Here is a 55,626-nt window from a genome sequence, read left to right on the forward strand (position 1 = left end):
CGACATCTCGAAGCGTGGAGGACGGCCGCGTCACGCATGCCCGGAAACGGGAGGCTTCAGCAGGTCGGATGACGTGCGAGGTTAAACATCAAGCTTAGAAGGAGAACTGTTCCATGGCCAAGGAACTCAAGGACATCGCGTACGGCGAAGGTCTCGACGGCCGGCTGATCGACGTGTACCTCCCGGACGGTGAGGGGCCCTGGCCGCTGGTGATCTGGAGCCGCGGCTCGGGCTGGCTGGCCGACACCGGGCGGGACGACGCCGACGTGGTCGCCCGGCAGCTGAACCCGCGCGGCTTCGCGGTCGCCGGCCTTGCCATCCGCTCCAGTGCGCAGACCCGTTTCCCCGGACAGCTGCGGGACATCGAGGAGGCGATCCGCCACCTGAGGACGAACGCCCCGTCGTACGGCCTCGACCCCGACCGCATCGGAGCACTCGGCGAGTCCTCGGGCGGCTGGGCAGCGGCCATGGCCGCGCTCACCGTCGACGGCATCCGCGCCGCCGTGGCCGTCTACCCGCCGACCGACCTGCTGAGCATGGACGAGCAGATGCTCCCCGGCACACTCCAGGAGTTCACCCTCCCCCAGTCTCAACTTCGTTCGACCGGGGGGACCCCCACCCCCGGCAGCCCGTACGGCCATGACGACCCCGAGTCCGCGGAGTCCCGCCTCCTCGGCGGCCCCCTCCAGGAGCGGCCCGAACTCGCCCGCCGGGCAAGCCCGTTGACGTACGCCGACCAAGACGCCCCGCCCTTCCTGATCCTGCACGGAAAAGGCGACCGGATCGTCCCGTACCGCCAGGGTGAACTCTTCTACCAGGCGCTCGCGAAGGCGGGCGCGGACGTCGAGCTGATCACCCTGCCGCATGCCGACCACGGCCCGTGGAACGACTTCCTGACCGACCCGCGCGTGAAGCGGGAGGCACTCACGGTCTCCTCGCGCGAGGGCGAGCGGACCGGGGCGCGGCCGTGCGACCCGAGCTGGGACACCGTGGTCGACTTCTTCCACCGGCACCTGTAGGCGCTCACCCGGCGGTCGCGAGGAACTGCGTGGCGGCCAGTTCGGCGTAGAGCGGGTCCGCGGCCACCAGTTCGCGGTGGGTGCCCACGGCGCGGACGCGGCCCGCGTCCATGACGACGATGCGGTCCGCCATCGTGACGGTGGACAGCCGGTGCGCGACGACCAGGACCGTGGTCGTCCGGGAGACATCGGCGACGGTGTCGCGCAGCGCGGCTTCGTTGACGGCGTCGAGCTGCGAGGTGGCCTCGTCGAGGAGCAGCAGCCGGGGGCGGCGCAGCAGGGCGCGGGCGATGGCCACGCGCTGGCGCTCGCCGCCGGACAGCTTGGTGCCGCGATGGCCGACCAGCGTGTCCAGGCCGCGCGGCAGCCGGGCGACGAGGCCGTCGAGACGGGTCGTCTTCAGCACGCGCGCGAGGTCGGTGTCGTCGGCCTCCGGATTGCCGAGCAGCAGATTGTCGCGCAGGGAGCCCGACAGCACGGGGGCGTCCTGCTCCACATAGCCGATGGCGGAACGGAGTTGCGGCAGATCCCAGTACTCCAGCTCACGGCCGTCGAGTGTGATGACGCCCGCCTCGGGGTCGTAGAACCGCTCGATGAGCGAGAAGACGGTGGTCTTGCCCGCGCCGGAAGGACCGACGAAAGCCGTCATGCCGCGGGCCGGGACGGCGAAGGTCACACCGTGGTGGACGTACGGCAGATCGTCGGCGTACCGGAAGCGCACGTCGTCGAAGGCGAGCGCGGCGGGCTCGGCGCCCGGGGTCGGCAACGGCGCGGGCAGGGCGGCCGGTTCGGCGGGCAGTCGCAGCGCCTCCTGGATCCGGGCGAGCGCGGCGGCACCGGTCTGGTACTGCGTGATCGCGCCGACCACCTGCTGGATCGGCGACATCAGATAGAACACGTAGAGGAGGAAGGCGACCAGCGTGCCCACGTCGATCGCGCCGGTCGCGACCCGGGCGCCGCCCACCGCGAGCACCGTGATGAAGGCGATCTGCATCGCCAGACCGGCCGTATTGCCCGCGGCCGCCGACCACTTGGCAGCCCGTACGCTCTGCCGCCACGACTCCTCCGCCGCCGCATGGATGGTCTGCTCCTCGCGGTGCTCGGCGCCGGACGCCTTGACCGTGCGCAGCGCGCCGAGGATCCGCTCCAGCGAGGCGCCCATCACACCGACGGCGTCCTGTGCCTGCTTGCTCGCCCGGTTGATGCGCGGCACGATCACCCCGAGCACCGTTCCCGCGCACAGGATTACCCCCAGGGTGACGCCGAGCAGCACCACATCGACCAGGCCCATCATCACCACCGTCGCGACGAGGGTGAGGCCGCCGGTGCCGAGGCCGACGAGGGAGTCGGTCGTGACCTCGCGCAGCAGCGTCGTGTCGGAGGTGATCCGGGCCATCAGGTCGCCCGGCTCGCTGCGGTCCACGGCCGGTATGCGCAGCCGCAGCAGATACGACGACAGGGCGCGCCGCGCCCCGAGCACCACCGACTCGGCGGTGCGCCGCAGTACGTACGAACCCAGCGCCCCCACCGCCGCGTTGGTGACCACCAGCGCCGCCATGCCGAGCAACGCCCGCCCGATGGGCCGGTCGTGCGACAGGTCGTCGATGAGACCCCGCGCCACCAGCGGCAGCACCAGACCGGTGGCCCCCGTCGCGAGCGCCAGCAGCGCGCCCGCCAACAGCGCCCATCGATGCGGTCGTACGTACCCGAGCAGCAGGCGCCACGCGGGCACGTCGGTCTCGGCGTCGGTGATGCTCACGGCGCTCCTTGCGGGAGTCGGTGCGGAGCACTCAGGCTACGTCGACGGGGGCGCGGACCGAGAAGGGGGCAACGTCCGCGCACGGTCGGTCAGTCGAGGGCGCCGTCGGGCGGACGAGCGGGCGTGCACCTGTGCCCCCGCAGACCTTCACGAACCGTGCGGTCGTGAGCGCTCTGAGGCGGATCGGAGGGCGCTTCGGACGCGACCGAGGAAGGGTCGAGTACGCCGGCGTCCCGGTCCGGTCCCAGAAGGGCCCTGGGACCGGACCGGAACAGTGCCTGGTGGCTAACGGCCCCGGCGGCCGACTCCGACGGGGACGGCCAGGAGGACCAGGCCCAGACCGAGGACGGCCAGCCCGCACCAGGAGGCGGCCGGAAGGCGCTCATCGAGGACCGTGACACCCAGGACCGCCGCGACGGCGGGCTCGGCGAGGGTCAGCGACGTGGCCACCGATGCGGGGGTGCGGCGCAGTCCGTGCCCGAAGAGCCGGTAGGCGAGGTAGACGGTGAACAGGGCGAGGTACACGGCCACCGCCGCGCCGCGGGCGGTGGCGAGCCAGTGCATGTCGACGCACAGCACGAGCGGCAGGACGAGCAGCCCGGCCGCCCCGAACAGCACGCCCATCACCGCATCGGAAGGGTGTCCGCGTGTGATGAGCCTCCCGGCGATCAGCGAGTAGGCGGCGTACGACAGCCCGGCGCACGCGGCGAGCACGACGCCCGTCAGGTCCATCGGCGTGGCCTGTCCGGTGAGCCCGGGGCCCAGCACCAGAAGGGTGCAGCCCAGCACGGCGGCCGCGGTGGCGCCCATCCAGCGTGCGGTCGGCCGGGCCCGTCCGGTGATCCAGGACAGCAGTCCGGCGAAGACCGGCGCGCTGCCCAACGCGATCACGGTGGCCACCGCCACGCCGGTCCGGGCCACTGCCGGGTAGAAGCTGACCGGATACCCGGCCACCGCCAGGGCTCCGAGGACGAGCAGCCACCGCTCGGGGCGCGTGCAGGCGCCGGGCAACGAGCGGGCGCCGCGGGAGGTGAGGAACAGCAGGATGCCGCCGAGGGTGAGACCGGCGCAGCCGACGGCCGCCGCCGGCGCACCGGCCGGGGCCAGGGAACTGGCGGTCCCGGTCGTACCCCACAGCACGGCCGAGGTGAGGATGGGCGCGGGACCGCGGAGGAAACCGGTACGGGAGGGGCGCGGGCCGGCGGCGGCCGGGCGCGCGGGAGCCAAGGGGGAAGTGCGGTTCGGCACAGTCGTGATCTTCCGTCGTCGAATGCGTCTGGGACTCGATCCGAAACGGGCGCACGACATAACCCTCTGACCGCCCAGCGGGGCGGCCGGGGCCGGGGATCAAACCGTCAGTGTCCGCGCCCGGTCAGGCGCAGAGCGGCGGCAGAACGACGTGCCAGTAGGTATTCACCCCGCGACCATACCTGGCCGGAACGCGACCGCGGGCGCCGGGCCGGGACGATCACCTGGCACTGCGGCGATCAGCAACGATGAGCCGGTTCCCCGCACCGCTCAGACCGGCAGGGAGGCGAGCCATTCGGTCAGATGCCGGTTGACCTCCTCGGGGCGCTCCTGCTGAGCCCAGTGGCCGCAGCCGTCGAGAAGGTGCAGGGAGCGCAGGCCGGGCAGGGTGGTGGGGTAGGCGTCGATCGCGTCGGCCAGCCAGGTGGTGGAGGCGTCCAGGGCACCGCCGAGGAACAGCGACGGTTGGGTGATCGGGGCACCGTCGAAGTCGGCGAGGTCCTCCCAGTCCCGGTCCATGCTGCGGTAGCGGCTCAGCGCACCGCTCAGACCGGTTCGCTCGAACTCCCCGGCGTAGACGTCGAGGTCGTACTCGCTGAGCCAGGCGGGCAGCCGGCCTGCGGGGAACCGGTCACGCAGCATGCCGCCGCGGCTCACGAAGTGCGGGTCGGGGGCGCCGGGTGCGGGCATGGTGTCGGCGGAGAGTGCGGCGTAGAAACCGGCGAGCCAGCCGCGTACGTCCGGCTCGATCTCGGCCTCGGCCCGGCCCGGCTCCTGGAAGTAGGAGACGTAGAACTCCTCCTCCCCGCCCATCCGCGCGAAGACCTCGCTGGGCCGCGGCCCGCCGCGCGGGGAGTAGGGAACGCTCAGCATCCCGACCGCGCGGAAGACATCGGGCCTGACCAGTGCGGAGTTCGCGGCGATGGTCGAGCCCCAGTCGTGCCCGACGATCACTGCGGTTCGCTCGCCGAGCGCATGCACCACGGCGGCGTTGTCCTCGACCAAGTCGAGCATCCGGTACGCGGCCGCACCGCTGGGCTTCGAGGAACGCCCGTAGCCGCGAACGTCGATGGCGGCGGCACGGTATCCGGCCGCTGCCAGCACCGGCAGTTGATGACGCCACGAGTACCAGGACTCCGGGAAGCCGTGCACCAGCAGGACCAGCGGCCCGGCACCCTGCTCCACCAGGTGGATCCTGCCGCTGGGAGTGGGGACCAGGCGATGGGCGACGTCCGTGACGTGGGCGGGCTGCGACATGAATCCTCCGAGGCTGCCGATCTGCCGATCTGCCGTGCGTCGAGCGCACCAGCGCCGCGAGTGCGGCGGTTTCTACGGTGATCCTGCGACTGCCACCTGACCCCCGCGAATCTTGTTGCCGGTTCGGCAAGGCGGTTCGGGGAGGTCGCGCCTCGCCGATGCGACTACCGCGCTCGCCGGGAGGCGCGGGCCGCCGAACTCGGCGTCGAGCCGGTCGCCCTCGGTGCCGTGCCGGAGGAGGAGCTGCCGCCCCTCGTCGCCGCGCGCACCGGGGCGAGGCGCCGAGCGTCACCTGGTCTTCTACCGGTCGGTCACACCGTAGGGTCGGTTGACGGAACGTCGATCTATGGAAGGGCTTACTGACATGGCGCAGGAAGTACGGGGTGTGATCGCACCGGGCAAGAACGAGCCGGTGCGCGTCGAGACCATCGTCGTGCCGGATCCGGGGCCGGGCGAGGCCGTGGTGAAGATCCAGGCGTGCGGGGTCTGCCACACCGACCTGCACTACAAGCAGGGCGGCATCAACGACGACTTCCCGTTCCTGCTCGGCCACGAGGCGGCCGGGATCGTGGAGTCGGTCGGCGACGGTGTCACGGACGTCGCACCCGGCGACTTCGTCATCCTCAACTGGCGTGCGGTGTGCGGACAGTGCCGGGCGTGTCTGCGCGGGCGTCCCTGGTACTGCTTCAACACGCACAACGCGCGGCAGAAGATGACCCTCACGGATGGCACGGAGCTGTCCCCGGCCCTCGGCATCGGTGCCTTCGCCGAGAAGACGCTGGTCGCCGCCGGGCAGTGCACCAAGGTCGACCCCGCTGTGTCTCCTGCCGTGGCCGGGCTGCTCGGCTGCGGAGTGATGGCCGGGATCGGCGCCGCCATCAACACCGGCAACGTCGGCCGGGGTGACACGGTCGCCGTCATCGGCTGCGGTGGCGTCGGCGACGCGGCGATCGCCGGGTCCCGGCTCGCGGGCGCGGCGAAGATCATCGCCGTGGACATCGACGACCGCAAGCTCACCACCGCCGAGAAGATCGGCGCGACGCACACTGTCAACTCCCGTGAGACCGACCCCGTCGAGGCCATCCGCGAACTGACCGGCGGCTTCGGCGCGGACGTCGTCATCGAGGCGGTGGGCCGCCCGGAGACGTATCAGCAGGCCTTCTACGCCCGTGACTTGGCGGGCACGGTCGTGCTCGTCGGCGTCCCCACCCCGGACATGAAGCTCGAACTGCCGCTGATCGACGTCTTCGGACGCGGCGGCGCCCTCAAGTCGTCCTGGTACGGCGACTGCCTGCCCTCCCGCGACTTCCCGATGCTGATCGACCTGCATCTCCAGGGACGCCTCGATCTGGGCGCGTTCGTGAGCGAGACGATCGCCCTGGACGAGGTGGAGCCGGCCTTCGAGCGGATGCACCACGGCGATGTGCTGCGCTCGGTGGTGGTGCTGTGATGACCGCGCGCATCGAACACCTCGTCACCTCGGGCACGTTCTCGCTCGACGGCGGCACCTGGGAGGTCGAGAACAACGTCTGGATCGTCGGCGACGACCACGAGGCCGTCGTGATCGACGCCGCCCACGACGCCGACGCGATCGCCGAGGCGGTGGGGGACCGGCGGCTCCTGGCGATCGTGTGCACACACGCTCACAACGATCACATCGACGCCGCTCCCGCCCTCGCCGAGCGCACCGGCGCCAGGATCTGGCTGCACCCCGACGACCTGCCGCTGTGGAAGCTGACCCACCCCGACCGCCTCCCCGACTCCTGGCTGCAGGACGGCCAGGTGATCGAGGCGGCCGGAGCCGACCTGACGGTCATGCACACGCCGGGGCACGCACCGGGCGCGGTCTGCCTGTACGACCCCGGTCTCGGCACCGTCTTCACCGGGGACACGCTCTTCCACGGCGGCCCGGGAGCCACCGGCCGTTCCTACTCGCACTTCCCGACGATCATCGAGTCGATTCGCGACCGGCTACTGCGCCTGCCGGCCGACACGGTCGTGCGTACGGGGCACGGCGAGACGACCACGATCGGGGCCGAGGCGCCGCACCTGGAGGAATGGATCGCGCGCGGCCGCTGACGCCGAAGCGCGAGGGCACTGACGCCGAAGCGCTCGGGCGCTGACGCTTACGCGTGCGGGCGCTGACGCTCACGCACACCGGGACACGACGGATCGCCTCGGAGAAACCTGACAGAAGATGTCCGGCTTCCGGGAGACGCTCGGAGCAACACCGACGGGAAGGCACCGTCGGTTCCACGAGCACGGAGGTCGGACATGTCAGGGCCGCTGGAAGGCAAGGTCGCACTGGTCGCCGGAGCGACCCGGGGAGCGGGCCGCGGGATCGCCGTGGAGCTCGGCGCGGCCGGCGCCACCGTCTACGTGACCGGGCGCAGCACCCGCGAGCGGCGTTCGGAGTACGACCGCCCGGAAACCGTCGAGGACACCGCGGACCTGGTCACGGAGGCGGGTGGCCGGGGCATCGCGGTCCCCACCGACCACCTCGTCCCGTCGGAGGTCGAGGCCCTGGTCGCACGCGTCGCGGACGAACAGGGCCGCCTCGACGTCCTGGTCAACGACATCTGGGGCGGCGAAAGACTCTTCGAGTGGGACACCCCGGTCTGGGAGCACGACCTCGACAACGGCCTCAGGCTGCTGCGCCTCGCCGTCGAGACGCACGCGATCACCAACCACCACGCGCTTCCCCTGTTGCTGCGCCATCCCGGCGGCCTGGTCGTCGAGATGACCGACGGTACCGCCGACTACAACCGGAACACCTACCGCGTCTCGTTCTTCTACGACCTCGCCAAGTCGTCCGTCCTGCGGATGGCGTTCGCCCTCGGACAGGAACTCGGCCCACACGGAGCCACCGCCGTGGCCCTCACACCCGGATGGCTGCGCTCCGAGATGATGCTCGACAACTACGGCGTCACCGAGGAGAACTGGCGCGACGCACTGGAGCGCTCCCCGCACTTCGGCATCTCCGAGACGCCGTACTACGTGGGCCGTGCCGTCGCCGCCCTGGCCGGCGACCCGGACGTCGCACGCTGGAACGGGGAGTCGCTCTCCAGCGGGCAACTAGCCCAGGTGTACGGCTTCACCGACCGCGACGGCAGCCGACCGGACGCCTGGCGCTACCTCGTCGAGGTCCAGGACGCGGGCAAGCCGGCGGACACGACGGGGTATCGCTGAGCGGACGGGCCCGATCACGTGTGCAGGTGAGGCAACGGCAGCGGCCATCGCGCGGAATGCCCGGGCGGGAGGGCCAGGTCCTCCCGGACCGCCCTGTAATACCCCTCACGCCCGGCGCGTTGCCGTTCGAGCAGGGCCTGCCACGCCTCCGGATCGTGCGTTCGCTCTCTCAGGAACTGTTCCATCTCCATGACCAGGACGACCCATGCGCGGGCCTTCTCCACCACCTGCGGGCTGCCCAGGAGCACCAGCGCCTCGCCGGAAGGATCCCTGGCGAAGGTGGCCTCGGCGAGGAGGGGGGCCGCGTCCTCGGGCGACAACGGGTGCGGGTGAGGGTCGTTGCCGAGGTGGGACGCGACCCGGTAGGTCAGCGTGACGGACTTCTTCAGGGCCCGTGCGTAGTCGGCGTACACCGCCAGTCGCCGCTCCTCCCAACGGGCCACCTGCTCCCGGCGGAACCGGGCCTGATCGCCCCGCACGATCGCCAGATACGAGCCGAGGGCGCCGATGACCACGCCGATCAGCGCCGGGAGTTGTTGTATGAACGCGGACATGGGCGCACGGTATCTGTCGCGGCGACGATCTTGGCAGTACCTTCCCTGCCATGACTGCGATGAGGCGCTTCGAGGGATACGGGGTTCTGATCACGGGCGCGGCCCGCGGCATCGGCGCGGCGACCGCCCGACGGCTGGCCGAGGAAGGCGCCCATGTGCTCGTCACCGACGTGGACGTGGCCGAGGCGGAGAAGACCGCCGCTTCGCTGCGGGAACTCGGCGGGCGGGCCGAGGCGTTCGGGTGCGACGTGGGGGAGCGGGCGCAGGTCGAGGCGGCGGTCGCGTACGCCGTGGACGCCTTCGGCTCGCTCGACGTCCTGGTCAACAACGCGTGTTGGTGCACCCCCGACGAGCCGCTCTTCGAGGACGAGCCGGACGAGGTGTGGGCCCGCGACCTCGACATCACGTTGACTGGCGCGTACCGCTGCGCCCGCGCGGCACTCCCGCACCTCGTGGCCTCCGGCCGTGGCGCCATCGTGAGCATCGGCTCCGTCAACGGCATCCAGGACTTCGGCAACCACGCCTACAGCGCGGCCAAGGCGGGTCTCATGTCGCTGACCCGCACCCTGGCCGGGCACGCCGCCGCGCGGGGCGTGCGCGTCAACATGGTGGCACCGGGCACGGTCCGCACCGCGGCGTGGGAAGGCCGCGAGGACGACCTCGCCCTGGCCTCGGAGGTCTATCCGCTCGGGCGGGTCGGCGAACCGGAGGACATCGCGGCCGCCGTCGCCTTCCTCGCCTCCCGGGACGCGGCCTGGATCACCGGGACGACCCTGTGCGTGGACGGGGGACTGCTGGCGGTCAACACCGGTTTCCAGCAGGCGGTCAAGCGCCACAGTGGCGCCTGAGGGCGTCGCACACGCGGTCCGTGTCCGCCTCCGACGTACGCCAGTTGCTGAACGCCGCCCGCAGCGCGTGCGTCCCGGCGTAGAACGTCGGCGTCAAGAAGGCCTCCCCCGAGGCGGCGACCGCCTGGGCCAGCGCGTGGACGCGCTCCTCGCTGGGCTCGTCGGCGAGGGTGAAGCAGACGACGTTGAGCCGGACGGGCGCCAGGAGCCGCAGCTGAGGAACCTCCTGCGAGATCCACTCGCCCAGCCGCCGGGCGAGCGCCACGTTCCGCTCGACGATCTCGCGATGCCCCTCACGCCCGTACGCCATCAGCGAGAACCAGGCCGGGAGCGCGCGCAGCCGACGCGAGTTCTCGGGAGTGAGGTGCAGGAAGTCCGGCTCACCGGTGGGCAGGCCGAGATACGGCGACGCGTTGTGGAAGACCCGCACCTGCAGGTCCTGGCGGCGGGTGAACTGGACCGCCGCGTCGTAGGGGACGTTCAGCCACTTGTGCAGGTCGACACAGACGGAGTCGGCCGCGTCGAGGCCCTCGACCAACGACGCGTACGACGGTGACAGCGCGGCGAAGCCGCCGAACGCGGCGTCCACGTGCAGCCAGAAGTCGTACCGTTCCTTGAGCGCGGCGACGGCCCGCAGATCGTCGAAGTCGACGGTGTTCACGGTCCCGGCGTTCGCCACGACCACGGCCGGGCGCCCGTCGAGCGCATCGAGGGCGGCGGCGAGCCGCTCGACGTCGACGGCCTCGCGGTTCCCGGACAGCACGGGCACCGGACGCAGCCGGTCCCGCCCGATGCCGAGCACGGACAGTGCCTTGGCGACACTGGAGTGCGGGCTGCCCGAGAGCACGTCGACCGGACCGAGCGCGCCGACCCCCTCCCGCGACACCGATACGCCTCGGCGCTCGCCGAGCCACTCCCGCGCGATCGCCAGGCCCACCGTGGTGGAGACGGTCGCCCCGCTCACGAACGCACCGCTGTGCGTCTCGCTCAGTCCGAACAGCTCACGCAGCCAGCCCAGCGTCTCGCGCTCCAGGGCGGACGCGGACGAGCCACCACTACCGGACACGTTCTGGTCGTACGCGCTGGTCAGCCAGTCCCCGGTGAGCGAGGCGGGCGTCACACCGCCGGTGACGAAGCCGAGGTAGCGCGGGCCGGCCGACCCGGAGAAACCCGGCGCCCAGCGCTCGGCGAACCGGGCCAGCGCACCCTCCGCGCCCGCTCCCTCGGCCGGAAGGGGCTCCGGGGCGGGCGCCTTGTCGAGGTGGGCGACGGGCCGCTCGTCGAGACCGCTCACCTCCCGCGCGGCGAAGTCGCGGGCGGACTGCAGGAGGCCGGGGAGCCGGTGGAGGTCGTCGGCGAGCGTGGGGTGCATGGCGGCAGCGTAGGCAGACGGCGGGCGGAAATCCTGGTCCAGTTGAGGGAAACTGGACCAATGCAGAGGGGATTCTCCAGCGACACCGGACCAGCGCAGAGGGGATTCGCCGCCGCGCTCGGCACCTGGCGCACGAAAGAGGGCCCGCTCGCGCGGTCGCTGTCCGCGGCCGTACGCGAGGCGATGATCGACGGCCGTCTCCCCGCAGGCACCCGGCTGCCGTCCGAGCGCGAACTCGCCCGCACCCTCGACCTCAGCCGCGGCACCGTCGTCACGGCCCTCACCCTGCTGCGGGACGACGGCTGGCTGCACACCCGGCACGGCAGCGGCAGCGTCGTACGCCTTCCCGCGCGCCTCACCGAGCGCACCACACCGTGGTCGCTCGACCGGGGCGGCGCGCGCGACGCGGACCTCGACCTGACCCTCGCCGTCACGGCGGCACCCCACGAGGCCTACCGCGCCGCGCTGGGCCGGGCCGTCGAGCGCAGCGCCGCCCTGCTCGTCGACTCGGGGGTGGCGACACCGGGACTGCCCCGACTGCGCGAACTCCTCGCCGCGCGGTACACCCGCGCGGGCCTGGCCACCCGCCCCGAGCAAATCCTGGTCACCTCGGGTGCGCAGGCCGCGCTGACGCTCCTCCTGGACCAGCTGCACACCGACCGCAGGGCGCCGGTCGTGGTGGAGAGCCCCAGCTATCCGGGTGCGCTGGCCATCCTGCGCCGGCGCCGGGCCCGGCTGCTGCCCGTGCCCGTGACGGCCGCGTACGGCTGGGACACGGAATGTCTCGCCGAGACCGTGCGCGGCAAGGGCCCCCAACTCGCCTACCTGATCCCCGACTTCCACAACCCCACCGGAGCGCACATGACCGCCCCGGTCCGGGCCGAGGTCGCCGCCCTCGCCGAGCGGCACTCGCTGACCGTCGTCGTCGACGAGACCATGCGCGAGCTGGACCTGCGGACGCCGCCCCGGCCGGAGCCGCATCTCTCCGGAGCGCGAGTGATCCAGATCGGCTCGGCGAGCAAGGTGCTGTGGAGCGGGCTACGGGTCGGCTGGATCAGGGCGGGCGCGGACCTCGTACGCGAGCTGGTGCGCAATCCGCTGCAGGCGCAGTTGTCGCCACCCCCGCTGGAGCAGCTGATCGCGGCCGAGCTGCTGCGCGAAAGCAGAGGCGAAGGTGACGGCGAAGGCGATGGCCTGGACGAGATCCTCACCGACCGCCGCACCCGGCTGCGCACCCAGCGTGACCACCTCGCCGGACTCCTCACGGACACGGCATGGACGTACACCTTGCCGGACGGCGGACTCTCCCTCTGGCTGCACCTCGGCGAGGACACGACGGCCACGGAACTGGCGGCACGCGCCGCGGAACGGGGGCTCGCGGTCTCCCCCGGTCCGCTGTTCGCCGCCGACCGAACGACCCTGGCGCACCACCTGCGGCTACCGTTCACGGCGACACCGGACGTGCTCACGCGCGCGGTGGAACTGCTGCGGTAGCCGCGAGGCCGGCGGGTCTTGGCGTGAATGCGCCAAATCGCAGCGCCGACCACCGTCACCATCGGCCTGGGGACCTGGCACGGCTCTCCAGCCGTTCAGTGTGGGCTCGGTCATAACTCCCGGCGGGCATCCCATGTCACTGTTTCGTTCCAGCCTGATCCGCCTTACAACGCATACCCCCCGATACGGGTCTAGCAGGCAGGCAACTCAAGGAAGCACGAAAGGGAAGGCCCGCCATGGGGGACATACGCAGACGAGGAGCCGTCGCGCTCGGGATCACCGGACTGGTCGCACCGCTGACCCTCGCGCTCGGCGCGACGCCCGCGCAGGCCGCGAGCTGCACGACACAGACCGGCCCGTACCAGAAGCAGGTGGAGAAGTTCCTGGGCCGGCCGGTCGACGGCCGGCAGTCCGCCGCCGACTGCACGGCGATCCAGGCCTTCCAGACCAAGCACGGCATCACCCCGAACATCGGGTACGCGGGACCCGTCACCTGGGGCGTGATGGACCTCATGAACAAGCAGAAGGCCGTCGGCAGCAACCCCAACAGGGACGGCACGTGCCCGGTCAACAAGGGCCGTATCGCCTGCGTCAACCTGACGCTCCAGCTCAGCTGGATCCAGGACGGCAGCCGGCTCGTCTACGGTCCGGTGCCGGTCCGCACCGGCCGGGACGGATACGAGACCCGCACCGGACTGAAGAAGATCTACTGGCGGGACATCGACCACGTCTCGACCATCTACAACGTGCCGATGCCCTACAGCCAGTTCTTCGACGGCGGCCAGGCCTTCCACTCGGTCGGCGTCAGCATGTGGAACCCGCCCGGCTCGCACGGCTGCGTCAACATGACCACGGCCACCGCCCAGAAGTACTGGTCGCTGCTGAAGACCGGCGACGACGTCTTCGTGTACGGCCGCAAGCCGGGCACCTGACGGGGCCCGGCTCACCGACGACCGACGGTCACGCCTCGGGCGCGTCCCCGAAGTCCGGGATCTCCAGCCTGACCCCGCCCTGCCGCGCCGACTCGTGCGCGACGATGCCCGGCAGGGTGTAGCGGGCCGCGACCCACGCGTTGACCGTCGGAAGCGTCCGGGTGTTGACCGCGGTCACGAAGTCGTCCACCAGGAAGTGGTGGCTGCCCTCGTGCCCGTTGTGGAGGTGGTCGAACTCCCGGGGGAGCCGCGACCGGTCGTGCACCGGCGCCGAACCCGAGGTGAACGCGGCCCGAAGTGCGGGCGCGATGTGTTGAAGTGACGGATCGTCAGGAGCGAGCGTCGGCTTGGGCTCCAGCAGCTCCGTGATGTCCTTCACTCCCTTCTTGTCCTGCCAGAAGCTCACCGTCGCGAGCTGCTCCATGCTGGCGTCCGTGCCGAAAAGCCGGAAACGCGACTCCCGGATATGCGAGGGACACCGCCACCCGATGGCGGACCCGGTAAACCTGGAGACGAAGGTGTCCGACTTCCATGACTGGGCGCGCGGGGCCGCGGTGTTGGCGATCCAGGTCCTGGTGCTGGGGTCCGTGGACGGGTGATCCGCGCGCGTGATGAGCTTCACGGTCCGTAATGTCGTCCGCTGTACCTTTACTCACATCGTCTTCACGTCAAGGCCCGTATGCTTCACACCATGTCCACCACTCCTGAAGCCGACTCTGAGCGCTCAGCCGCCGAGGTCAACGAGGAGATCCGGGCCCTCTGGTTCCGGGCGGGCGGGACGCTGAGCATGGAGGAGCGGCGGGAGTACCAGCGGCTCGTCCTGGAATGGGCCGCGGCCTCCCCGCAGTCGCCCACTCAGGCGGCGTGACCAGCCGGTCCCAGCCCCGCATCAGGGTCTCGGCCCCACCTGCGTGAGCGGCCGAGACCCCACTCTCCGAGAACCGAATCCCTAGCCCCAACTCTGCGAATACTGCCGACGGTAGGCCTTGCGGTCCTGCTCCGTACGGATGTACCGCGTCGCCACCAGCGCGATGAGACTTCCCGCGATGACCAGCAGGCCCGGGCCGATGTTCCTCGGGTTCGTGAGCCGGGAGACGAGCGTCTCGGCATTGCCCGTGGTCCCCACCGGCTCGACCGCGCCCGGCGCGGCGGAGCCCGGCGCGACCGCCGCACCCTGCGAGGCCGCCGCCGAAGGCGCGGGAGAGGCCTGGGCCGCTCCACCGGCGGAGGCCTGGGGCTGTCCCGCGAGCTGCACACCCAGCGCCGTCAGCGCCTTGGTGACCGGCTGGAAGAACGTCGTACCGCCCGTGGTGCAGTCCCCGTTGCCGCCCGAGGTCACCCCGAGCGCGATGCCCTCGGAGAACAACGGGCCGCCGCTGTCACCCGGTTCGGCGCACACGGTGGTCTCGATGAGCCCGGTGACCGTGCCCTCCGGGTAGTTGACCGTCGCGTTGAGCGCGGTCACCTTGCCGTCGTGCAGCCCGCTGGTGCTGCCGCTGCGGAAGACCCGCTGGCCCACCGTCGCATCGCCGGCGCCCGTGATCCGTACGCCGTTGCCGCCGCCGATCGCCACGACATTGGCACCCACCGTGGTCTGCTTCCCGTTGTCGTACTGCACGAGCGAGAAGTCGCTTCCCGGGAACGCCGTGGTGATCGTCCGGCCCACCTGCTGTGATCCCGAGTTGTCGGCGAACCAGACGGACCCGGCGGGCCCGCAGTGCCCGGCCGTGAGGATGAACTCGCTCTGCCCGTTGGTCACATTGAATCCCGCCGAACAGCGCCCACCGGTCGAGAAGATCGGCTGCGCGCCGTTCAGCCGCGTGGTGAACGTGCCCTGGGTGCGCTGCATGCGCACGGAGTCACCGATGCCGTCGGCCAGCTTCGTCATACGCGACCAGTCGGAGGCGGAGACCGTGCTGTCGGCCCGCACCACCACCTCGTTCTTCGTGTAGTCCACGGCCCAGGCCGTGCCCGCCACCCGGGGTGCCGAACTCAGGCTCTCGGTCGCGGACTTGAGGTCCCGCATGCTGTGGCGGACGACCTTCGGGCGGGCGCCCGCCTCCTTCACCTCGGCCGCCGTGGCCGAGTCGGTCACCGCGACGACGGGACGCCCGTCGTCGGCGATCCAACTGCCGGCGGTACGCGAGGTGCCCAGGCGCGACACCAGCTCGGCCCCCGTTGCGGCGGCGTCCTGCGCGGAGCTTCCCGTGGCACGCGACGTGTCGGACGGTTCGCTCGCCATCGCGTGCGTCACCATCAGCCCTCCGCAGAGCAGTCCGCCGACGGCCGCGAGCCGCGCCCCCCGTCGGACGATCCGTCGTCGTGCGTGCCTCATCCATGGGCTCCCGAAGCCGAACGGCACGGCGTCACCGCCGCCGAGGGCTCCGGTCGAGAGCCCTCCCCTCATACGTGCGCCCACGCCCGCGCGTTCACCGCCGGGCTCCTTGGATGACCGCCCTGCCATGATGGGCGCATGCGCGTGCTGATTCCGGTCCCCGACCGCGACTTCGATGTCACCGAAGTGGCCGTGCCCTGGCGGATGTTGACGGAGGCGGGGCACGAGGTCGTCTTCGCGACGGAGCGGGCGGGCACCCGGCCCGCCGCGGATCCGAAGCTGCTGACGGGTGTGCTCTTCGGACAGCTCGGTGCCGAGCCGGAACCCCGGCGGTTCTACCAGGAGCTCACCGAGGCGCCGGAGTTCCGCGCCACCGTCTCCTGGGCTGACATGGAGGTCGAGGAGTTCGACGGGCTGCTCCTGCCGGGCGGACACGCGCCCGGCATGCGCCAATACCTCGGCTCATCCGCGTTGCAGCAGCGGATCGCCCGCTTCTGGGCCCTTGAGCGGCCCGTGGGCGCGATCTGCCACGGCGTCCTCGTCCTCGCGCGCGCCCGGGACACCGAGACGGGCCGCAGCGTCCTGGCCGACCGGCGTACGACCTGCCTGCCCAAGTACATGGAACGCACGGCCTACTTCACCACCGCCTGGCGCCTCGGCCGCTACTACCGCACCTACCCCGCCTACGTCGAGGACGAAGTCAGGGCGGCCCTCGCCGACCCCGGCACGCAGTTCGAACGAGGGCCTCGCACGCTCACCCGGCGCGGCACCGCCACCGACGACACGCACGCGTTCGTCGTGCAGGACGGCCACTACCTCTCGGCCCGCTGGCCCGGAGACGCCTACCTCTTCGGCCGCCGCTACCTCGCCCTGCTGCGGAGCACCGCCGGGCGTTAACCGCGCGTGCGGGCGGCCACCTCCTCGGGAGTCAGATAGACGTCGGTGTGCTCGAAGTCCCGCAGCGTTCCCTTCCGGCCGGCGAGGAAGCCCGTGCGGACGAAGTCGTCGCCCGCGACCGCGTTGAGGAACCAGTTGGCGCTGGTACGGAACCGGGCCGCGCCCGTGCGCAGCGCGTACAGGTGGTAGCCGCGGGCCACGACCTGCGCGGGCAGGCCCTTGAGGCCGATGCCGAGCGGCTTGGACACCGCGTCGAAGCCGCCGAGGTCCACGACGAGACCGAGGTCCTTGTGCCTGTACGGCGTCGTGGGCTGCCCGCGCAGCAGCGCCACCAGGTTCTTCGCCGCGTGCCGGCCCTGCCGGGCGGCGTGCTGGGCGGTCGGCGGGCAGTACGAGCCGTCGTCCTTGGCCAGGTCGGGCACGGCCGCCGCGTCGCCCAGCGCGAACACCCCGTCCAGGCCCGGCACTTTGAAGTCGGGTTCGGTGACGATCCGGCCGCGCGCGGTCTCCGCGCCCAGCGAGTCGACGAGCGGGCTCGCCGCGACACCGGCCGTCCACACCAGCGTCCGCGAGGGCAGTACCCGGCCGTCGGTGAGAGTGACCTTGTCCTCGGTGACGGAGGCGACGGAGGTCTTCAGGGAGATCCGCACCCCGCGTTCGCTCAGCATGCGCAGCGCGCTCGCCCCCAGCTTGTCGCCGAGCTCCGGCAGCAGCTTGGGGGCGACGTCGATCAGATGCCACTTGATGAGGCCGGGGTCGATCCGCGGGTGGTAGCGCTTCGCCGCCGCGGTGGTCAGGCGCTGCAGACACGCCGCGGTCTCGGTGCCCGCGTAACCGCCGCCGACCACCACGAACTGCAGCCGCGCCGCCCGCTCGTCCTCGTCCGACGTGGCCGCCGCCAGATCGAGCTGGGCTATCACATGGTCACGCAGATACACGGCCTGGGCGAGCGTCTTCATACCGCGCGCCTCGTCCAGCAGGCCGGGGATGTCGAAGGTGCGGGTCACGCTCCCCGGGGTGAGGAGCACATAGTCGTACGACAGGTCGACGAGTTCCCCGGTGATCTTGCGGACGACGCACACCTTGGCCCCCGGGTCCACGCCGACCACCGAACCGGGCACCTGCGTGGTGCGGCGCAGGATCCGGCGCAGCGAGGGCGCGACGGACTGCGGGGTGATGACGCCGGCGGCTACATGCGGCAGCAGTGGCAGATAGAGCTGGTAGTCGGTCGGGCTGACCAGAGTGATCCGGGCGTCGGTGGGAGCGAGCGCCCGCTCGAGCCCCCGCGCGGCCTCGACCCCGGCGAAACCGGCGCCGACGATGACGATGTTCGGTGCGTCCATCCGAGCAGCCTCTTTCCTTGACTCGATCCTTGAGCCGACACCGCGGCCCCGCCGACCGCGAGCCCAGGCTCACACGGGACCCGCGCGCCTGCCACCCCACGACAGGGGCGGCGAGCACCGCCGCGAGATTCTCTACCGGGCAGTAACTTTTCCTTCCCCTTCCGTACACGCTTAGGCGTGATCATGTCTGGCGCGGCGAGTGTCGAGGCACCCTCGCCGCTTCGACGTGAGAAGGGGACGGGCATGACAGGACGCGGTGTGGGGCGCAGGATAGGCGCGGTCTCGGCGGTCGTGGCGCTGGGGATCGGCGGGACGGTCACCGCGGCCGGTACCGCCGCCGCGGCCCCGGTCCAGGCGGCGGCGAGCACAACGGCGGCGGCCGACGTCGACTACGCCACCTGGCAGCGTGACGTCCAGGCCGTCATCGACCAGGCGATGCCGTACGTCGAGGAGCGCACCGCGCACGCCGACGGGCAGAAGCTCGCCCTCGTCTTCGACATCGACAACACCACGCTGGAGACGGACTTCCACCCCTGGTACGAGCTCCCCACCCCGGCGGTCAAGGCCTCCCTGGAGCTCGCCCGCTACGCCCACTCCCGCGGCGTCGCCATCTTCTTCGTCACCGCACGCCCCGGCATCATCGCCAGTGAGACGAAGTGGAACCTGAAGAGCGTCGGCTACCCGGTCTCCGGCCTCTACGTGCGTGATCTGCCGGACCTCTTCGACGAGGTCAGCGCCTACAAGACCAGCAAGCGGGCCGAGATCGAGTCCCTGGGCTACACGATCATCGCCAACGTCGGCAACAACACCTCCGACCTCGTCGGGGGCCACGCCGAGCGCACCTACAAGCTGCCTGACTACGACGGCCAGTTGTCCTGAACCGGGCCGCTCGGGCGCCCTGGGGTTCCCGGACCGGGCCGCTTAGACTTCCGCCATGGACGAGGCCTCGCTGGACACGCTCGGTTCGGGCAAGTACCTGCTGATCACCAGCTATCGCAAGAACGGTACGGGCGTCGCGACGCCGGTGTGGGTGGTGCGGGACGGCGCGGCGCTCGGCGCCTGGACCCCCGCGGACAGCTGGAAGGTGAAGCGGATCCGCAACCGTGCCGACGTCCTGGTCGGCCCCTGCGACGCGCGGGGCAGGCCGACCGGCGACCAGATCCCCGCCACGGCCGAGATCCTCGACCCGGCGGGGACCGCCGACTACCGGCAGCTCATCGCCCGTAAGTACGGCCTGATCGGCCGCCTCACGCTCTTCGGCAGCCGTCTGCGCCGGGGCGAGCGCGGCACGGTGGGGATCCGCATCACGCCGACCCCCTGACGTGCCGCGCACCGCTCCTAGGCGTAGAACGGCCCCGGAGTGCTCCAGGTTGTCGTACCGAAGACGTTCGCGTCATCGATGCTGATGTTGACGTTGGTGACCTTGAGGCCGTACTGGGTCGGGGTCATGCCGTCGGGGCAATTCACCTGTGCGGCAGGGAAGTTGAGGAAGAAGGGCGGGCCGAAGTCCCGGTCGGGATAGCGTGAGAACTGGCCGAGGAGCCAGTTGCTGTCCGGCTCGTAGTACACCCCCGAGAGCGGAGTCTGCTCGGTGCGTACGATGAAGCTCGTGCTGTGGTCGAAGGTGCCGTCGGACCGCAGGCAGCCGAAGGTGCGCGCGGTGTCCGCGTACGCCCTGAAGTAGCCCCCGGTACTGCTGAGTCCGGCCAGATAGCCGGGCTGGTTGCGCACGTTGTGCAGGGTGACGCCCAGCTTGAAGCCGCCGCAGCCGGGTGTCGGGTCGAAGTCGTGGTAGATGAGCTGGCACTTACGGTCGCCGAAGGCGGCGTTCGGGTCGGGATTGTAGGGCTGTGGCACCACAGCGCCGTAGAACTTCACGGTCGCCGAGATGCCTCCCTCGGTGGGCGCCGGGATCTCGACGCTGGTCGTGGCCTGGGCGGCGCCCGGCCCGGCCAGCACGAGAACGGCCCCCGCGAGTAACGCGAAGGCCAGGCGGCCCAGCACTCTGGGCGCACGCATTTTCCCCATGAGAAATTTCCCCCCTGGTGCACGTGGTGCACACGCATGAACAGTGGCAGGTGCACGCTAACGCCCCACTGATCCCCGCATCCGGCAAACGCCCCGGCGCTCACAAACGGAACGCGGGCCGAGTCCGGCGAAGGCCTCAACAACCAAGCCCAGGCCATGACTTCACATACGGGAGTCAGGGCATGGACAAATCTTCGACCAAGCGTCTCCCGGTCGAGTCAAAGGCTCTACCCGCATAGAAAGGCCCGATGCTGTCATGCGCACGACCGCCCGGAATCCTGCCGGGCACCACATCGGGAGACCCCCACGATGTCCCGCATATCCCGTCCCCTCGTCACCAGTCTGTCCGCGCTGGCCCTCGCCGCCGCCGGGCTCACCGTCACCGCCGGCACCGCGCACGCCGCCACCTGCAGCCAGGACTACCTGCCCCTGCCCGACCCCAGCTGCCAGCCGGGCGACCTCAACCCGGACGTCACCCAGGGCACCATCGACTCCACGATCTGTGTCTCCGGCTGGACCGCGACCGTCCGGCCCTCCAGCTCGTACACCACCGCTCTGAAGAAGAAGCAGATCGTCGAGTACGGCTACACCGACACCTCGACCTCCGACTACGAGGAGGACCACTTCGTCCCCCTCGAACTCGGCGGCTCCCCCAAGAGTGAGCTCAACCTCTGGCCCGAGCCGGAGTACGGCGACACGACCGCCGCCAACAAGGACACGGTCGAGAACAAGCTCAAGAAGGCCGTCTGCGCCGGCACCGTCACCCTCACCGACGCCCAGGACGCCATCATGACCGACTGGACGACCGCCCTCTCCAGCCTCGGTCTCGGCTGACCCACCGCGATCGGGCCCGACCCCATCCGTGGGTCGGGCCCGATGGCATGCCTTCCCGAGGAAGGCGGCCTTCAGGGCCAGGCCCTCGAACAAGAATTGCTAAATTTCGCAATTGATTAGATGCTGTGTCGACCACATGCGCAGATAGTCCGAGGGAAGGAGAGGGGTCGTGTCGGTTCCGCTGTACCAGGCCAAGGCCGAGTTCTTCCGGATGCTGGGGCATCCCGTACGCATACGGGTCCTGGAGCTCCTGCAGGACAGGCCCATGCCGGTACGGGAACTGCTGGCCGCGATCGAAGTCGAGCCGTCCGGCCTGTCGCAACAACTGGCCGTGCTGCGCCGCTCCGGCATCGTCACCTCACAGCGCGATGGCTCCACGGTGGTCTACGAACTGGCCGGCGGCGACGTCGCCGACCTCATGCGGGCGGCCCGGCGGATCCTGACCGAGATGCTCTCCGGCCGCAATGAGCTGCTGGCCGAGCTGCGAGAAGCCGAGGTCACCGCGCGATGACCCAGGCGTTCGACCGGGCCTGGACCCGGATCACCGCACTGCTGCCTGCCCGCGCCGACCTGGCGGAGATGGGGCGCGCCCCGCGACGGGATCTGCTCGCCGGGCTCACCGTGGCCATCGTCGCGCTGCCCCTCGCCCTGGGGTTCGGGGTCTCCTCCGGTCTCGGCGCGGAGGCGGGCCTGGCGACCGCGGTCGTGGCCGGCGCGCTCGCCGCAGTCTTCGGCGGATCGAACCTGCAGGTGTCCGGGCCGACCGGTGCGATGACCGTGGTGCTGGTGCCGATCGTGGCCGAACACGGGACGTCGGGTGTGCTGACCGTCGGGCTGATGGCGGGCCTGATGCTGGTCGCCTTGGCGGCGCTCAGGGCCGGCACGTACATGCAGTACGTGCCTGCCCCGGTCGTCGAGGGCTTCACGCTCGGCATCGCCTGCGTGATCGGGCTGCAGCAGGTGCCGAACGCGCTGGGCGTGGCGAAGCCCGAGGGCGACCGTGTGCTGGTGGTCACCTGGCGCGCCGTCGAGGAGTTCGCCCGGCATCCGAACTGGACGGCCGTGGGCCTCGCGGCCGCCGTGGCCGTCGTCATGCTGGTCGGCGCCCGCCGGCGGCCCGCCCTTCCCTTCTCCATCATCGCGGTCGTCGCCGCCACGATCGTCGCCCAGGTCGCCGGGCTCGACTCGGCCGTACCGATCGGCGCACTGCCGTCCGGACTGCCCGCTCCCTCGTTCGGCTTCCTCGACATGAGCGTGCTCGGCTCGCTGCTCGCCCCCGCCGTGGCGGTCGCCGCCCTCGCCGCCCTGGAGTCCCTGCTCTCGGCCTCCGTCGCGGACGGGATGACGGTCGGTCAGAAGCACGATCCTGACAGGGAGTTGTTCGGACAAGGCTTGGCCAACATCGCCGCACCGCTGTTCGGCGGAGTGCCCGCGACGGGGGCGATCGCGCGCACCGCGGTCAACGTCCGTACGGGCGCGGGCTCCCGGCTCGCCGCCCTCACGCACGCCGCGATCCTCGCGGTGATCGTCTTCGCCGCCGCCCCGCTGGTCTCCAGGATCCCGCTCGCAGCCCTCGCGGGCGTCCTGCTGGCCACGGCGATCCGGATGGTGGAGGTCGGCTCGCTCCGGGCCATGGCGAGGGCCACCCGCTCCGACGCGCTGATCCTCGTCCTCACCGCCGTCGCCACGCTCGCCCTCGACCTCGTCTACGCCGTGATCATCGGCCTGGTCGTGGCGGGTGCCCTGGCCCTGCGCGCGGTCGCCAAGCAGGCCAGCCTCGACCAGGTGCCGCTCCGCCGAGGCGACCACAGCGCCGAGGAACACGAGCTGCTGGCCGAGCACATCGTGGCCTACCGCATCGACGGCCCGCTGTTCTTCGCCGCCGCGCACCGCTTCCTGCTGGAGCTCACCGACGTCGCCGACGTCCGTGTCGTCATCCTGCGCATGTCCCGGGTGAGCACCATGGACGCCACCGGGGCCCTGGTCCTCAAGGACGCGGTGCAGAAGCTGCAGCGGCGCGGCATCGCCGTGATGACCTCCGGCATACGCCCGGGCCAGCGCCAGGTCCTCGACTCCGTCGGCGCCCTCGACCTGCTGCGCCGGGAGGGCCGCGAGTACGCCACCACCCCCGAGGCGATCCAGGGCGCCCGCGACCACCTGGAGCTGGCCGGTCTGCTGCCCGTCGTTCCCACCCCGAAGGCCCACCCGGACACCCCGGCCGCGAGCGAGGAAAGAGCCCGATGAGCACCACCCCCGCGACTGTGCGCATGGTCGAGGTCTCCGGAGCGGAGGCGTTGTGGCTGCTGGAGGGTGCCGCGCTGGGGCGGTTGGTGTACACGCAGCGGGACTTGACCGTCGTACGTCCGGCCCGGCACGTGTGGGAGTTCGGGCGCCTGGTCGTGCGCACCCCGGTTCAGGCGGCCGCGGTCCCGCTGACGGCGACGTACCACGTGGAGGAGATCCACCCGCGCAGCGGCACCGGTTGGAGCGTCACGGCCACGGGTCCCGCCGAAGTGATCACCGATCGCGACGAGGCGGCGCACTACCGCCGCACTCTGTCCGGTTGGGCCCACGGCCCGCACGACTCCGTCCTTCGCATCCATCCCCAGTCCCTCGCGGGATTCCGCCTCGGCGACGGTTCGGAGCACCGATGAGTACGCGGCTGGAAGCCCTGCCCTACCGGCACGTCCTCACGCTGCCCGCCATACCGTCTGCCGTCCGTACGGCCCGTGAGACCGCCGAAGAAGCCCTGATGGAGTGGGGGATCAGCCGCCGTCACCCCGCCGTCGACCCGGCCCTGCTGATCCTCGGCGAACTGGTCACCAACAGCGTCCGGCACGCCGCCGAGGTCTCGCCGCAGCTCACCGTCGTCTACGCGGCGGGCCGGGACTGTCTGGCGTTCGCCGTCCACGACCGTCACCCCTACCGGCCGACGCTGGACGCGGCGGCCACCGCTGCCGGGGCCGGCGGCCTCGCGACGGTCATGGAACTCACGCTCGGTCTCGGCGGCAGCGCGGTGGTACGCGGCGACGCCGACGGCAACGGCAAGAGCATCTGGATCACGCTGCCCCTGTGAAGGGGCGGCCCGCGCAAGGAAGTTCACGACATGACCATTGAGTGGCGCTACACCGCACACCAGGATCTGGGCGTCCTCTCCGTCGCCGGATACCTCGGCCGTGACGCCGCGCGCCGGTTCACCGGCGCCGTCGGCTGGGTGCTCGCCCGGGGCACCGGACCCGTCCTCGTCGATCTGACCGAGCTGCGCGGCTGGTCCACCGAGGGACAGTTCGCCATCAGCGAGGCGGCCCGGCTGCTGGCGGAGCACGGACGCGTCCTCGAACTGGCCGCGATCCCCGCCGACGGCTCCCTGGTCCCGGAGGCCTCGTGTCCGCCCGTCACGGTGCACCTCGATCTGGCCGCCGGGCTCGCGGCTCATCACGCCGAGCACGGGCACGATGACGGTGAGGACCGTCAGGAGTGGCGCACCAGCGGCTGGCCCGCCTGACAGCGGGTGCGGCCGGCGGACGCGAGTTGGGTCCTGCCGGTCGGGCAGGCGAGGATGGTCCGCATGGGTGTCACGAGTGGGCGGGTGCGATGCGCCGGGGAGCGGCCGATACGGCCGTGCCGGTGCGTCGGAGAGGAGGGGGCAGCATGAGCACGCCGCTGTACCAACTGAAGGCCGAGTTCTTCAAGACGCTCGGCCACCCGGCCCGCATCCGTGTCCTCGAGCTGCTCAGCGAGCGGGAGTACGCGGTGGCGGAGATGCTTCCCGAGGTGGGGATCGAGCCGGCGCACCTGTCCCAGCAGTTGGCCGTGCTGCGCCGGGCGAACCTGGTCGTGACCCGCAAGGAGGGCTCGACCGTGTACTACTCGCTGACCAGCCCGCACGTCGCGGAGCTGCTCAGGATCGCGCGGACCATCCTCTCCGGAGTCCTGGCGGGGCAGGCCGAACTGCTCGCCGACCTGAGGGCCGCACAGGGGAAGGCGAAGCCGACCGCGTAACCCTGTCATCTAACGCGTTTGTCAGCGTGTCACCGCGTTCCATCGTGGCGCGGGCGCCCGCGTGGTGCGGGAGTTGGCCGGATGTGTTCTGCGCGAAGCGTTGACTAGAAAGCGCTTACCCCTTACGTTTCCCGTTCAGCAGCGTGACTCGCGTGTGACATCTCGTATACGAGACACCGGATCTCCGAGCCGCACCACCTGGGCAAGTAATCGCCACAGGGTCCCACGAGTCCCGTACGAGTGTTGCCGCACGCCACGCGATGTTCACCAAGCAGTACATCGTTCGCATACATGGCCCACGGACGTTCCGAAGGGACACACCCGCATGCGTACTCTCCCCCCACACGCCCCACGAACGCGCTCCCGCCGACTCGCCCTGACGGCGGCAGCGGCAACCGCCCTGGCCGTCACCACGGCTCTCGTCCTGCCGCAGTCCGCGGGAGCCGCCGAGACCTCGCCGGTCGGCTTCGGCGCCGGGACCACCGGCGGCGGCAGCGCGACCGCCGTCACTGTCACCACGCTCGACGCCTTCAAGGCGGCCGTCACCGGTGACGCGGTCAAGGTGGTCAAGGTCAACGGCCTGATCTCGCTGAGCGGTCAGGTCGACATCGGCTCCAACACCACGGTCCTGGGCGTCGGTTCGGCGTCCGGATTCACCGGCGGCGGACTGCGCCTGAAGAAGGTGACCAACGTCGTCGTGCGCAATCTGAACATCAGCAAGCCCGTCGCGCCCGCCGATGGCATCACCGTCCAGGCGTCGACGAAGGTGTGGATCGACCACAACGCTTTCTCGGCGGACCGCGACCACGACAAGGACTACTACGACGGTCTGCTCGACATCAATCACGGCTCGGACTACGTGAGCGTGTCCTGGAACACCTTCAAGGACCACTTCAAGGGCTCGCTCGTCGGCCACAGCGACAACAACGCGAGCGAGGACACCGGGCACCTGCGGGTGACGTACCACCACAACTACTTCAGCAACGTCTACTCGCGCATCCCCAGCCTGCGTTTCGGCACCGGGCACTTCTACGACAACTACGTCGTCGGCGCCGAGACGGCCGTGCATTCCCGGATGGGCGCCCAGATGCTCGTCGAGAACAACGTGTTCCGCTCGACGAAGGTCGCGGTCACCACGAATCGCGACAGCGACGTGGACGGTTACGCCAACCTGCGCGGCAACGATCTCGGCGGGGCCGCCACCGAGGTCTCGCAGGTGGGCACGTTCACCACCCCGCCCTACAGCTACACCGCCGAGCCCGCCTCGTCCGTCGTCGCCTCGGTGACGTCCGGCGCGGGCGCCGGAAAGCTCTGACCACTCCCCACACCGGAAGAAGGCATCGGGACATGACTTCACCAGCACGTCAGCGCGCCCGCCGGCGCGCACTGACCGGAACACTGGCGGCATTCGGCCTCTCGGCTGTCATGATCATGACCGAGGGTGCCCTGTCTCCGGCGAGCGCCGCCACCTGGCCCACCGCGAACGGCAGCCAGGCGGTCACCGCCACCATCCCGGTCTCCGGCACCAAGGACTACGGGATGAAGCGCCTCTACGGCAGCGGCGACCTGGGCACCGGAGGTCAGAACGAGGACCAGGACCCGATCCTGGAACTGGCCCCCGGCGCCGTCCTGAAGAACGTCATCATCGGCTCGCCCGCCGCGGACGGCATCCACTGCCTGGGCAGCTGCACGCTGCAGAACGTCTGGTGGGAGGACGTCGGCGAGGACGCGGCGACGTTCCTCGGCTCCTCGTCGTCCAACGTCTACACCGTCTCCGGCGGTGGCGCGAAGGAAGCCAGCGACAAGGTGTTCCAGTTCAACGGCGCCGGAACGCTGAACGTCTCGAACTTCGCGGTGCAGAATTTCGGCACCTTCGTCCGGTCGTGCGGCAACTGCAAGACGCAGTACAAGCGGACGATCAACCTCAACACCATCGAGGCGACCTACAAGGGAAGCCGGATCGTCGGCATCAACACCAACTACGGCGACAGCGCGACGCTGAAGGCCATCAAGATCGTCGGGGACACCAGCAAGAAGATCATTCCCTGCCAGAAGTACATCGGCAACAACACGGGGGCGGAGCCGACCAAGAACGGCACCGGTCCCGACGGCACGTACTGCAAGTACGCGACGTCCGACATCACCTACGGCTGACGGGCCTTCTCGGCTGACGGTTCTTGTCAGCTGACGGGCCTGCCAGTTGACCGTCCTCTGAGCAGACCGTCCGTCCCGGCGCCTGAACGAACCGGCCCCGCACGCCGGTTCGTTCAGGCGCGCGTCGCTTTCGTGTGGGGGAGCGCCTTACGGGACTTCCCTCGTCGGCGCGGCCAGGTCCTCGTCCGCGAGCGGGCTGCCCCGGCGGCGGGCCGACCGGCGGTCGTCAGCCCCAACTTCCGTAGGGGCCGTCGATGAGCTGGAATACGGGCTGTCGGCGCACCGGGTCCTGGACGGTGGCGAGTTGCACGCGGTCACCGCTGTGGATGGTGGCGGGCGGGCCCATGACCCGGCCCCGGACGGTGAACCCCTCCGCCATCTCGATGAGGGAGACGTTGCGCGCCGCCGGCGTGTTGCGGTGGATCACGGTGGAATGACGGACGATGCCCGTCCCCGCGCTCGCTTCCGTCCGCAGGTCGCTGCCCGCGCAGACCGGGCAGAGGAGGCGGTGGTACATCGCGGTGCCGCACCAGTGGCACCGCTGGAAGAGGAGAGCGTCGGCGGTGTTCTCCGCAGGGGCCGCGTCGAGCACGTCCGGCGCGGCTCCGAGCCCCGGATGAAGGGCGATTCCTGGGTGGTACACGATGTCATCTCCCTGCGCTCGGCCGGAATCTGAAGGTGCCCGGATCGCCGTGCACGACCACAGAGTATGGCACTGAGTGCCACCCGTAAAGGCACTCAGTACCTTCAATTCGGCCGGAGCGGGGTGGCGATCAGTCCCGGCCGAGCGTGGACTCGATCTCCTGGACGACGCGCCATATCGGGGCGCCGCGCCGGGAGATCACGACCACCACGTCCTCCCGCTCCTCGGACGCCGTGTCACCGGGCGCGCTCCCGAAGGTGTCCCGCACATACCCGAGCGCGTGGTCCACCGCGGCGGTCGCGTCCCCCTGCCCGTCCGACCGCAGCCAGGAGCGCAGGCCGTTGTTGTGTGCGGCGACCACGGCCGCGGCGATGACATCGGCCTGCAGCGTGCCGTCGCGCCGGCCGGCGAAGCGCCCGCGCAGATACTCGGCGAGGGCGCGCTCGTAACGCCAGACGACCGACAACTCGTACGCGCGCAGGCCGGGGACCTTCTTGGTGAGGCGGTAGCGCTGGACGGAGAACGTCGGGTTCTCGGCGTACATACGCAGCACGAGCCGGGCGGCGTCGCAGACCCGCTGCACCGGGTCGTCCGCGTCGGCGCCATCGCTCAGGAACGCCGTCATGTCGGCCAGGCAGCGCTCGTGGTCCGGGAAGACCACGTCCTCCTTGGACGGGAAGTAGCGGAAGAACGACCGGCGGCCGACCCCGGCGAGCGCCACGATGTCGTCGACCGTGGTCTGCTCGTAGCCGCGCTCCAGGAAGAGCTGGAAGGCCGCCGCGACCAGGGCGTCCCGCATGGGCGGCTTCACGGTCGTCGCGTCGGCGGGCTCGCGGCGCCGGGGTCCCTCGTTCATGGACGGGAAACTAGCATCGAAGCGAGCGGCATGGCACTCAGTGCTCACCCAAGAGGGAACTGAGTTCCTCGCTCGCTTTCCTTCGCCGGTGTCCGGTCGGCGACTCCGGATTTCCAGATTCCTCATGTGGCTGAAATGTGATCGCCCGTGAAGTCCTTGTGTATTCAACGAGGTTGACAGCCCCTGCGCGGTGATCGACTATGTGGTCGCACCGTGGCCCATGTGACCAATGAGCCCAGTGTTTCTTCGACCATTTCCCCCGGTGCGGCCCCCGGTTGCTTCGTGCAGCCCTGCTGCCGTCGACCGGGTTTCGCATCATCAAGATGGGATCTGCATGTCCATAGCGAGACGTGTCAGCCTTCGCTGCCTGCTGGGGACGGGCGCGGCGGCACTTGCCCTCTCCGCGGCCACGACCACCGCGTCGGCCACCGACAAGCCCGGTGGCGACGGCTGGGACCAGGCCGCCGGCGGTTATGCACCCGGGCAGGGCGCGGGCACGGCGACCGCGACCGATCGCTGTCAGTTCTCCCTGGACGGGACGAACTTCTACGACTCGGTCCGCGTCGACGACGAGAACCTCAAGCCGACCGACGACGGCAAGGTCCACATCAAGGTCCGCACGGCGAGCGACGCCGACACCTGCACCGCCTCGCTGGCCGCGTACCGCACCCACGGCGCCACCTTCAAGACCTCCGGCGTCCAGGTCTTCCACGACTTCGACACGGTCACGGTCAAGCCGGGCGCCACCGACTCCCTCGACATCTCGGTGCCCGACGCCGGCTGCTTCGCGCAGATCGACCTCTACCGTGGCGCCGTCAAGTTCGACGGCAAGTACGACGCCAACGACGGCTTCGAGCACGGTGACCTGCCGGCGGGTCCGGACCACGCGGTCATCAAGGACAAGCTGATCATGGCGTGGAATGGCGGCAAGAAGGACTGCACGACGCAGCCGACCACCCCGGAGACCACGCCGCCCGCCTCGACGCCGCCCGCGGAGACGCCCGGTACCCCGACCGCGTCGACGCCCGCGACTCCGACGACGCCTTCGGCGCCCGAAACGTCCGCGACCCCGTCGGCGTCGGAGTCGACCACGCCGCCGGCTCCCTCGCCGGACGGCGGCGAGTCGACCCCGCCCGGCGACCTCGCGGAGACCGGTGGCGGCAACACCCTGCCGATCGCGGCCGGCGCCGTGGCGGTCCTCGCGGCCGGTGCCGCGATCACCGTCGCCACCCGCCGTCGGCGCATCGCGGGCGGCCGCTCCTGACGCCCGGCGTCATCGTCATCGGCCCTCGATGACCCGTTTGACGAGCCCCGGCACTCGGCCCGTGCGTGAGTGCCGGGGCTCTTGCGTGACGCCGGCCGACAGCGCGGGCGGCCGCTGAGCGGCAACCCTTGCCTCCCGTGCGACCACTGCCCAGCGACCAGTTGGCACACGGCGACGGGAGGACGTATGCGAGTCGCGACGATCAGGCGGGGAACGCCGACCGGCCCAGGCCCCCGAAGTCCAGCACGTGGGCGGTCCCGTTGACGCCTCTCGCCAGGTCCGAGACGAGATGGTAGACGGCCGCCGCGATCTCCTCGGGCCGGTGCACCGGGAAGGGCCGGCCGTCGAAGCCTGTGCTTCGGCGGCTCGGGCATGCACGACGCGATGGTCCGCCGGATCGTGGACCACGGGCACGCCTTCAACCCGCTGGGACGGCCCACGCCCGAGGAGATGAGCAAGCTCGCCGATGCGATGAGCGCGGCGGGACGGGACATCGCCGACCTGGAGATGATCGGCGGCACGCGCCGGTCTTCCCGGACAATGACTCGTGTGCGGAACTCGGCCCGGCGCTGGAGTCGATCCCGGAACAGATGGCGCAGGGCTTCACCGCGTTCTGTGTGAAGCCGTCGCAGTTCACCGACGATCCGCACGGGGTCGGCGCGTTCTGCCGTGAGGTCGTACGGCGAGTGAGGTGCTGGTGTGAGGCGGCGGCGGGCGCTCAGTGGTCGTTGCAGCCCGCCGACGGCGCATCGCCGGGAACCGGCCATGACTGGTGGGCCTGGAGGGCGACGCTGACCAGGGTCAGCAGCAGGTCGATGTCCGAGTCGACTTCCAGGTGGATGGTCACCCAGCGCGAGCCGGGCACCATGCGGACCGCGGTCGCGCCCTTGAGGTGGTCCTCGAAGCGCCGGATGGCCCGGTCCGTGAGGTGCAGGTCGACGTCGTGGTCCGTATGGAAGTGGACGATCTCGCCCTGGGCCGAGCACAGCGCCCGTCCCGTGCCGCAACTCGGCCGGACCTCCGCGAGGTCCGGCCAGTCCGCCAGTCGTGTCATGGCTCTCAAGGCCAACGTCATGCGTCCATCATGACCAGCTCACCACTCGGCCACCAGAACTTGAGGAAGGCGTAACCGAGCCGTAGCGCCGGAATGTCCGGATGCGGACGCGAAATGCGCGGGCGTGCGGCGTCAGGCTCCCTGGTCCGCCGGGTCAGGCCAGGGTGACCTCGACCGGCAGCCTCTTGATGCCGTTGACGAAATTCGAGCGGACGCGCGGGACCTCGCCGGTGAGACGGATGTCGGCGAACCGCGGGATCAGCTCCTCGAACATGATGCGGATCTCGGTGCGGGCCAGGAGGTTGCCCAGGCACAGATGCGGGCTGCCCTTGCCGAAGGTGACGTGGTCATTGACCTGCCGGGTGACGTCGAAGGCGTACGGGTTGTCGAAAACCTTCTCGTCGCGGTTGCCGGAGGCGTACCACATGACGACCTTGTCGCCCTCCCTTGAGGACCTGGGCGCGGGCGCCGCGTCCCGAAATCGGCTGGATGAGCATCGAGTCCGACCGGCCGGGCCTCATCCCGACGGGGCCCTGGTTCCAGTGGCACTTCGACCGCTTCGTGGTGCCGCCGGGCGCCGTCGAATGGGCCCGTGGTCCCGTCGGCACGCAGGCGTTCCGGTCCGGCCGGGTGCTCGGGGCGCAGTTCCACCCCGAAAGCACCGAAGCGACACTCCGGCAGTGGCTCGACCTGGGTGGCTGGGGCCAGGCCGGCGAGCATGGCGTGGACCCCGATCGGCTGCTCGCAGAGACACGCGCGCTGCGCGAGGACTCCCGCCAACAGGCGTACGCACTGGTCGACGTGTTCCTGGAGCAGGTGGCCGCAGTGCGGCCCGCCGGCCGGTGACGGGTGCGGCTCGGGCCGGTCGAGTGCCTTGAGCTCAAGTGTGGCTCAGGCCCGGTCGAGCGCCTTGAGCCGAAGCCGGTGTGCACGCCGAGCGGTCCCGGACTGTCCTTGGGTCCGGGGCCGCTCGACGTCACGAACAGCCGTCGAGGATCACGCCGTGCGGGGTCGGGCGATCCTGGATCAGGTGGTCCGAAAGAGAAAGTTCACGCCATCCAGAAGAAGACCGCGGTCATCCGCTTGTCCTCCATGGTGCTGCCGCAGTACTCGGTGGCGCTGTGTATCAGGTTGGCGTTGTAGAGCAGCAGCCGGTTGTACCGGTGCGGGACGGCGATGTCCTCGACGAAGGAGTCCGGCGGGACGAAGCGCGTACCCAGCGCCTCGACCAGGTTGTTGTGCGGCGCGGCCACCACGTTCCCGCCCAGCCGGCCGCCGGGCAGGTTCTGCCGGTAGAAGCTGGTGCCGCAGTTCTTGGGAACGTTCGGATTCAGGTAGAGCACCGCGGCGTAACGGCACAGCGCGCGTGAATCCGTGTGGGGGCGCGGCTCCCCCTCGTCCTTGCCGACCACCTGGATGCAGTTGTGGTTGAGGGTGGCGCCGGACGGCGTCGTCTGCTGCCACAGCTTCTGGGCGCCGGTGGCCTTCTTCACCAGCCGCTCTGCGCGCGTCAACTCCTCCGGCTCGAGCCCGGGCATCGTCCGCAGGCCGGGCCAGCTCTCCGACGTGTACGGATACCCCTTGACCCAGTCGTCCTTGGCGACGCACCGGGCCCGGACGGCATCCACGTCGGGCAGCACATTGTCGAAGACCCAGTAGTCGCGATCGCGGGTGGGCTTCCGATAGGGGAGGACCGGGAGCGCCGGTGTTCTCGGAGGTTGTGGGGGCATGCGGCAGACCCTATAGACGCGTGCGTCAGTGATCTCCAGGGATTTGGTCAACCTTCCGTCAACTCGGTGCGCCCGTAAGCCCTTCGACCAGCGAAAGCTCGCGGCGACACATCGCCGGTGGCTCGCTTGGTAATGGGATCCATTTTCATATAGCTTTGGGGCCCGCCAGCTAACCGATCCAGGAGATCCCCATGGCCGTCCCCAAGCGGAAGATGTCCCGCAGCAACACCCGTCACCGCCGCGCACAATGGAAGGCCGCGACGCCGCAGCTCGTGCCGGTCACCGTCGACGGCTCGTCGTACCTCGTCCCGCAGCGGCTGGCCACGGCGTACGAGCGCGGGCTGCTGCGCCCGGAGGGCTGACATGCGCGCCGCCTTCGTCGGAAAGGGCGGCAGCGGCAAGACCACGCTGTCGGCCCTCTTCTCCCGCCATCTGGCGCACTCCGGAGCGCCCCTCGTCGCCATCGACGGCGACATCAACCAGCATCTGGCCCACGCCCTCGGCCTCGGCGACGACGAACCCTTCGCCGCGCCGCCCCTCAGCGCACGGCTCGGCGAGATCAAGGACCATCTGCGCGGCGACAACCCCCGCATCACCTCGCGCGAGGCCATGATCAAGACCACCCCGCCGGGACGGGGTTCACGCCTGCTGCGGCTGCTCGGCGACGACGCGGTGCACTCCCACCACATCCAGCGGGTGGGCGGCGTGTCGCTGATGGTCACGGGCGAGTTCGACGAGAGCGACCTCGGGGTGGCCTGCTATCACTCCAAGCTCGGTGCCGTGGAGCTCTACCTCAACCACCTCGTCGACGGACCCGGCGAGTACGTCGTCGTCGACATGACCGCCGGCGCGGACGCCTTCGCCTCCGGGCTGTTCACCCGCTTCGACCTGACCTTCCTGGTCGCCGAACCCACCCGCAAGGGCGTCTCCGTCTACCGTCAATACCGCGACAACGCCGAGGAGTTCGGCATCCCGGTCGCGGTCATCGGCAACAAGGTCACCGGCGAGGACGACATCCTGTTCCTCAAAGAACACGTCGGGGACCACCTCCTGACGTACTTTCAGCATTCCTCCTGGGTGCGGGCCGAGGAACAGGGGCGTCCGCAGGGCGACTTGGAACCGCACAACCGCCACGCCCTGCGCCAGCTGCGCGCCGCGCTGGACGCCCGCACCAAGGACTGGACGGCCTTCCAGGAACACGCCGTCGCCTTCCACCTCCGCAACGCCGCGGCCTGGGCCGACCGGGCCACCGGCAGCGACCTCTCCGCGCAGGTCGACCCCGGCTTCCGGCACGGCCCGGGCGCCCTCGAGCCGAGCCGACACGGCCCGGTCGCCCTCGGGCCGACCGTCGGCTGAGCATCCTCCACGCACTAGCGAACCACCTAGCGACAGGACTCTCCTTCATGTCACTCGACGTCTCCCCGAAGCTGCTCGCCGAAGCCGAACACGGCCGGGTCCGCGAAGCGGACTTCGTGGAAACCGTGCGTACCTCCCTGCCGTACGCCTACCACCTCATCGCCGGTCTGGTCGCCGAACTACGGGATGGAGCAAGGGAGTTCACGGACAACCACACTCCGCCGCCGTCGGAGAAGGAGCGCGGACAGCTGCTGCGGGCGCTGGCCAGCGACGCTATCCGCGGCAGCCTGGAGCGGCACTTCGGCGTCACCCTCGCCTTCATGAACTGTCACCGGGTCGCCGTCTTCCGCCCCGAGGCCCAGGGCGGCGAGACCCACACCCGGTTCACGTCCCTGCGCTCACAGATCCTCAACCAGTCGCCCGAGTTCCGCGATTGCTGACCCGGCAGGCCTGCGTGCGGGGGCGTTCGGCGGAGCGGCCCCCGCACGCGTACGTCTTCACAGGGGCGGCTCGGTGAGGGACTGCTCGGCCCAGATGATCTTTCCCTCGGGGGTGTAGCGCGTGCCCCAGCGCTGGGTGAACTGGGAGATCAGGAACAGACCGCGGCCGCCCTCGTCGGTCGTCTTCGGATGGCGCAGATGGGGGGCGGTGGCGCCGCCGTCGAACACCTCGCAGATCAGCGCCTGTTCGGTGATCAGCCGCAACCGGATCGGGCCGCAGGCGTACCGGATGGCGTTCGTGACGAGTTCGCTGACGACCAGTTCCGTGGTGAAGGCCAGCTCGTCCAGGCCCCACGCGGACAGCTGCTGGGTCGACGCCTTCCGGGCCTCGGCGACGACGGCCGGGTCGACGCTCAGGTCCCAGGTCGCGACCTGCTCGGCCCCCAGACGCCGCGTGCGGGCCATCAACAGCGCCACGTCGTCGTACGGACGCGTCGGCACGAGGTCGTCCACGATGGTGCGGCACAGCCCGTCCAACGGCCCTTCGTGCGACGCCAGCGCGCGGCGCAACCGCTCCCTGCCCGCCTCCGGATCCCGCCCCGTACGGGGTGTGGCGATAAGACCGTCGGTGTGCAGGGCGAGCACGCTGCCCTCCGCCAGGGTGAACTCGATCGATTCGAAGGGCAGGCCGCCCACGCCGAGCGCCGGGCCGTCGGGGAGTTCCGCGAAGGTGACGGTGCCGTCGGGGGTGACGATCGCGGGCGCGGGATGGCCCGCACCCGCCATGAGGCACTGACCGCTCACCGGGTCGTACACCACGTACAGACAACTTGCGCCCACCGCCTGCATACCGCTCGTACGGGTGTCCGCGCCCGAGCCCTCCTCCCGGGCGGCGCGGCTGACCAGGTCGTCGAGGTGGGCGAGCACCTCCTCGGGAGGCAGGTCCAGGTCGGCGAGGGTCTGCACGGCGGCCCGCAGCCGTCCCATCGCCGCGGCGCCGTCGATGCCGTGCCCCGCGACCTCGCCGACCACCAGGGCCACCCGGGCCCCGGACAGCGGAATGACGTCGAACCAGTCCCCGGCGAGGCCGGTCAGTTCGTCGGCGGGCCGGTAGCAGGCGGAGACCTCCACCGCCTCCTGCTCGGGGAAGCCGTGGGGCAGCAGATTGCGCTGCAGGACGAGGGCCGCGTCGCGCTCGCGGGTGTAGCGGCGGGCGTTGTCGATACACAGCGCCGCCCGGCCGACGAACTCCTCGGCGAGGCTCAGATCGTCCTCGTCGAAGGGGTCCTGGTGGGTGCGCCGGAAGAACGTCGCAATGCCCAGGGTGATGCCGCGGGCGCGGACGGGCACGATCATGACGCTGTGCAGCCCAAGGTCGAGGAAGGTGACGGCCCGGCCGTCGGGGACATTCGTGGCCCACTCCCTGGCCAGCGGGTCGAGCCGCTCCTCGCGCCAGGACTCGCCCTCGGCCAGGCACCGGACCGGGGGAGACCCGGCGCGGTAGGACGCCACTTCACCGATCTCGACGGCGGTTTCGGGGACGCCTCGCCGCACCGACTGGTGTCCGGCGCGCCGCAGTGGCACCGTGTCCGTGTCGGGCGCGGGCTCCGCACCCTTGAGCACGGACTCCAGCAGGTCCACGGCGACGAAGTCCGCAAGCCCCGGCACCGCGACGTCGGCCAGCTCCTGCGCGGTCTGCTGGACGTCCAGGCTGCGGCCGATGTGCTCGCCGGCCCGGTCCAGCAGGGCGAGCCGCCGACGGGCGCGGTAGCGCTCCGAGACGTCGACGACGGTGTAGTACACGCCGATCGGCTGACCCTGGTCGTCCTCCAGCCGGATGAACGACATCGAGTGGGCCGTCTCCCGGTTCGGCGCGGACCGTATGCGGCCCACGTGCTCGTAGGCGACCACCGGCTCGCCGGTCTCCAGCACCTGGCGCATCTGCGCCTCGAGCCGCTCGGCGTTCAGGCCGGGCTGCACCTCGGCCAGCCGTCGTCCGAGTCGCTGCTGGGGCGGGCCCCCGCCGTACTCCTCCAGCGCGGCGTTCGACCACACGTAGCGCAGCTGCGTGTCCACGATCGCGATGCCCACCGGCGAGCGCGCGGCCATCCGCTCCAGCACGGACCGGCTCATGTCCCAGCCGGGACCGCCCTCCAGATCCGCGAGCAGTACCACCCAGTGCGCCGGGCCGCCGCTCCGCTGTGCCGGAACGACCCGCACCATCAGCAGGACCGGGTGCCCGTCCCGGTGGAGCACGGACAGCAGTCCGGTCCAGCCAGTGTCTTCGCGGCAGCCCTCGACCAGCGCCGGGATCCTCGCCGCGTCCTCGGGGAGCAGCAGTTCGGCCGCCCGCCGTCCCAGCACCTCGGCGGCCGGGTACCCGAGCAGCCGTTCGGCGTCGGCGGTCCAGCTGGTCACGGCCATACGGGCATCGAGCAGCAGTGGCGCGGCGTCCGCCATGTCGAAGCGCCGGCGGGCCAGCACGTCTCGTTCCTCGCTCGCACCCACTGCGACCCTCTCCGCTCCCCGAAGGTGGTCTTACCCATTCTTCGCGTTGTATGACCGACGCGTGGGTTATTCGGATATGTCTGATCGTATTGATCGTAAACGATCGATACGATTGTGGGCGTACAGTAAGCACACGGGATCACGCTCCGCATTCGCCCGTAGTTCGTCCGTCCGGCCATGCCCCAGGGGGAGCCCATGCGACTGCACGTCGACCAGCGTCATGAGCGGGTACTCGAACTCGTCCGGGAGCACGGCAGCCTCCGGGTCGCCGACCTCGCGGCCGAACTCGGCGTCTCCGCGGTGACCTTGAGGCGTGACGTGGAGGCCCTCGCGGCACAGGGCCGGGTGCACCGGCTGCACGGCGCGGTGGTCTGGCCGGGCGACACGGACGCCGAGGCGCAGCCCCGGCAGGAGTCCGCCGAGGGCGCCGTGATCGGAATGATCGTGCCCACCACCAACTACATCTTCGCGGACATCGTCCGCGGCGCCCGCGAGGCCGTCGGGGCCAAGGGTGGTCGCTTGGTCCTCGGGATGACCGGATACGTCGACTCCGAGGACGCCGTGCAGGCGGAACACCTGATCGCGGGCGGTGCGGAGGGGCTGCTCGTCGCGCCCAGCTGGTTCGGCGGTGTGCCCGTGGGGGGACAGGAGAAGTGGCTCCTGGAGTGCGCTGTTCCGACCGTCCTGGTCGAGCGCTCCGCGCCGGCCGGGAACCCCGCGGCCGCCCTCGACCGGGTGCGCACCGACCGGGCGCACGGAGCCGCCGTGGCGGTCGGACACTTCGCGTCCCTCGGGCACCGCAGGATCGCCGCGGTGCTCCAGGAGGGGCCGCACGCCGCACAGATCTCGGCGGGCTACCTGGCGGCCGTGCAGTCCCTGGGCCTGGACGTCGACTCCGGCGCACCGTCGGTCCGCGAGCACGGGGACTACGAGGCCGGCCTCGACTACCTCGTCGAGGCCGTGGAGAAGCGCGGCGTGACAGCGGCGCTCGTGCACAACGACGAGGACGCGATCGTGCTGGTGCCCAAGCTCCAGGCGCGCGGCATCAGCGTGCCCGGGGACCTCGCGCTGATCGCGTACGACGATGAGGTGGCCGGCCTCTCGGACGTCCCCCTGACGGCCATCGCCCCGCCGAAGCGCTCGGTGGGGGAGCTGGCCGCGAAACTGCTGCTCCAGCGGCTTGCCGAACGCGCGAGCGGACAGCGTCCGGCACCTCGTCAGCACCTGGAACTCCTCCCCGACTTGAGGATCCGTTCGTCCTGCGGTGGCGAAGCGCTCGTGTCATGAGCGTTGTGTGATCGTTTTGATTGTCTTGGTCGAACGCTCTTGACTCTGGTCGTGTGCGCACAAAAGATGTCCTGCATCCGCCTCTTCCCGCACGAGGTCTCGTAGCAGCCGTGCCATGTCGCGCACCTCACGTTCGTTCCGCACAGCCGCCACCGCCACCATCGCCGCCCTGGGCATGCTCGCCACCGCATGCGGCGGCGACGGGGAACGACGAGCATCTCTACCCGGTCAACCTCGGCCTGTTCATGTGGAACAGCGTCACGCAGCAGCAGCCCGAGTACTACTTGCTCGTCATCGCCGGCTCGCTCGTCGCCGTCGTCCCGCTGATCGTCGCCTTCGTCTGCCTCCAGCGCTTCTGGCGCTCGGGCCTGACCGCCGGCGCGGTGAAGTGACCATGCTCGTACCGGTAGGCACCCTCCTGGACAGCTCGGACGGGCCGGCCGGGGCCCGGCGCCCGCGGGCCGCCCTCGCCATGGGACACGAGATCCACGGCTCACTGCTCGCGGAAGGGGCACTCGACCGCCTCCCTTCCGTCGCCTGCGTGAACACCTCGGGCCCCATCACCGACTTCGCCGCGGCCGACGCCGCCGAACTGGCCGCCGTCGAGGTGCTGTTCGCCCACTGGGGCGCACCCCGGCTGACCGAGGACGCGCTGCGTCGTATGCCGCGGCTGCGGGCCGTCGTCCACGCGGCCGGTTCCCTCAAGCACCACGTCACCGAGTCCGTCTGGAAGCGCGGCATCACCGTGTCCTCCGCGGCCGCCGCCAACGCCCTGCCGGTCGCCGAGTTCACGCTCGCCGCGATCCTGTTCGCGAACAAGCGGGTCCTGGACATCGCGCGCAGCTACGCCCGGTCACGCGAACAGCCCGCGCTGCTCCCGTACTTCACCGGCTAAGGCAACTACCACCGCACCGTCGGCATCGTCGGCGACTCCCGCATCGGACGCCGCGTCGTCGAACTGCTGCGTCCGCTCGACCTCGATGTCCTCCTCCACGATCCCTACCTGGACCAGGAAGACGCCCGAGCCCTGGGCGTGGAACTCGTCGACCTCGATGACCTCGTCCGGCGCAGCCATGTGGTATCCACCACGCGTCCCAGCTCCCCGAGACGCGCCATATGTTCGACGCGCGCCGGCTCGCGCTCCTTCAAGACGGCGCGACGCTCATCCATACGGCGCGCGGTTCACTCGTCGACACCGATGCGCTGATCGAGCGTCTCGTTTCCGGGCGCCTTCACGCTGTACTCGATGTGACCGAACCAGACGTACCCCCCGCCACATCCCCGCTCTACACCCTCCCCAACGTGTTGCTCACCCCGCACATCGCAGGCTCCCTCGGCAACGAACTCGGCCGCATGACGCACTGGGCCGTGGACGAGGTGCAGTGCTACGCACAAGGACTCCCGTTCACGTACGGAGTCGGCCCCGACGAGCTGACCCGCTCGGCCTGAACAGGAGCACCACATGGCTGACTTGGACACCGACTACGTCGAGAGCCGCTCACCGGGCCACGGCCGCCGCGCACCCCGTGCCTGCTTCGACTCCGACGCCCCGCGCCTCGAACTCGACGGCCCGTGGCGCTTCCGGGCCGCCGCCGGACTCGCCGACCTCACCCCCGGATTCGAGGCGCCCACCTTCGACGACACCCACTGGGACCGGCTGCCGGTTCCCTCCTGCTGGCAGCTGCACGGCGTCGGCGCCCCCGCGTACACGAACGTGACTTACCCCTTCCCGATCGACCCGCCGCGCGTCCCCGACGAGAACCCGACCGGGGAGTACCGCCGTGAGTTCACCCTCCCCGGCGACTGGCCCACGGGCCGGGGTGTGCTCCGCTTCGACGGGGTCGACTCCTGCTTCGCGGTGTGGCTCAACGGCGTACGCCTCGGCGACGGCAAGGGCAGCCGCGTCCCGACGGAATTCGACGCCTCCGACGCCCTGCGTCCGGGCCGCAACGTCCTCGCCGTACGCGTGCACCAGTGGTCCGCCGGCAGCTACTTGGAGGACCAGGACATGTGGTGGCTGTCCGGGATCTTCCGCTCGGTACGCCTCTTGTCCAGGCCGGCCGGCGGCCTCGACGACTTCTTCGTGCACGCCGACTACGACCACACCACGGGCACGGGCACCCTGCGCATCGAGACGAGCGGCGCGGCCCGGCTCAGCGTGCCCGCCCTCGGCCTCACGGACGCCGACCCGGCAGGACCGCACACCTTCGGGGACGTCGTCCCGTGGAGCGCGGAACAACCCCACCTGTATCTGGGCGAGTTGACGGCGGGCGGCGAGCGCGTCCACGTACGCATCGGCTTCCGCACGGTCGCCGTCGAGGACGGGCTGCTGAGGGTCAACGGCCGCCCCCTGCTGCTGCGCGGCGTCAACCGTCACGAATGGGACCCGGAGACCGGACGCACCCTCGCGGACGACACGATGCTGCGGGACGTCCTGCTGATGAAGCAGCACAACATCAACGCCGTACGCACCAGCCACTATCCGCCCAGCAGCGAATTCCTCGCCCTGTGCGACGAGTACGGGCTGTGGGTCGTCGACGAGTGCGACCTGGAGACGCACGGCTTCGAGCAGGTCGACTGGCGCGGCAACCCCAGCGCCGACGCCCGCTGGCGCGAGGCGTTCCTGGACCGGATGCGCCGCGTCGTGGAGCGCGACAAGAACCATCCCAGCGTCATCATGTGGTCCCTCGGCAACGAGAGCGGCACCGGCGAGAACCTCGCCGCGATGGCCGCCTGGACCCGCGACCGCGACCCCTCCCGCCCGATCCACTACGAGGGCGACCGGGACAGCGGATACGTCGACGTCTACAGCCGTATGTACGCCGACCACGCCGAGACCGAGCTCATCGGCCGCGGCGAGGAACCCGGCACCGGCGATCCGGCGCTGGACGCGCACCGGCGAGAACTCCCCTTCATCCTCTGCGAGTACGCCCACGCCATGGGCAACGGCCCCGGCGGACTGACCGAGTACCAGCGGCTGTTCGAGGCCTACCCACGTCTCCAGGGCGGCTTCGTGTGGGAGTGGATCGACCACGGCATCGCGCGCCACACCCCCGATGGACGTCAATTCTTCGCCTACGGCGGCGACTTCGGCGAGAGCGTCCACGACGGCAACTTCGTCGCCGACGGTCTCCTCTTCCCCGACCGGACGCCCTCGCCGGGCCTGGCCGAGTACAAGAAGGTCATCGAGCCCGTACGGATCCATCTCGACGCGGATGCCCGGATCATCGAGATCCGCAACGGCCACGACTTCCGTGACACGTCTCACCTGCGCTTTCGCTGGCAGGCCCAGGACGACGGCGAACCTCGCGCCAAAGGTGCCCTGGACGTGCCCGTACTGGCGGCAGGTGAGCACCTCGTGCTGCCCTGGCCCGAACTGCGGCGCACCGGGGAGGGCGAACGTGTCCTGACCGTGGTCGCGGAACTCGCCCACGACGAGCCCTGGGCCAGAGCCGGTCACGAGATCGCCTGGGGCCAGGCGGTCACGGGTGAGCCGGCACGGCCGGACGAGCCCCGTCGCCGTGCGACGGTGCGGCGCGCCGCGGGCCATCTGGAACTCGGGCCCGCCCGATTCACCCCCGGCACCGGCGCGCTGCACAGCCTCGAAGGGCTCCAACTCGACGGCGCTGCACTGGACTTGTGGCGCGCGCCCACCGACAACGACGTACTCGGCCCGCGCCTCGCCGACCGCTGGCGGGCCTTCGGACTGCACCGGCTCACCACCAAGGTCCTCCGCGTCGACCCGAATGCGCAGGGGCTCACCGTCGTCACCCGGATCGCGCCCGCGGGCAGCGACGCGGCGATGACCGCGACGTACAACTGGCGCGCCGACGAGACCGTGCTCCGGCTGGACCTCACCGTCGACCCGGTCGGAGACTGGTCGCTGCCCGTCCCCCGGATCGGACTCCGGCTCGCACTGCCCGGCTGGATCGACACCGTCGACTGGTACGGCAGAGGTCCGGGCGAGGCCTACCGCGACATGACCGCCGCGGCGCGCCTGGGCCGCTTCCGGCGCAGTGTTGACGCGATGCAGACCCCGTACGTCCGCCCCCAGGAGAACGGCAACCGCCGCGAGGTGCGCTGGGCCCGGCTGACCGGTGACGCCGGCGGCCTCGAGGTGACCGGCGCCTTCGACCTCGCCGTGCGCCGCTGGACCGGCGAACAGCTAGACGCGGCCCGCCACACCACCGACCTGACACCCGGGAACAAGGTGTACGTCCATCTCGACGCGGCCCACCACGGCATCGGCACCGCCTCCTGCGGCCCGGGCACCCTGCCCGAACACACCCTGTACGCCCGCCCGACCACCCTCAGCCTGGTCCTGCGCAGCGTGTGACCGCTGTACGTGACCGCCCCACCGAAGGGATCGCCCGCACTTCCTCGGCTGCCGCGACGCGTACGAGGTCGCGGTGGAGCGCGCCGACGCCCGCGTGGGCCGCCTGCCGGCCGCCGTACGCTCCCGGCCCGCGTACGACGACGAACAGTGGACGTTCCTCGTCGTCACCGACCACGGCCATGTCGACGCGGGCTGCCACGGCGGCCGCTCCGCGCAGGAGCGCACATCCTGGCTGGTCGCCGCGGGCCCCGGCATCGGCGTGACGCCCCCTGGGCTGCGCCATGTCGACGTCGCCGCTCAGGTATTCGCGTCGCTGGGGTGTGAACCCGACCGGCACTGGACACTCGACGGTCGGCCGTTCGCGGCCGTCGGCACAGCGGGTCTCCGGGCGCCGGAGGGGACGCCCGGAGACCCGCGAGCTCAGCCCCCGGTCGTCATGGTCACCTGACCGCCGCTGAGGGAGTAGCGCGCGTTCGCCTTGCAGGGCCCGAACGTGTAGGCGCTGGCGTGTTCGGCTCAGCCGAGCTTGACGGTGAATCTTCTGGGTGACGCCCGCGATGGTGCTGAGGTCGCCGAAGGTGAGGGTGAGGGCGGAGCCGGTGCTCGCCGAGGTGACGGTGGACGGCTTCGAGGTCACCGAGGAGACCACCTTGTTCCAGGTGAGGGTGAGGCCGGTCTGCCTGCGCATCGGGTCGCTGACACAGATCACCGCGGTACCGTCGCTCTTCTCGCTGATCATCACGCAGCACGGATTGCTCGCGGTGAGATCGCCGACCGTGCCGCCGAACCAGAAGTTGACCCCGGTGAACCCGAGCGAAGCGACGCTGACGCCCTGCTGGTTGTCCGTGTTGGCGAGGATGGTCAGCCAACTCGTGGCGGCGGCACGCGTCTGCGTCTGGGGGGCGGTCGCGCCCGGCATGAGCAGATAGGCGTACGAGGCGTTCGCTGGGTCGGTGCCGTGATCGACGTACATCGTCAGGTACTTGCGGTTCAAGACCGTGGTCGCACCGCTTTTGTTGATGTCGCTCCACTTGCCGTCGCGGGCCTCGCGCAGCGCCTTGACGGTCGCCCCACCGGGGAAGACATAGCCGCCGTGGCCGCCCATGTGCGCCCACGTCGTGCCGGTGAGCGTCTCGGACCAGGGGTGCGTGGTGGGCTTCGCCGTGCCGTCCACGGTGAAGGTCGTGCTGCCGGTGGGCCCGAGGTTGCGGTTCTCGACCGTCGACTCCACGGCCGTACCGTCCGTGCACGTGATGCCCGCGCCGAGACAGACGATCGAGTCGTCCAGACAGAACCACGACTTCTTCGCCAACAGCGTGCTCTGCAGGCCCTTGAGGTACTGGCCGATCGCGGCCCGCTGCCCGTCGGTGGCACCCCCGACCCAGTTCACGTCCGGCAGGGAGGCGCCCCAGTCCGGCCAGAGCGAGCCGGACGCGGGCGCCATGGTGGACTGCAACTGACCTGCGGTGGAGCCCAGTTCGGCGAGCCGGGTCCTGAAGGGCTCGGCGGTGGGGCTGAATCCCTCGCCCAGGATCAGAGTGCGCCACTTCGCGCGCAGGGCCGCGAACTCGTCCGCGGCCTCAGAGGTCTCGGTGATCTCGGTGGAGGTGAGGGGAGTGGCATCGGCGGTGGTGTGCACCCCGAGCGCGAGCGCGGTGCCGCTGCTTGCGGCCAGGAAGCCACGGCGTGACCAACGAGTCGTCATGACGGCGGTTTCTAGCACGCTGCCGTTCAAACGCTCGACAACTCTTACCGAATTGAACGTATCGATCGTTTGATGAGATGGGGTGCTCCGCTGAACCACCGGGCCCGCACCCCCGTATCACTCCACGGGGATGGCGGGAGACCGCGCGCACGAAAGGAGAGCGGTGTGTCGATACCGCCCGAACCCGGGCAGCCCGTGCGGCGCCCGGTGCTCGAACCCACCTATGTCCAGCGCCGCCGCCGCACGGAAGCGCTCGCGGAACTGCTGAGGCAGGTACGCGAGGACGAGAGGGACGCGGATCCGGACGAGAACTATGAGTCGGTACCGGTCGCCGCCAGGACGAGACTGCTGCCGCCGATGGGGGAGGACGAGACCGAGGAGCTGCCGCCGGTTCCGGCGGGGGAGGACTACGCGGGTGGCGGGGGAACGCAGGGAGCCGGGCAGTCGGGACGCTCGCTCGCGCACGGGCGGCGGCCGGGACGCGGCGAGGCCGTGCGGCGCGGGCACGGGCTCGGGTTGGGGCGCGACGCCGGGCTGCGGCGTGCCGCGATCACCGTCGCGGTGACCGCGGCGGCACTGGTCGGCTTCGCCCTCGCACTCCTGCTGCCGCGCGGCGCCCAGGCCGACGCACCACAGACCGGAGCGCGCCCCCCGACCACACCCGCCGCCCAGACCCCGTCCCCGGCCGCCGACCCGGACGGCGCGGGCACCCTCCGGGAGGGAGACAGCGGCCCCGAAGTCACGGAACTCCAGGAACGTCTCCTGCGCATCCCGAACGTGTACGACAACGGCAATGCCAGCGGCACCTACGACGCCACGCTCACCGCCGCCGTGGCCCGCTTCCAGCTCTGGTACGGCATCCGCGGCGACGAGACCGGCGTCTACGGCGACGACACCCGCGCCGACCTCGAATCCCGTGCGACGCCGTGAACCGGCCTGGCCCGGAAGGATGGCGTGGGCGTGGCGGTCAGTTCGTGTGCGGTGCGCCGGTGAACTCCCGGATCAGCCGGGCGAGCTCCTCCGGCTGGTCCAGGGGGACGAGGGTGTCGCTGTCCGCCACCTCGGCCAGCCTGCCGTACGGAAGGAGTTCGGCGAGGCGGCGGCCGTGCTCGGGCGGCATCACGCGGTCCTCGCCGGCCCAGACCACGAGGGCCGGCCGCTTGAACTCGGGCAGCCGTTCGGCCGTGGCCAGCAGGAGGCCGGTGTCGGCCCCCACGGCTCGCAGGACGCGTACGGTGTCGCGGCGGATCTCGGGCTGCCGCAGGACGGGTTCGATCCATCGCGCGGTCGCCGCGTCCCCTCGTCGGGTCAGCCGGCCGAAGGCGATCGGGAGCCGTCGGAGCATCCTCAGCCGCATCTGCTGCATGAACAGCCCGAACATCCGGGGCGGGAGCTTGCCGCAGAGGACGAGCGTCCGGCCCGTCAGCCCGGGCGGGAAGTTGTTGAACGCGTCGCACGAGACGAGAACGGCCCGCCCCACCCGATCCGCGCCGCCGCACATGAGCAGCTGGACGAGCGCCCCGCCGGTGTCATTGCCGACGAGGACGACATCCCGCAGATCGAGGCGGTCGAGGAACTCGGCGACCAACCGGGCCACCCCGGGCAGCGACAGATCGGCGTCGGCGCGCATCGCCCGGCGATGCGCGCCAAGAGGCAGCGTCGGCACGACGCACCGATGGTCGGCGGACAGGTCGGCGACCGGTCCGTCCCACAGCGAGGCATCCATCATCAGACCGTGCAGCAGCACCAGCACGGGACCGTCACCGCCGGTGTCCTCGTACTCGATCGTCCCGGCGGACAGTTCGATCGCTGCCGTGACCGTCTCGCTCATACAGGCCTCCTGTGAGTGTCGGCATCCCTGACCAAGAGGGCGCTGGAGGGCCGGGGTGTGACATCACCGCGAACTCACCCGTGATCGAGGCCGAAGTCCTCCGGAAGCGGCTTCAGTCCGTGGGAGCAGGCGCTGTGTCGCTCACGAGCCCACGTTCTCCATATCCAGGAGCTGCCGCTTGCGCTCCAGACCGGCGGCATAGCCGGTGAGAGCTCCGCTCGCGCCGATCACCCGGTGGCAGGGGCGCACGACCAGCAGCGGGTTCGCGCCGATCGCCGTGCCCACGGCACGGACCGCGGCCCTCGACGCGCCGATCCGCGCGGCGATCTCGCCGTAGCTGGCCGTGGTGCCGTACGGGATGGTCTCCAGGGCCTTCCACACGCGCTGCTGGAAGTCGCTGCCGCGCGTGACGTGCTCGATGTCGAAGTGGGTCAGCGTGCCGTCGAAGTAGGAGCGCAGCTGCGCGGCGATCTCGGTGAACGCGTCCGCGTCCTCGACCCAGCCGTCCTCGACGACGGCCCCGTGCTTCTGGCCGGGCATGGACAGCGAGGCCAGCGCCGTGCCGCCCTTCGCGGTGGCCGACTCCTCGCCCACGAGCAGCAGCTCGCCCAAGGGGCTGTCGATGGTCGTGTAGACCGTCATCGGAAGTGTCCTTTCGAGAGTGGATCGAGCGCTGCCGGCATCGCTTCACCAGCAATGTTGCCGCTTGTCGAGCGCTCCGTCCGGCGGGATTCGGACACCGACCTGTCGCAGGACACGCGAAGGGCCGACGGTGGCGGCCGTCGGCCCTTTGGGCAGTGGGGTACGCGGATCAGCGCTTGGTCAGCCGTACGGACAGCCCCTCGGCCGTGTAGACCGGTACGGCCCGCAATGTGTCGGAGATCAGCTCGATACGGTCGAACTGGCCGCGCAGCACCGGAGCGCCGACGACACGCACCGTGCTGCCCGCGGCCGGCGGCTTCTCGGCGTCGAGCCGCAGCGTCAGCACGCTGCCCCGGGCCAGCTCCGCCCGCCGCGTCACCTCCAGGGCGGGCCCGCGGCCCGAACGCAGCGTCACCTCCAGCGCGGCGGACTCCTGCGCGTACGTGCCGTGGATCTGCACCGACGACGTGCCCACCACCCGCAGTGTTCCGCCCGACACCCGCACGTCACCGTGTCCCAGGGCGTGGGCCGAAGCGGCGACCAGCACGCCGTCCGCCAGCACGGTCCCGCCGGTGTACCGGTTGTGGCCGGTCAGGGTGAGCGTGCCGGTGCCCTTCTTGGTCAGGCCGCCCGGGCCGTCGATGTCGTTGCGCCAGCTGTCGGCCGCCTCGAAGCCGCCCGCCGACGCGTCGAGCGTGACGGTCACGTCGGAGTCGAAGGCGCCGTACCCGTCGGCGGCGGCGAACAGGTTGAGGCGTCCCCACTGCTCGAAGCCGTCGAGCAGCACGTACCCGGAGGGCAGCGCGGTCGTGCGGAGCACCTCGCGGCGCTGGGCGGCGTCGAGGTAGGGCAGCCGCGTCTCCAGCAGGACCTCGGCGCCCTTGGGCACGGTCAGGTCCTCGGAGCGGCCGTGCCGGGTGAGGACGTACGTCAGACGCGGCTCGAGCGCGCGGGCGTTCGCGGCCCGGTCGGCGTACGGGTCGGTGTCGCCATCGGCCGAGTGCGCGTAGGCGTAGAGCGTGTCCGCCGTCGTACCGGTCTGCTGCTGGAAGTACGCGGCCGCCTGGGCGCGTGCCGCGGCCTTGAGGTCCGCGTTCCGCGGGTCGGCCAGCGTGGCGGCGGCCAGGGCCGTGGCCATGATCCGGCCGCCTATGACGTCGACGGTGGAGTGCATGCCCGCCATGATGCGGGTGTGGCTGAGCTCGAAGGCGCGTGCCACCAGCTCCTGGAAGCGCTCCGGCACGGCGTACGCGTACGCGAGGCCCGCCAGGTGGAAGGCGTTGGTGTGCCCGCTGGGGAAGCCGCCGTCGTCGGCCGGCGTCGTGGCGCGCTGCCACAGCAGCTGCGGGGCGACGATCACGTCGGATGCGTACACGGGGAAACCGAGCGCGTCGACCTTGCCCGTGTCGACGACCTCGCTGTCCTCGTTCATGCGCCACGGACGCGGGTACTGGTAGGCGTACTTGGCCGGGTTGCCCGAGGCGAACGGACCGCGCACCGTGTCGACCAGCTCGGCCACCTTGCCGAGCGCCGAGGTGTGCGAACCCGCGCCGAGCGCGGAACCGGCCGGAGCGTCGGCGGGCACCGCGTCGTTGATCTTCCCCGAGGGGGTGCCGTCCGGCGCGCTGGTGATCGACGTGACCGCCTGGGCACCCGACTTGTACAGGCCGGCCAGCGGACCCAGGCCCGCGATCATCGCGTAACTCTGGTGCTGCCGGTCGTGGATGAACGCCTCCTTCGCCTGCGCGTCGGTGCGGGAGGCGGTGATCGCGGCGCAGTAGCGCATGTTGGCGCGGAGTACGTCGGGCTGCAGTGGGGTGCCGGTGTTCCAGGCGCCGCCGGTCTTCCACACCTCGGCCATGCCGCCGAGGACGCGGACCACCGCGTTGGTCTCGGGCGTCAGGTTGGTCAGGACGTTGGTCGTGTAGTCGTCGACGAACGCGGCGGGGCCCGTGGCGGCCTTGGCGTCGGCGGCGGCGAGCCAGGTGACGACAGTCGGAGCGGCCAGCAGCCCGGCCGAGGCGCCCAGCGAGGTCCGAAGGAATCCCCGCCTGCTGAGAGTGAGTTGACCGGCCGACGAGGTGGAGTGCTGCCCGGCTGGTGACGGCATGGGTGTGCCTCTCGTGAGTTCTTCGGCCGTGCGGCCGGTGGGAGGTTGTTCGATCGACCGGACACCATGGGGCACATGAGGCCTGTCAGCCTCATGTGCCCTGTGGCGAGGATGTGTCGTACGAGCGAAGATCTACGGCCGAGTCATGTCGGGCCGGGTATGGCTCGGCGTCCGAGACGTGTCATACGAGTGAACGGGCCAGCGCCACCGCCCCCTCGACGGGCGGCACCCGCAAGAGTCTCGGCCGCGCCCCCGGGGCGGTCTCGGCCAGGGCGGCCACGAAGGCGTCGTACAGGACGGGTTGGGCGAGCACGGTGCTGCCCGCGACGACGACGTCGTCGACGGCGCCCCCGCGTGCGGCGAGCCGTCCGACGAGCGCGGCGAGCGACCGTCCGCCCTCGGCGATCACCCGCCGGGCGAGCGGTGAGCCCGCCTCGGCGGCGGCGAACACGACGGGTGCGTGCCGGCCCCACTCGGCGGAGACGTCCGTGGCTCTCTCCAACGCCGCGCCGAGCGCCGGTACTTCGCTCACCTCGAACGCCGCGATCAGCCCCAGGGCCAACGAGTCCGGGGCCTCCCCGCGATCGTGCGCGGCCCACACGGCCCGCGCCGCCTCGCGGACGAGACCGGCCGAGCCGCCCTCGTCACCGAGCACCGCGCCCCAGCCGCCGACCTGGACGGGGCTGCCGTCGGCGAGGCGGCCCACCGCCACCGAACCGGTACCGGCGACCAGACCGACGCCCTTGTCCAACCCCGCGGCGGGGACGAGGAGTTCGGCGTCGCCGACGACGAGCGCGGGCACGCCCAGAAGGTCCCGGAGTGCGCGGCGGATCTCCTCGCACTGGCGGGGTGTCTCGCAGGCGTGCCCGCCCACGGCGACCGCGGACGGATGTGCGCCGGGCGGTAGCGCGTCACGGACCAGTGAGGTCAGCCAAGCGGCGGCGGCTGCCGGGTCGTGCGGCCGCCATCCACTGCTCCTGCGGACGTGATCCGCGACGGAATCGTGTCCCGCGCAGGCACGGAGATGGGCCTTGGTGCCGCCCACGTCGATACCGACCACGAGGGGCGTGGAGTCCTGCACGGAACCTCTTTCGTCGCTGGACCGAGATGCGAACGGCGGGCGAACCGTGCCTGGACAAACAGGAGTTGAAGAAGTCGGGAAGCCCCGGGACGGGCCTCTGACGGACCACGGCAGGCGAGTACCGTGCAGTTCGTTAGGAAATTAACTAACGAAGTAGGGTGCGTCAAGAGGCATCGGCGCGGTCCGACGATTTCTGGGAGAGCTGTGGCATACGACCTGGGGGAAGGCATGGGGCGGCTGAGCGAGAGCGCGGGCGCGGTGTTCGCCGTACTGGCTGCGGTGGGCACCGCCACGCGCCCCCAGCTGGCGGCCGGTGCGGGCCTTTCCAAGCCGACAGTCTCCGCCGCGGTGGCCGAGCTCGAGGCGGCCGGGCTCGCCGCCTGTTCCGGTACCCTCTCCGGCGCCACCGGCCGTTCCGCCGCGGTCTACGGACTCGGGCCGGCCGCCGGGGCCGTGCTCGCCGTCGACCTCGGCCCCACCCACACCCAGGTGCGCGGCTGCGCCCTGGACGGCACGCTGCTCGCCCAGGGCACCAGCTCCCGGGCGCATGCCTCCGACGCCGTACGCGAGGCACTCGCCGGGCTGCCTGCCGGCGCCCCGCTGCGCGCCATCGTCGTCGCCGTCGGCGACGTGACCGCGCAGGACCAGGACGGCACCGGTATGCGCCCCGCGACCGCCAAGGCCGGCCCCGCCTTCGATGCCATGGCCGTCGCGCTGCCGCCGGGTGTTCCCGTCCACCTGGAGAACAACGTCAACTGCGCCGCGCTCGCGGAGCTGCACGAGGGCGCCGCCCGCGGCCGTCACACCTTCGGCTATCTGCGGATCGGCGTCGGCATCGGCCTCGGCATTGTCATCGGCGGCCAGGTGCTGCGCGGGGCGAACGGCGCCGCGGGAGAAGTGGCCCGACTGCCCTACCCGTGGGACGAAGGCCGCGAACCGCGCCGCGAGGCCCTGGAGGAGCGCATCGGCTCGCGGTCCCTGCTGCGCCGGGCCGCCGAGGCCTGGCTGGACGCCGACGGCCCGTGCCCCGGCACCGCCGAACAGCTCTTCGCTCTCGCCGGGGAGGGCCGGGCCACGGCCGGCGCCGTGGTCGACCGCCATGCCGCCGACGTGGGCCGGCTCGCCGCCGCCGTGGCCGCCGTGCTGGACCCCGGACTGATCGTGCTGGGCGGCAGCACCGGCGCGGACCCGCAGCTCCTGCCCGGTGTGCGGGCCGAACTGGCGCGGCTGAGCTGGCCCACCGAGGTGGTCAGCAGCACGGTCGGGGAGGCAGGCACCGTCGTGGGCGCCGCCCGGCTCGCGGTCGCCCGGGGAATCCAAACCGTGACCGATGGCTCGTGGGTGAAGGATTGACGGCTTCCGGCTCGGTCTGCCAATGTCCGGACAAGCGCTTTCTACGGTCGGCCGGGACGCCGACTTGGGGTGAGCGTCCCGTCCGTACGCGAGGTACGGCGGCCGCACGAGGGCGTGCTCGTGCGGTCGGCCCACGGTGGCCGGGAGCCCCACCCTTCAGGGCTGCGGCTGGGCGAGGCCGTGCCGCCGGAGGCGCATTCCGCGACAGACCAGACCCGTGCCGCATCGGCCGGCCGGGGAATCCGTCACGCACCCTCAAGGAGGACCCGGTGGGTCACCAGATCTCGCGCAGAACCCTGTTCCGCACGGCGAGCGGCATAGCCGCGGCGGCCGCGATCGGCGGCTCGCTGAGCGCCTGCGCCGGAGGAACCGGCGCCGGCACCACCAGCGACAAGCTGACGATGACGTGGTGGGGCAGCGACGACCGTCACAACGCGTACAAGAAGGCGCTCGCGACGTTCCAGAAGAGCAACTCGAAGATCAAGATCGAGGAGCGCTACTCCGGCTACGACGGCTATTTCGACAAGTTCAACACCCAGGTCGCCGGCGGCAGCGCCCCCGACCTGCTGCAGATGGACACCGCGCTGGTCGCCCAGTACGCCCGCAAGGGAGTGCTCGCCCCGCTCGACTCCTACGTCGGCAAAACCCTGGACCTCACCGGCTTCTCCAAGACGCTGCTGGCCGCCGGCACCGTCGACGGCAAGCTCTACGGCGTTCCGTCCGGCATCGGCGTCAACCAGCTCACCGTCAACCGCAGCGGCCTGGAGAAGCTGGGCCTGAAGCTGCCGGACCGCGAATGGACCTGGGCCGACCTGAAGAAGATCGCCCAGGACGTCTACAAGAAGAGCGGCGGCAAGATCTACGGCGTCGACGACGGCGGCGGCTCCACCCTCCAGTGCTTCGAGGTCTTCGCCCGCGAGAAGGGCCAGACCTTCTTCTCCGACGACGGCAAGAAGCTCGGCTTCACTTCCGACACCCTCCAGGAGTGGTGGGAGTACTGGGCCGAGATGCGCAAGATCCATGCCTCGCCGCCGCCGGCGATCACCTCCGCCGCGCACAACGACCTCACCAAGAACGCGGTCGTCATCGGCAAGGCCCTGTTCACCTTCGACTCAGGCGTGTACGGCGCGGGCGGCTCCATCACCGACGCCCAACTGGACTTCCTGCCCACCCCGCAGGGCGACTTCTCCGGTGCCCGCGAGGGCAACTTCGTCAACGGCGGTGTGTTGCTGAGCGCCACCAAGGCCAGCAAGAAGGTCGCCGACTCGGTGAAGATCATGGCGTTCTTCGCACAGGACGAGACGGCGATCAAGGACATGCAGCTGCTGCGCGGCATCCCGCCGACGGAGAAGGCCCGCAACCTGATCGCCGCGGGCCTGACCGAGACGGACAAGCTGAACATGGCGAACGCCGACTACATCTCCCAGCGCGTCTCGAAGGCGACCAACGCCCTGCCCGCCCCGGTGCCTCCGCCGCAGGGCGCCGACCAGATCTGGGACCTGCTGTTCCAGTCGAACCTCGCCGTCGCCTTCGGCAAGAAGTCGATCAAGGCGCAGCTCAGCGAGTTCTTCGACCAGTCGGCAGGGATCCTGAGCGCCTAGGCCGCGCCGCACCACCGAACACCGGGAGAGGGCCAGGGAGATGAGTATGACCACCGCGAAGACCGACGAGGTCGTGAAGGAGCCGCCGGCTCCGGCGACCCCGTCCGACCAGCGGGAGCGCGACCGCATGCGCCGCCGCCTCGCCAGACGGCGGGGCGGCGGGTGGTGGCCCTACGTCTTCCTGGCCCCCTGGTTCATCGGCCTGTTCGGGCTGACGATCTACCCGATGCTCGACTCGCTGTACCTGTCCTTCACCAAGTTCGACCTGCTGACGCCCGCACAGTGGGTCGGCACCGACAACTACGAGCGGATGTTCACCGACGACCCGGTCTTCTGGGACTCGGTGCACGCCACGCTCCTGTACGTCCTGGTCTCCGTACCGCTGAAGCTGGCGCTCGCGCTCGGCGTGGCGATCCTGCTGAACCGCCCGCTGAGGGGCATAGGCCTCTACCGGGCCGCCTTCTACCTGCCGTCGCTGCTCGGTGGGGCGGTCGCCGTGGCCATCGTGTGGCGGCAGGTCTTCGGCGGCGACGGCCTGTTCAACGACTTCCTCGGCTGGTTCGGCATCAAGGGCCAGGACTGGATCTCCAGTCCCGACACCGCGATCTACACGCTTGTCCTGCTCGCCGTCTGGCAGTTCGGCACCCCGATGGTCATCTTCCTCGCCGGCCTCAAGCAGTTGCCGAAGGACGTCTACGAGGCGGCCGCGATCGACGGAGCCGGCCCCGTCACCCGTTTCTTCCGTATCACCCTGCCGCTGCTGACCCCGATCGTCTTCTTCAACGTCGTCCTGCAGATCATCGACGCGTTCAAGAGCTTCACGCCCGCCTATGTGGTCAGCAACGGCACCGGCGGACCGCTCAACTCGACGATGCTGTACTCCCTCTACCTGTACAAGAAGGGCTTCACCGACCTGCAGATGGGGTACGCCTCGTCGCTGGCCTGGGTGCTGTTCCTGGTCATCGCCGGCTTCACGGCGGTCAACTTCATCGCCAGCCGCTACTGGGTCCACTACGACGACTGAGCGAGGAGTCCTTCACCCCATGTCCGCCATCACCCCGTCCCGACCCTCGGTGGCACCGTTGAAGAAGCTGCGCTCGGCCACCGGTTCTCGCCGCATCCTCGTCCACACGCTGCTCATCGGCGTGGCGATCGTCATGCTGTACCCGCTGCTGTGGATGCTCAGCAGCTCCCTCAAGCCCGACACCGAGATCTTCACCCACCCCGGGCTCATCCCGAACGCGCTGCGCCCGGAGAACTACTCCGAGGGCTGGAGCGGCTCCGGCAACTCCTTCTCCCTCTACATCACCAACTCGCTGATCGTCACGATCGGCGCGGTGATCGGCAACGTCGTTTCCTGCTCGCTGGCCGCCTACGCCTTCGCGCGCTTCGAGTTCCGCGGCAAGAAGATCTGGTTCGGCATCATGCTCGGCACGCTGATGCTGCCCATGCAGGCGACGCTGATCCCGCAGTACACGATCTTCTACAACCTGACCTGGATCAACACGTTCCTGCCGCTGATCGTGCCCAAGTTCCTCGCGGTGGACGCCTTCTTCATCTTCCTGATGGTCCAGTTCATCCGGTCCATTCCGCGCGAGCTGGACCAGGCCGCCATGATGGACGGCGCCAACCCCTTCCAGATCTACTGGAAGATCATCCTGCCCCTGATGCGTCCGGCCCTGGTCACCACGACCATCTTCACCTTCATCTGGACGTACGACGACTTCCTCAGCCAGCTGGTCTACCTCCAGCAGAACGGCCGCTTCACCGTGCCGCTCGGCCTGACCCTGTTCCTGGACAAGACCAGCGGCTCGTCGTACGGCGCGATGTTCGCCATGTCGACACTCGCCCTCCTGCCCACGCTCATCTGCTTCCTCATCTTCCAGAAGAGGCTGGTCGAGGGCCTGGCGACCTCCGGCATGAAGGGCTGACCTCCCATGCATCTTCCTCACCAGCGCGGCCCGTTGCACGACCTCCCCGACGATCCGGCCGCGTACGACGCCGTCCTCGCCGCCGTCACCGAGGAGGCCCTGGCCCGGCTCACCCGGGAGGGCAACCTCGAACACCCCGCCGCCCTCGACGACATCGGCGACACCTCGCTCGGCATCACCTCGCTGCTGGGGCTGGCGTGGCAGCGCACCAAGGACCCCCGCCTGCCGGAGGCCGTGCTCCGCAGCCTGAGGTTCCATCTGCGCGAACGGGTCTTCACCGAGGACAACCCCGGCTACCCGAACCTGTGCCGCCGAGGCTCCGCCGAGCCGTACGCCCGTTACGTACTTCAGGCGGGCGCCCACCCCATCGGCGACTGGCCGAGCACCGTGTGGGCCCTGCTCCAGGCGGTCAACGTCCTCGACACGGCGGATGGCATCATCCCCGACGAACTGAGCTACGAACTCCTCGAGTTGGCCCACGGCTACTGGCGCCGGCTGACCGAGGTCACCTTCTTCAACCCGCAGGAGGCGGGCAACCAGGCCATCGGCTGCGTCGTCGGCGGCCTCATGCTCGCCCGCCATCTCCCCTCCCCCGAAGGGGAGTCGGTCCGTGCGCGGGCGATGAGTCTGTAC

The 55,626-nt window shown here is 70.7% G+C and carries 50 protein-coding genes and 6 pseudogenes (1 of these 56 only partly in view); 36 read left to right on the forward strand and 20 right to left on the reverse strand.

The window, feature by feature from the left end; translation table 11 throughout:
• Positions 1–113: 113 nt before the first annotated feature.
• A complete protein-coding gene (locus ACFY0T_RS22860) occupies positions 114–1,019 on the forward strand; it encodes an alpha/beta fold hydrolase (protein WP_388873470.1) in 906 nt (301 codons plus the stop codon).
• Between the two features lie 4 nt (positions 1,020–1,023).
• Here ACFY0T_RS22860 and ACFY0T_RS22865 read toward each other — a convergent pair whose 3' ends face one another.
• The 3 genes from ACFY0T_RS22865 to ACFY0T_RS22875 form a co-directional block, all read right to left on the reverse strand.
• Positions 1,024–2,778 carry an ABC transporter ATP-binding protein gene (locus ACFY0T_RS22865; RefSeq protein WP_388873473.1) on the reverse strand — a complete coding sequence of 585 codons (1,755 nt, stop codon included), beginning with the start codon at positions 2,776–2,778 and terminating at the stop codon, positions 1,024–1,026.
• A gap of 285 nt (positions 2,779–3,063) precedes the next feature.
• Positions 3,064–4,026 carry a DMT family transporter gene (locus ACFY0T_RS22870; protein WP_388873476.1) on the reverse strand — a complete coding sequence of 321 codons (963 nt, stop codon included), beginning with the start codon at positions 4,024–4,026 and terminating at the stop codon, positions 3,064–3,066.
• A 270-nt stretch (positions 4,027–4,296) separates the two neighbouring features.
• Positions 4,297–5,283 (reverse strand): alpha/beta fold hydrolase, encoded by a 987-nt coding sequence (locus ACFY0T_RS22875; protein ID WP_388873479.1) that lies wholly within the window; start codon positions 5,281–5,283, stop codon positions 4,297–4,299.
• Between the two features lie 364 nt (positions 5,284–5,647).
• Here ACFY0T_RS22875 and ACFY0T_RS22880 point away from each other — a divergent pair, with 364 nt between their 5' ends.
• The 3 genes from ACFY0T_RS22880 to ACFY0T_RS22890 all read left to right on the forward strand — a co-directional run bounded on the left by ACFY0T_RS22880 (position 5,648) and on the right by ACFY0T_RS22890 (position 8,472).
• Positions 5,648–6,733: an S-(hydroxymethyl)mycothiol dehydrogenase gene (locus tag ACFY0T_RS22880; RefSeq protein WP_388873482.1), complete on the forward strand. Its 1,086-nt coding sequence runs from the start codon at positions 5,648–5,650 to the stop codon at positions 6,731–6,733.
• Positions 6,733–7,362 (forward strand): MBL fold metallo-hydrolase, encoded by a 630-nt coding sequence (locus tag ACFY0T_RS22885; protein ID WP_388873485.1) that lies wholly within the window; start codon positions 6,733–6,735, stop codon positions 7,360–7,362. Before ACFY0T_RS22880 ends, ACFY0T_RS22885 begins: the two co-directional genes overlap by 1 nt.
• Positions 7,363–7,557: 195 nt before the next feature.
• Positions 7,558–8,472, forward strand: a complete 915-nt coding sequence (locus tag ACFY0T_RS22890; protein ID WP_388873488.1) for an SDR family oxidoreductase — start codon at positions 7,558–7,560, stop codon at positions 8,470–8,472.
• A gap of 14 nt (positions 8,473–8,486) precedes the next feature.
• Here the strand turns inward: ACFY0T_RS22890 and ACFY0T_RS22895 are convergent, their stop codons facing one another.
• Positions 8,487–9,026 (reverse strand): hypothetical protein, encoded by a 540-nt coding sequence (locus ACFY0T_RS22895; RefSeq protein ID WP_388873491.1) that lies wholly within the window; start codon positions 9,024–9,026, stop codon positions 8,487–8,489.
• A 50-nt stretch (positions 9,027–9,076) separates the two neighbouring features.
• Here ACFY0T_RS22895 and ACFY0T_RS22900 point away from each other — a divergent pair, with 50 nt between their 5' ends.
• On the forward strand, positions 9,077–9,874 hold the full coding sequence (locus tag ACFY0T_RS22900) for an SDR family NAD(P)-dependent oxidoreductase (protein WP_388873494.1): 798 nt from the start codon (positions 9,077–9,079) through the stop codon (positions 9,872–9,874).
• On the opposite strand, the gene ACFY0T_RS22905 is transcribed toward ACFY0T_RS22900, so the two are convergent.
• Complete coding sequence (locus tag ACFY0T_RS22905; RefSeq protein ID WP_388873497.1) at positions 9,852–11,246, reverse strand: pyridoxal phosphate-dependent decarboxylase family protein; 1,395 nt, start codon at positions 11,244–11,246, stop codon at positions 9,852–9,854. The genes ACFY0T_RS22900 and ACFY0T_RS22905 overlap by 23 nt on opposite strands.
• A 60-nt stretch (positions 11,247–11,306) precedes the next feature.
• On the opposite strand from ACFY0T_RS22905, the gene ACFY0T_RS22910 reads away from it, so the two are divergent.
• On the forward strand, positions 11,307–12,740 hold the full coding sequence (locus ACFY0T_RS22910) for a PLP-dependent aminotransferase family protein (RefSeq protein ID WP_388873500.1): 1,434 nt from the start codon (positions 11,307–11,309) through the stop codon (positions 12,738–12,740).
• Between the two features lie 236 nt (positions 12,741–12,976).
• Positions 12,977–13,672, forward strand: a complete 696-nt coding sequence (locus tag ACFY0T_RS22915) for a L,D-transpeptidase family protein (RefSeq protein WP_388873503.1) — start codon at positions 12,977–12,979, stop codon at positions 13,670–13,672.
• Between the two features lie 28 nt (positions 13,673–13,700).
• Here ACFY0T_RS22915 and ACFY0T_RS22920 read toward each other — a convergent pair.
• Positions 13,701–14,147: pseudogene (locus ACFY0T_RS22920) on the reverse strand (gfo/Idh/MocA family oxidoreductase); the annotation flags it as partial.
• A gap of 1 nt (position 14,148) precedes the next feature.
• Here ACFY0T_RS22920 and ACFY0T_RS22925 point away from each other — a divergent pair.
• Together ACFY0T_RS22925 and ACFY0T_RS22930 are read left to right on the forward strand one after the other, a co-directional pair.
• Positions 14,149–14,271 (forward strand): annotated as a pseudogene (locus ACFY0T_RS22925) (MarR family transcriptional regulator); the annotation flags it as partial.
• Positions 14,272–14,351: 80 nt separating this feature from the next.
• Positions 14,352–14,540, forward strand: coding sequence for a hypothetical protein (locus tag ACFY0T_RS22930; RefSeq protein ID WP_388873505.1), 189 nt, complete (start codon positions 14,352–14,354; stop codon positions 14,538–14,540).
• Positions 14,541–14,621: 81 nt separating this feature from the next.
• Here the strand turns inward: ACFY0T_RS22930 and ACFY0T_RS22935 are convergent, their stop codons facing one another.
• Positions 14,622–16,007 carry a S1 family peptidase gene (locus ACFY0T_RS22935; protein ID WP_388873508.1) on the reverse strand — a complete coding sequence of 462 codons (1,386 nt, stop codon included), beginning with the start codon at positions 16,005–16,007 and terminating at the stop codon, positions 14,622–14,624.
• Between the two features lie 138 nt (positions 16,008–16,145).
• On the opposite strand from ACFY0T_RS22935, the gene ACFY0T_RS22940 reads away from it, so the two are divergent.
• Positions 16,146–16,904 (forward strand): type 1 glutamine amidotransferase domain-containing protein, encoded by a 759-nt coding sequence (locus tag ACFY0T_RS22940; protein ID WP_388873511.1) that lies wholly within the window; start codon positions 16,146–16,148, stop codon positions 16,902–16,904.
• On the opposite strand, the gene ACFY0T_RS22945 is transcribed toward ACFY0T_RS22940, so the two are convergent.
• Complete coding sequence (locus ACFY0T_RS22945) at positions 16,901–18,247, reverse strand: NAD(P)/FAD-dependent oxidoreductase (protein WP_388873514.1); 1,347 nt, start codon at positions 18,245–18,247, stop codon at positions 16,901–16,903. The two genes, ACFY0T_RS22940 and ACFY0T_RS22945, sit on opposite strands and share 4 nt — an antisense overlap.
• 243 nt (positions 18,248–18,490) lie before the next feature.
• Here ACFY0T_RS22945 and ACFY0T_RS22950 point away from each other — a divergent pair, with 243 nt between their 5' ends.
• On the forward strand, positions 18,491–19,126 hold the full coding sequence (locus ACFY0T_RS22950; protein WP_388873517.1) for an HAD family acid phosphatase: 636 nt from the start codon (positions 18,491–18,493) through the stop codon (positions 19,124–19,126).
• 55 nt (positions 19,127–19,181) lie between these two features.
• Positions 19,182–19,568 carry a PPOX class F420-dependent oxidoreductase gene (locus ACFY0T_RS22955; protein ID WP_388873520.1) on the forward strand — a complete coding sequence of 129 codons (387 nt, stop codon included), beginning with the start codon at positions 19,182–19,184 and terminating at the stop codon, positions 19,566–19,568.
• 17 nt (positions 19,569–19,585) lie between these two features.
• Here the strand turns inward: ACFY0T_RS22955 and ACFY0T_RS22960 are convergent, their stop codons facing one another.
• Positions 19,586–20,266: a hypothetical protein gene (locus tag ACFY0T_RS22960; protein WP_388873523.1), complete on the reverse strand. Its 681-nt coding sequence runs from the start codon at positions 20,264–20,266 to the stop codon at positions 19,586–19,588.
• A gap of 318 nt (positions 20,267–20,584) precedes the next feature.
• On the opposite strand from ACFY0T_RS22960, the gene ACFY0T_RS22965 reads away from it, so the two are divergent.
• From ACFY0T_RS22965 to ACFY0T_RS23005, 9 genes are all read left to right on the forward strand, one after another.
• On the forward strand, positions 20,585–21,109 hold the full coding sequence (locus tag ACFY0T_RS22965; protein WP_388873526.1) for a hypothetical protein: 525 nt from the start codon (positions 20,585–20,587) through the stop codon (positions 21,107–21,109).
• A gap of 169 nt (positions 21,110–21,278) precedes the next feature.
• Positions 21,279–21,620 carry an ArsR/SmtB family transcription factor gene (locus tag ACFY0T_RS22970; RefSeq protein ID WP_388873528.1) on the forward strand — a complete coding sequence of 114 codons (342 nt, stop codon included), beginning with the start codon at positions 21,279–21,281 and terminating at the stop codon, positions 21,618–21,620.
• The gene (locus ACFY0T_RS22975; RefSeq protein ID WP_388873531.1) at positions 21,617–23,353 is read left to right on the forward strand and encodes a SulP family inorganic anion transporter; all 1,737 of its coding nucleotides are present in this window, start codon (positions 21,617–21,619) and stop codon (positions 23,351–23,353) included. The genes ACFY0T_RS22970 and ACFY0T_RS22975 overlap by 4 nt, the downstream gene beginning before the upstream one ends.
• On the forward strand, positions 23,350–23,763 hold the full coding sequence (locus ACFY0T_RS22980; protein ID WP_388873534.1) for a pyridoxamine 5'-phosphate oxidase family protein: 414 nt from the start codon (positions 23,350–23,352) through the stop codon (positions 23,761–23,763). The genes ACFY0T_RS22975 and ACFY0T_RS22980 overlap by 4 nt, the downstream gene beginning before the upstream one ends.
• On the forward strand, positions 23,760–24,185 hold the full coding sequence (locus tag ACFY0T_RS22985; RefSeq protein WP_388873537.1) for an ATP-binding protein: 426 nt from the start codon (positions 23,760–23,762) through the stop codon (positions 24,183–24,185). The genes ACFY0T_RS22980 and ACFY0T_RS22985 overlap by 4 nt, the downstream gene beginning before the upstream one ends.
• A 30-nt stretch (positions 24,186–24,215) precedes the next feature.
• On the forward strand, positions 24,216–24,614 hold the full coding sequence (locus tag ACFY0T_RS22990; RefSeq protein ID WP_388873540.1) for an anti-sigma factor antagonist: 399 nt from the start codon (positions 24,216–24,218) through the stop codon (positions 24,612–24,614).
• A gap of 146 nt (positions 24,615–24,760) precedes the next feature.
• Positions 24,761–25,111, forward strand: a complete 351-nt coding sequence (locus tag ACFY0T_RS22995) for an ArsR/SmtB family transcription factor (protein ID WP_388873542.1) — start codon at positions 24,761–24,763, stop codon at positions 25,109–25,111.
• 325 nt (positions 25,112–25,436) lie between these two features.
• Positions 25,437–26,426 carry a polysaccharide lyase family 1 protein gene (locus ACFY0T_RS23000; RefSeq protein ID WP_388873545.1) on the forward strand — a complete coding sequence of 330 codons (990 nt, stop codon included), beginning with the start codon at positions 25,437–25,439 and terminating at the stop codon, positions 26,424–26,426.
• Positions 26,427–26,458: 32 nt separating this feature from the next.
• Entirely contained in the window at positions 26,459–27,265 is an 807-nt protein-coding gene (locus ACFY0T_RS23005; protein ID WP_388873548.1) for a pectate lyase, read from the forward strand.
• A 226-nt stretch (positions 27,266–27,491) separates the two neighbouring features.
• Here ACFY0T_RS23005 and ACFY0T_RS23010 read toward each other — a convergent pair whose 3' ends face one another.
• The gene (locus ACFY0T_RS23010; RefSeq protein WP_388873550.1) at positions 27,492–27,908 is read right to left on the reverse strand and encodes a Zn-ribbon domain-containing OB-fold protein; all 417 of its coding nucleotides are present in this window, start codon (positions 27,906–27,908) and stop codon (positions 27,492–27,494) included.
• Positions 27,909–28,038: 130 nt separating this feature from the next.
• The gene (locus ACFY0T_RS23015; RefSeq protein WP_388874339.1) at positions 28,039–28,707 is read right to left on the reverse strand and encodes a TetR family transcriptional regulator; all 669 of its coding nucleotides are present in this window, start codon (positions 28,705–28,707) and stop codon (positions 28,039–28,041) included.
• 391 nt (positions 28,708–29,098) lie between these two features.
• Between ACFY0T_RS23015 and ACFY0T_RS23020 the strand changes: the two genes are divergently transcribed.
• On the forward strand, positions 29,099–30,028 hold the full coding sequence (locus ACFY0T_RS23020; RefSeq protein WP_388873553.1) for an LAETG motif-containing sortase-dependent surface protein: 930 nt from the start codon (positions 29,099–29,101) through the stop codon (positions 30,026–30,028).
• Between the two features lie 718 nt (positions 30,029–30,746).
• On the opposite strand, the gene ACFY0T_RS23025 is transcribed toward ACFY0T_RS23020, so the two are convergent.
• Both ACFY0T_RS23025 and ACFY0T_RS23030 read right to left on the reverse strand, forming a co-directional pair.
• Positions 30,747–31,103, reverse strand: coding sequence for a luciferase family protein (locus ACFY0T_RS23025; RefSeq protein WP_388873556.1), 357 nt, complete (start codon positions 31,101–31,103; stop codon positions 30,747–30,749).
• Between the two features lie 133 nt (positions 31,104–31,236).
• A pseudogene (locus ACFY0T_RS23030) lies at positions 31,237–31,530 on the reverse strand (cytochrome P450); the annotation flags it as partial.
• A 41-nt stretch (positions 31,531–31,571) separates the two neighbouring features.
• Between ACFY0T_RS23030 and ACFY0T_RS23035 the strand changes: the two are divergent.
• Positions 31,572–31,928 (forward strand): hypothetical protein, encoded by a 357-nt coding sequence (locus ACFY0T_RS23035; RefSeq protein WP_388873559.1) that lies wholly within the window; start codon positions 31,572–31,574, stop codon positions 31,926–31,928.
• 203 nt (positions 31,929–32,131) lie between these two features.
• Here the strand turns inward: ACFY0T_RS23035 and ACFY0T_RS23040 are convergent, their stop codons facing one another.
• Positions 32,132–32,812 carry a DUF6445 family protein gene (locus tag ACFY0T_RS23040; protein WP_388873562.1) on the reverse strand — a complete coding sequence of 227 codons (681 nt, stop codon included), beginning with the start codon at positions 32,810–32,812 and terminating at the stop codon, positions 32,132–32,134.
• A 191-nt stretch (positions 32,813–33,003) separates the two neighbouring features.
• Here ACFY0T_RS23040 and rpmF point away from each other — a divergent pair, with 191 nt between their 5' ends.
• The 3 genes from rpmF to ACFY0T_RS23055 are packed head-to-tail and all read left to right on the forward strand — an operon-like array spanning position 33,004 to position 34,608.
• Entirely contained in the window at positions 33,004–33,174 is a 171-nt protein-coding gene (gene rpmF / locus ACFY0T_RS23045; protein ID WP_388873564.1) for a 50S ribosomal protein L32, read from the forward strand.
• Between the two features lies 1 nt (position 33,175).
• Entirely contained in the window at positions 33,176–34,168 is a 993-nt protein-coding gene (locus ACFY0T_RS23050) for an ATP-binding protein (protein WP_388873567.1), read from the forward strand.
• Positions 34,169–34,215: 47 nt separating this feature from the next.
• Positions 34,216–34,608: an SCO5389 family protein gene (locus ACFY0T_RS23055; protein ID WP_388873570.1), complete on the forward strand. Its 393-nt coding sequence runs from the start codon at positions 34,216–34,218 to the stop codon at positions 34,606–34,608.
• A 57-nt stretch (positions 34,609–34,665) separates the two neighbouring features.
• On the opposite strand, the gene ACFY0T_RS23060 is transcribed toward ACFY0T_RS23055, so the two are convergent.
• The gene (locus ACFY0T_RS23060; protein WP_388873573.1) at positions 34,666–37,116 is read right to left on the reverse strand and encodes a SpoIIE family protein phosphatase; all 2,451 of its coding nucleotides are present in this window, start codon (positions 37,114–37,116) and stop codon (positions 34,666–34,668) included.
• A gap of 195 nt (positions 37,117–37,311) precedes the next feature.
• Here ACFY0T_RS23060 and ACFY0T_RS23065 point away from each other — a divergent pair, with 195 nt between their 5' ends.
• From ACFY0T_RS23065 to ACFY0T_RS23080, 4 genes and pseudogenes are all read left to right on the forward strand, one after another.
• Positions 37,312–38,403: a substrate-binding domain-containing protein gene (locus tag ACFY0T_RS23065; RefSeq protein ID WP_388873576.1), complete on the forward strand. Its 1,092-nt coding sequence runs from the start codon at positions 37,312–37,314 to the stop codon at positions 38,401–38,403.
• A 206-nt stretch (positions 38,404–38,609) separates the two neighbouring features.
• A pseudogene (locus ACFY0T_RS23070) lies at positions 38,610–38,795 on the forward strand (carbohydrate ABC transporter permease); the annotation flags it as partial.
• A gap of 80 nt (positions 38,796–38,875) precedes the next feature.
• Positions 38,876–39,852 (forward strand): annotated as a pseudogene (locus tag ACFY0T_RS23075) (hydroxyacid dehydrogenase).
• A gap of 13 nt (positions 39,853–39,865) precedes the next feature.
• Positions 39,866–42,739, forward strand: coding sequence for a glycoside hydrolase family 2 TIM barrel-domain containing protein (locus ACFY0T_RS23080; RefSeq protein ID WP_388873579.1), 2,874 nt, complete (start codon positions 39,866–39,868; stop codon positions 42,737–42,739).
• A 535-nt stretch (positions 42,740–43,274) separates the two neighbouring features.
• Here the strand turns inward: ACFY0T_RS23080 and ACFY0T_RS23085 are convergent.
• Positions 43,275–44,264, reverse strand: a pseudogene (locus ACFY0T_RS23085) (polysaccharide lyase family 8 super-sandwich domain-containing protein); the annotation flags it as partial.
• Between the two features lie 345 nt (positions 44,265–44,609).
• On the opposite strand from ACFY0T_RS23085, the gene ACFY0T_RS23090 reads away from it, so the two are divergent.
• Complete coding sequence (locus tag ACFY0T_RS23090; protein WP_388873582.1) at positions 44,610–45,374, forward strand: peptidoglycan-binding protein; 765 nt, start codon at positions 44,610–44,612, stop codon at positions 45,372–45,374.
• 37 nt (positions 45,375–45,411) lie between these two features.
• Here the strand turns inward: ACFY0T_RS23090 and ACFY0T_RS23095 are convergent, their stop codons facing one another.
• The 4 genes from ACFY0T_RS23095 to ACFY0T_RS23110 all read right to left on the reverse strand — a co-directional run bounded on the left by ACFY0T_RS23095 (position 45,412) and on the right by ACFY0T_RS23110 (position 50,108).
• Complete coding sequence (locus ACFY0T_RS23095) at positions 45,412–46,275, reverse strand: alpha/beta fold hydrolase (protein WP_388873585.1); 864 nt, start codon at positions 46,273–46,275, stop codon at positions 45,412–45,414.
• 141 nt (positions 46,276–46,416) lie between these two features.
• Positions 46,417–46,917, reverse strand: a complete 501-nt coding sequence (locus ACFY0T_RS23100) for a methylated-DNA--[protein]-cysteine S-methyltransferase (protein WP_388873588.1) — start codon at positions 46,915–46,917, stop codon at positions 46,417–46,419.
• 169 nt (positions 46,918–47,086) lie between these two features.
• Complete coding sequence (locus ACFY0T_RS23105) at positions 47,087–49,027, reverse strand: phosphatase PAP2 family protein (protein ID WP_388873591.1); 1,941 nt, start codon at positions 49,025–49,027, stop codon at positions 47,087–47,089.
• 181 nt (positions 49,028–49,208) lie between these two features.
• Positions 49,209–50,108 (reverse strand): N-acetylglucosamine kinase, encoded by a 900-nt coding sequence (locus tag ACFY0T_RS23110; protein WP_388873594.1) that lies wholly within the window; start codon positions 50,106–50,108, stop codon positions 49,209–49,211.
• A 228-nt stretch (positions 50,109–50,336) separates the two neighbouring features.
• On the opposite strand from ACFY0T_RS23110, the gene ACFY0T_RS23115 reads away from it, so the two are divergent.
• The 5 genes from ACFY0T_RS23115 to ACFY0T_RS23135 all read left to right on the forward strand — a co-directional run.
• A complete protein-coding gene (locus tag ACFY0T_RS23115; protein WP_388874341.1) occupies positions 50,337–51,461 on the forward strand; it encodes an ROK family protein in 1,125 nt (374 codons plus the stop codon).
• A gap of 269 nt (positions 51,462–51,730) precedes the next feature.
• Entirely contained in the window at positions 51,731–53,062 is a 1,332-nt protein-coding gene (locus ACFY0T_RS23120; RefSeq protein WP_388873597.1) for an ABC transporter substrate-binding protein, read from the forward strand.
• Positions 53,063–53,108: 46 nt separating this feature from the next.
• Complete coding sequence (locus ACFY0T_RS23125; RefSeq protein WP_388873600.1) at positions 53,109–54,086, forward strand: carbohydrate ABC transporter permease; 978 nt, start codon at positions 53,109–53,111, stop codon at positions 54,084–54,086.
• A 19-nt stretch (positions 54,087–54,105) separates the two neighbouring features.
• Positions 54,106–54,993: a carbohydrate ABC transporter permease gene (locus tag ACFY0T_RS23130; RefSeq protein WP_388873603.1), complete on the forward strand. Its 888-nt coding sequence runs from the start codon at positions 54,106–54,108 to the stop codon at positions 54,991–54,993.
• A 6-nt stretch (positions 54,994–54,999) separates the two neighbouring features.
• Positions 55,000–55,626, forward strand: the beginning of a protein-coding gene (locus ACFY0T_RS23135; RefSeq protein ID WP_388873606.1) for a hypothetical protein. Its footprint extends 1,206 nt past the window's final position; only the first 627 of its 1,833 coding nucleotides appear in the window; it begins with the start codon at positions 55,000–55,002; its stop codon lies beyond the right edge, outside the window.

It is taken from the genome of Streptomyces sp. NPDC001530 (assembly GCF_042894545.1).
Lineage (GTDB): Bacteria > Actinomycetota > Actinomycetes > Streptomycetales > Streptomycetaceae > Streptomyces.

Excerpts from the sequence above, each read along its gene's own strand:
- ACFY0T_RS23005 (WP_388873548.1), top strand. The coding sequence starts at position 26,459 with ATGACTTCACCAGCACGTCAGCGCGCCCGCCGGCGCGCACTGACCGGA.
- ACFY0T_RS23035 (WP_388873559.1), top strand. The coding sequence starts at position 31,572 with ATGAGCATCGAGTCCGACCGGCCGGGCCTCATCCCGACGGGGCCCTGG.
- ACFY0T_RS22995 (WP_388873542.1), top strand. The coding sequence starts at position 24,761 with ATGAGCACGCCGCTGTACCAACTGAAGGCCGAGTTCTTCAAGACGCTC.
- ACFY0T_RS22890 (WP_388873488.1), top strand. The coding sequence starts at position 7,558 with ATGTCAGGGCCGCTGGAAGGCAAGGTCGCACTGGTCGCCGGAGCGACC.
- ACFY0T_RS22955 (WP_388873520.1), top strand. The coding sequence starts at position 19,182 with ATGGACGAGGCCTCGCTGGACACGCTCGGTTCGGGCAAGTACCTGCTG.
- ACFY0T_RS23125 (WP_388873600.1), top strand. The coding sequence starts at position 53,109 with ATGACCACCGCGAAGACCGACGAGGTCGTGAAGGAGCCGCCGGCTCCG.
- ACFY0T_RS22990 (WP_388873540.1), top strand. The coding sequence starts at position 24,216 with ATGACCATTGAGTGGCGCTACACCGCACACCAGGATCTGGGCGTCCTC.
- ACFY0T_RS22965 (WP_388873526.1), top strand. The coding sequence starts at position 20,585 with ATGTCCCGCATATCCCGTCCCCTCGTCACCAGTCTGTCCGCGCTGGCC.
- ACFY0T_RS22940 (WP_388873511.1), top strand. The coding sequence starts at position 16,146 with ATGCGCGTGCTGATTCCGGTCCCCGACCGCGACTTCGATGTCACCGAA.
- ACFY0T_RS22960 (WP_388873523.1), bottom strand. The coding sequence starts at position 20,266 with ATGCGTGCGCCCAGAGTGCTGGGCCGCCTGGCCTTCGCGTTACTCGCG.
- ACFY0T_RS23115 (WP_388874341.1), top strand. The coding sequence starts at position 50,337 with ATGGGGCGGCTGAGCGAGAGCGCGGGCGCGGTGTTCGCCGTACTGGCT.
- ACFY0T_RS23055 (WP_388873570.1), top strand. The coding sequence starts at position 34,216 with ATGTCACTCGACGTCTCCCCGAAGCTGCTCGCCGAAGCCGAACACGGC.
- ACFY0T_RS22950 (WP_388873517.1), top strand. The coding sequence starts at position 18,491 with ATGACAGGACGCGGTGTGGGGCGCAGGATAGGCGCGGTCTCGGCGGTC.
- ACFY0T_RS22900 (WP_388873494.1), top strand. The coding sequence starts at position 9,077 with ATGACTGCGATGAGGCGCTTCGAGGGATACGGGGTTCTGATCACGGGC.
- ACFY0T_RS23065 (WP_388873576.1), top strand. The coding sequence starts at position 37,312 with ATGCGACTGCACGTCGACCAGCGTCATGAGCGGGTACTCGAACTCGTC.
- ACFY0T_RS22860 (WP_388873470.1), top strand. The coding sequence starts at position 114 with ATGGCCAAGGAACTCAAGGACATCGCGTACGGCGAAGGTCTCGACGGC.
- ACFY0T_RS22910 (WP_388873500.1), top strand. The coding sequence starts at position 11,307 with ATGCAGAGGGGATTCTCCAGCGACACCGGACCAGCGCAGAGGGGATTC.
- ACFY0T_RS22905 (WP_388873497.1), bottom strand. The coding sequence starts at position 11,246 with ATGCACCCCACGCTCGCCGACGACCTCCACCGGCTCCCCGGCCTCCTG.
- ACFY0T_RS23095 (WP_388873585.1), bottom strand. The coding sequence starts at position 46,275 with ATGAGCGAGACGGTCACGGCAGCGATCGAACTGTCCGCCGGGACGATC.
- ACFY0T_RS22915 (WP_388873503.1), top strand. The coding sequence starts at position 12,977 with ATGGGGGACATACGCAGACGAGGAGCCGTCGCGCTCGGGATCACCGGA.
- ACFY0T_RS23020 (WP_388873553.1), top strand. The coding sequence starts at position 29,099 with ATGTCCATAGCGAGACGTGTCAGCCTTCGCTGCCTGCTGGGGACGGGC.
- ACFY0T_RS22875 (WP_388873479.1), bottom strand. The coding sequence starts at position 5,283 with ATGTCGCAGCCCGCCCACGTCACGGACGTCGCCCATCGCCTGGTCCCC.
- ACFY0T_RS22930 (WP_388873505.1), top strand. The coding sequence starts at position 14,352 with ATGCTTCACACCATGTCCACCACTCCTGAAGCCGACTCTGAGCGCTCA.
- rpmF (WP_388873564.1), top strand. The coding sequence starts at position 33,004 with ATGGCCGTCCCCAAGCGGAAGATGTCCCGCAGCAACACCCGTCACCGC.
- ACFY0T_RS23080 (WP_388873579.1), top strand. The coding sequence starts at position 39,866 with ATGGCTGACTTGGACACCGACTACGTCGAGAGCCGCTCACCGGGCCAC.
- ACFY0T_RS23130 (WP_388873603.1), top strand. The coding sequence starts at position 54,106 with ATGTCCGCCATCACCCCGTCCCGACCCTCGGTGGCACCGTTGAAGAAG.
- ACFY0T_RS22980 (WP_388873534.1), top strand. The coding sequence starts at position 23,350 with ATGAGCACCACCCCCGCGACTGTGCGCATGGTCGAGGTCTCCGGAGCG.
- ACFY0T_RS22935 (WP_388873508.1), bottom strand. The coding sequence starts at position 16,007 with ATGAGGCACGCACGACGACGGATCGTCCGACGGGGGGCGCGGCTCGCG.
- ACFY0T_RS22885 (WP_388873485.1), top strand. The coding sequence starts at position 6,733 with ATGACCGCGCGCATCGAACACCTCGTCACCTCGGGCACGTTCTCGCTC.
- ACFY0T_RS22975 (WP_388873531.1), top strand. The coding sequence starts at position 21,617 with ATGACCCAGGCGTTCGACCGGGCCTGGACCCGGATCACCGCACTGCTG.
- ACFY0T_RS23025 (WP_388873556.1), bottom strand. The coding sequence starts at position 31,103 with ATGACGTTGGCCTTGAGAGCCATGACACGACTGGCGGACTGGCCGGAC.
- ACFY0T_RS22895 (WP_388873491.1), bottom strand. The coding sequence starts at position 9,026 with ATGTCCGCGTTCATACAACAACTCCCGGCGCTGATCGGCGTGGTCATC.
- ACFY0T_RS23015 (WP_388874339.1), bottom strand. The coding sequence starts at position 28,707 with ATGCGGGACGCCCTGGTCGCGGCGGCCTTCCAGCTCTTCCTGGAGCGC.
- ACFY0T_RS23000 (WP_388873545.1), top strand. The coding sequence starts at position 25,437 with ATGCGTACTCTCCCCCCACACGCCCCACGAACGCGCTCCCGCCGACTC.
- ACFY0T_RS22985 (WP_388873537.1), top strand. The coding sequence starts at position 23,760 with ATGAGTACGCGGCTGGAAGCCCTGCCCTACCGGCACGTCCTCACGCTG.
- ACFY0T_RS22945 (WP_388873514.1), bottom strand. The coding sequence starts at position 18,247 with ATGGACGCACCGAACATCGTCATCGTCGGCGCCGGTTTCGCCGGGGTC.
- ACFY0T_RS22880 (WP_388873482.1), top strand. The coding sequence starts at position 5,648 with ATGGCGCAGGAAGTACGGGGTGTGATCGCACCGGGCAAGAACGAGCCG.
- ACFY0T_RS23040 (WP_388873562.1), bottom strand. The coding sequence starts at position 32,812 with ATGCCCCCACAACCTCCGAGAACACCGGCGCTCCCGGTCCTCCCCTAT.
- ACFY0T_RS23105 (WP_388873591.1), bottom strand. The coding sequence starts at position 49,027 with ATGCCGTCACCAGCCGGGCAGCACTCCACCTCGTCGGCCGGTCAACTC.
- ACFY0T_RS23050 (WP_388873567.1), top strand. The coding sequence starts at position 33,176 with ATGCGCGCCGCCTTCGTCGGAAAGGGCGGCAGCGGCAAGACCACGCTG.
- ACFY0T_RS23100 (WP_388873588.1), bottom strand. The coding sequence starts at position 46,917 with ATGACGGTCTACACGACCATCGACAGCCCCTTGGGCGAGCTGCTGCTC.